General features: G+C 64.8%; 50 protein-coding genes, 2 tRNA genes and 1 pseudogene (1 of these 53 only partly in view). 24 read left to right on the top strand and 29 right to left on the bottom strand.

Translation table 11 applies throughout. The annotated features are described in order from the left end of the window. From typA to rimP, 6 genes and pseudogenes are all read right to left on the bottom strand, one after another. On the bottom strand, positions 1–1,551 hold the 5' portion of the coding sequence (typA, locus tag V3596_RS05175) for a translational GTPase TypA (protein WP_334276551.1). Its footprint begins 273 nt before the window's first position; only the first 1,551 of its 1,824 coding nucleotides appear in the window; its start codon is at positions 1,549–1,551; its stop codon lies off the left edge, out of view. 22 nt (positions 1,552–1,573) lie between these two features. Further along, a complete protein-coding gene (gene truB / locus V3596_RS05170) occupies positions 1,574–2,515 on the bottom strand; it encodes a tRNA pseudouridine(55) synthase TruB (protein ID WP_334276550.1) in 942 nt (313 codons plus the stop codon). A gap of 18 nt (positions 2,516–2,533) precedes the next feature. Beyond that, positions 2,534–2,917, bottom strand: a complete 384-nt coding sequence (gene rbfA, locus V3596_RS05165; protein ID WP_334276549.1) for a 30S ribosome-binding factor RbfA — start codon at positions 2,915–2,917, stop codon at positions 2,534–2,536. An 85-nt stretch (positions 2,918–3,002) separates the two neighbouring features. Next, positions 3,003–5,930 carry a translation initiation factor IF-2 gene (gene infB, locus V3596_RS05160; RefSeq protein WP_334276548.1) on the bottom strand — a complete coding sequence of 976 codons (2,928 nt, stop codon included), beginning with the start codon at positions 5,928–5,930 and terminating at the stop codon, positions 3,003–3,005. 52 nt (positions 5,931–5,982) lie between these two features. After that, on the bottom strand, positions 5,983–7,461 hold the full coding sequence (gene nusA / locus V3596_RS05155) for a transcription termination factor NusA (RefSeq protein WP_334276547.1): 1,479 nt from the start codon (positions 7,459–7,461) through the stop codon (positions 5,983–5,985). A 146-nt stretch (positions 7,462–7,607) separates the two neighbouring features. Next, a pseudogene (rimP, locus tag V3596_RS05150) lies at positions 7,608–8,078 on the bottom strand (ribosome maturation factor RimP); the annotation flags it as partial. A gap of 318 nt (positions 8,079–8,396) precedes the next feature. On the opposite strand from rimP, the gene fabI reads away from it, so the two are divergent. Further along, on the top strand, positions 8,397–9,179 hold the full coding sequence (fabI, locus tag V3596_RS05145) for an enoyl-ACP reductase FabI (protein ID WP_334276545.1): 783 nt from the start codon (positions 8,397–8,399) through the stop codon (positions 9,177–9,179). A 63-nt stretch (positions 9,180–9,242) separates the two neighbouring features. On the opposite strand, the gene V3596_RS05140 is transcribed toward fabI, so the two are convergent. Then, complete coding sequence (locus tag V3596_RS05140) at positions 9,243–11,504, bottom strand: arginine/lysine/ornithine decarboxylase (protein WP_334276544.1); 2,262 nt, start codon at positions 11,502–11,504, stop codon at positions 9,243–9,245. Positions 11,505–11,663: 159 nt separating this feature from the next. Between V3596_RS05140 and V3596_RS05135 the strand changes: the two genes are divergently transcribed. From V3596_RS05135 to V3596_RS05125, 3 genes are all read left to right on the top strand, one after another. Next, on the top strand, positions 11,664–12,086 hold the full coding sequence (locus V3596_RS05135) for an NfeD family protein (protein ID WP_334276543.1): 423 nt from the start codon (positions 11,664–11,666) through the stop codon (positions 12,084–12,086). Positions 12,087–12,128: 42 nt separating this feature from the next. Next, a complete protein-coding gene (locus tag V3596_RS05130) occupies positions 12,129–13,046 on the top strand; it encodes an SPFH domain-containing protein (RefSeq protein ID WP_334276541.1) in 918 nt (305 codons plus the stop codon). A gap of 44 nt (positions 13,047–13,090) precedes the next feature. Next, positions 13,091–13,181, top strand: a tRNA-Ser gene (locus tag V3596_RS05125). A gap of 60 nt (positions 13,182–13,241) precedes the next feature. Here V3596_RS05125 and V3596_RS05120 read toward each other — a convergent pair. From V3596_RS05120 to cysM, 3 genes are read right to left on the bottom strand one after another with little or no spacing between them, the layout of a single operon-like run. Continuing rightward, on the bottom strand, positions 13,242–13,469 hold the full coding sequence (locus V3596_RS05120) for a sulfurtransferase TusA family protein (protein ID WP_334276539.1): 228 nt from the start codon (positions 13,467–13,469) through the stop codon (positions 13,242–13,244). 31 nt (positions 13,470–13,500) lie between these two features. Next, complete coding sequence (locus V3596_RS05115; protein WP_334276537.1) at positions 13,501–14,046, bottom strand: NUDIX hydrolase; 546 nt, start codon at positions 14,044–14,046, stop codon at positions 13,501–13,503. Then, the gene (gene cysM, locus V3596_RS05110; protein WP_416383961.1) at positions 14,043–14,963 is read right to left on the bottom strand and encodes a cysteine synthase CysM; all 921 of its coding nucleotides are present in this window, start codon (positions 14,961–14,963) and stop codon (positions 14,043–14,045) included. The genes V3596_RS05115 and cysM overlap by 4 nt, the downstream gene beginning before the upstream one ends. A gap of 74 nt (positions 14,964–15,037) precedes the next feature. Between cysM and V3596_RS05105 the strand changes: the two genes are divergently transcribed. Continuing rightward, a tRNA-Leu gene (locus V3596_RS05105) sits at positions 15,038–15,122 on the top strand. Positions 15,123–15,247: 125 nt separating this feature from the next. Then, positions 15,248–15,844: a rhomboid family intramembrane serine protease gene (locus V3596_RS05100; protein WP_334276534.1), complete on the top strand. Its 597-nt coding sequence runs from the start codon at positions 15,248–15,250 to the stop codon at positions 15,842–15,844. Between the two features lie 4 nt (positions 15,845–15,848). Here the strand turns inward: V3596_RS05100 and V3596_RS05095 are convergent, their stop codons facing one another. Beyond that, positions 15,849–16,739, bottom strand: coding sequence for an SDR family oxidoreductase (locus tag V3596_RS05095; protein ID WP_334276533.1), 891 nt, complete (start codon positions 16,737–16,739; stop codon positions 15,849–15,851). Positions 16,740–16,832: 93 nt separating this feature from the next. Between V3596_RS05095 and V3596_RS05090 the strand changes: the two genes are divergently transcribed. The 3 genes from V3596_RS05090 to V3596_RS05080 all read left to right on the top strand — a co-directional run bounded on the left by V3596_RS05090 (position 16,833) and on the right by V3596_RS05080 (position 19,871). Further along, on the top strand, positions 16,833–17,873 hold the full coding sequence (locus V3596_RS05090) for a CDP-6-deoxy-delta-3,4-glucoseen reductase (protein WP_334276532.1): 1,041 nt from the start codon (positions 16,833–16,835) through the stop codon (positions 17,871–17,873). Then, the gene (locus tag V3596_RS05085; protein WP_334276531.1) at positions 17,873–18,598 is read left to right on the top strand and encodes a 2OG-Fe dioxygenase family protein; all 726 of its coding nucleotides are present in this window, start codon (positions 17,873–17,875) and stop codon (positions 18,596–18,598) included. Before V3596_RS05090 ends, V3596_RS05085 begins: the two co-directional genes overlap by 1 nt. Before the next feature lie 166 nt (positions 18,599–18,764). Then, on the top strand, positions 18,765–19,871 hold the full coding sequence (locus V3596_RS05080) for a Leu/Phe/Val dehydrogenase (RefSeq protein ID WP_334276530.1): 1,107 nt from the start codon (positions 18,765–18,767) through the stop codon (positions 19,869–19,871). A gap of 63 nt (positions 19,872–19,934) precedes the next feature. Here V3596_RS05080 and V3596_RS05075 read toward each other — a convergent pair whose 3' ends face one another. The 9 genes from V3596_RS05075 to V3596_RS05035 all read right to left on the bottom strand — a co-directional run bounded on the left by V3596_RS05075 (position 19,935) and on the right by V3596_RS05035 (position 30,507). After that, on the bottom strand, positions 19,935–20,666 hold the full coding sequence (locus V3596_RS05075; RefSeq protein WP_334276529.1) for an ABC transporter ATP-binding protein: 732 nt from the start codon (positions 20,664–20,666) through the stop codon (positions 19,935–19,937). 16 nt (positions 20,667–20,682) lie between these two features. Beyond that, the gene (locus tag V3596_RS05070) at positions 20,683–21,465 is read right to left on the bottom strand and encodes an ABC transporter ATP-binding protein (protein WP_334276528.1); all 783 of its coding nucleotides are present in this window, start codon (positions 21,463–21,465) and stop codon (positions 20,683–20,685) included. A 9-nt stretch (positions 21,466–21,474) separates the two neighbouring features. Next, entirely contained in the window at positions 21,475–22,557 is a 1,083-nt protein-coding gene (locus V3596_RS05065) for a branched-chain amino acid ABC transporter permease (RefSeq protein ID WP_334276526.1), read from the bottom strand. 13 nt (positions 22,558–22,570) lie between these two features. Beyond that, a complete protein-coding gene (locus tag V3596_RS05060; protein ID WP_334276525.1) occupies positions 22,571–23,500 on the bottom strand; it encodes a branched-chain amino acid ABC transporter permease in 930 nt (309 codons plus the stop codon). A gap of 234 nt (positions 23,501–23,734) precedes the next feature. Continuing rightward, positions 23,735–25,042, bottom strand: coding sequence for a replication-associated recombination protein A (locus V3596_RS05055; protein WP_334276524.1), 1,308 nt, complete (start codon positions 25,040–25,042; stop codon positions 23,735–23,737). Positions 25,043–25,069: 27 nt separating this feature from the next. After that, a complete protein-coding gene (locus V3596_RS05050; protein WP_334276523.1) occupies positions 25,070–26,752 on the bottom strand; it encodes a cation:proton antiporter domain-containing protein in 1,683 nt (560 codons plus the stop codon). A gap of 30 nt (positions 26,753–26,782) precedes the next feature. After that, positions 26,783–27,403 carry an outer membrane lipoprotein periplasmic chaperone LolA gene (gene lolA / locus V3596_RS05045; RefSeq protein ID WP_334276522.1) on the bottom strand — a complete coding sequence of 207 codons (621 nt, stop codon included), beginning with the start codon at positions 27,401–27,403 and terminating at the stop codon, positions 26,783–26,785. Then, positions 27,403–29,778 carry a DNA translocase FtsK gene (locus V3596_RS05040; RefSeq protein ID WP_395385989.1) on the bottom strand — a complete coding sequence of 792 codons (2,376 nt, stop codon included), beginning with the start codon at positions 29,776–29,778 and terminating at the stop codon, positions 27,403–27,405. The genes lolA and V3596_RS05040 overlap by 1 nt, the downstream gene beginning before the upstream one ends. Positions 29,779–29,838: 60 nt before the next feature. Beyond that, entirely contained in the window at positions 29,839–30,507 is a 669-nt protein-coding gene (locus V3596_RS05035; protein ID WP_282823098.1) for a Crp/Fnr family transcriptional regulator, read from the bottom strand. 178 nt (positions 30,508–30,685) lie between these two features. Here V3596_RS05035 and trxB point away from each other — a divergent pair, with 178 nt between their 5' ends. From trxB to rpmG, 3 genes are all read left to right on the top strand, one after another. Continuing rightward, complete coding sequence (gene trxB / locus V3596_RS05030; protein ID WP_334276521.1) at positions 30,686–31,645, top strand: thioredoxin-disulfide reductase; 960 nt, start codon at positions 30,686–30,688, stop codon at positions 31,643–31,645. A gap of 208 nt (positions 31,646–31,853) precedes the next feature. After that, positions 31,854–32,087 (top strand): 50S ribosomal protein L28, encoded by a 234-nt coding sequence (gene rpmB / locus V3596_RS05025; RefSeq protein WP_268153841.1) that lies wholly within the window; start codon positions 31,854–31,856, stop codon positions 32,085–32,087. Positions 32,088–32,116: 29 nt separating this feature from the next. Next, entirely contained in the window at positions 32,117–32,287 is a 171-nt protein-coding gene (gene rpmG / locus V3596_RS05020; protein ID WP_282823100.1) for a 50S ribosomal protein L33, read from the top strand. 76 nt (positions 32,288–32,363) lie between these two features. Here rpmG and V3596_RS05015 read toward each other — a convergent pair whose 3' ends face one another. The 3 genes from V3596_RS05015 to V3596_RS05005 all read right to left on the bottom strand — a co-directional run bounded on the left by V3596_RS05015 (position 32,364) and on the right by V3596_RS05005 (position 35,599). Further along, the gene (locus tag V3596_RS05015; RefSeq protein WP_334276520.1) at positions 32,364–32,861 is read right to left on the bottom strand and encodes a DUF3016 domain-containing protein; all 498 of its coding nucleotides are present in this window, start codon (positions 32,859–32,861) and stop codon (positions 32,364–32,366) included. Positions 32,862–32,965: 104 nt separating this feature from the next. Continuing rightward, complete coding sequence (locus V3596_RS05010) at positions 32,966–34,186, bottom strand: DesA family fatty acid desaturase (protein WP_334276519.1); 1,221 nt, start codon at positions 34,184–34,186, stop codon at positions 32,966–32,968. A gap of 153 nt (positions 34,187–34,339) precedes the next feature. After that, on the bottom strand, positions 34,340–35,599 hold the full coding sequence (locus V3596_RS05005) for an RsmB/NOP family class I SAM-dependent RNA methyltransferase (RefSeq protein WP_334276518.1): 1,260 nt from the start codon (positions 35,597–35,599) through the stop codon (positions 34,340–34,342). Between the two features lie 46 nt (positions 35,600–35,645). Between V3596_RS05005 and V3596_RS05000 the strand changes: the two genes are divergently transcribed. Then, positions 35,646–35,885 (top strand): DUF1653 domain-containing protein, encoded by a 240-nt coding sequence (locus tag V3596_RS05000; protein WP_334276517.1) that lies wholly within the window; start codon positions 35,646–35,648, stop codon positions 35,883–35,885. After that, a complete protein-coding gene (locus V3596_RS04995; RefSeq protein WP_334276515.1) occupies positions 35,882–36,532 on the top strand; it encodes a DUF1345 domain-containing protein in 651 nt (216 codons plus the stop codon). Before V3596_RS05000 ends, V3596_RS04995 begins: the two co-directional genes overlap by 4 nt. Before the next feature lie 3 nt (positions 36,533–36,535). Here V3596_RS04995 and purN read toward each other — a convergent pair whose 3' ends face one another. Beyond that, the gene (gene purN, locus V3596_RS04990) at positions 36,536–37,174 is read right to left on the bottom strand and encodes a phosphoribosylglycinamide formyltransferase (RefSeq protein WP_334276514.1); all 639 of its coding nucleotides are present in this window, start codon (positions 37,172–37,174) and stop codon (positions 36,536–36,538) included. A 50-nt stretch (positions 37,175–37,224) separates the two neighbouring features. On the opposite strand from purN, the gene trpS reads away from it, so the two are divergent. Genes trpS through V3596_RS04975 form a run of 3 tightly spaced genes read left to right on the top strand, consistent with a single transcriptional unit; the run spans position 37,225 to position 40,046 of the window. After that, the gene (gene trpS / locus V3596_RS04985) at positions 37,225–38,244 is read left to right on the top strand and encodes a tryptophan--tRNA ligase (protein WP_334276513.1); all 1,020 of its coding nucleotides are present in this window, start codon (positions 37,225–37,227) and stop codon (positions 38,242–38,244) included. A 15-nt stretch (positions 38,245–38,259) separates the two neighbouring features. Next, on the top strand, positions 38,260–38,694 hold the full coding sequence (locus tag V3596_RS04980; RefSeq protein WP_334276511.1) for a DUF3717 domain-containing protein: 435 nt from the start codon (positions 38,260–38,262) through the stop codon (positions 38,692–38,694). Beyond that, positions 38,691–40,046, top strand: coding sequence for an MATE family efflux transporter (locus V3596_RS04975; protein WP_334276510.1), 1,356 nt, complete (start codon positions 38,691–38,693; stop codon positions 40,044–40,046). Before V3596_RS04980 ends, V3596_RS04975 begins: the two co-directional genes overlap by 4 nt. 73 nt (positions 40,047–40,119) lie before the next feature. Here the strand turns inward: V3596_RS04975 and V3596_RS04970 are convergent, their stop codons facing one another. The 5 genes from V3596_RS04970 to ettA form a co-directional block, all read right to left on the bottom strand. Further along, positions 40,120–41,193 carry an NF038122 family metalloprotease gene (locus V3596_RS04970; protein WP_334276508.1) on the bottom strand — a complete coding sequence of 358 codons (1,074 nt, stop codon included), beginning with the start codon at positions 41,191–41,193 and terminating at the stop codon, positions 40,120–40,122. Between the two features lie 135 nt (positions 41,194–41,328). After that, positions 41,329–42,696, bottom strand: coding sequence for an ATP-binding protein (locus tag V3596_RS04965; protein WP_334276507.1), 1,368 nt, complete (start codon positions 42,694–42,696; stop codon positions 41,329–41,331). Positions 42,697–42,822: 126 nt separating this feature from the next. Continuing rightward, on the bottom strand, positions 42,823–43,530 hold the full coding sequence (locus V3596_RS04960; RefSeq protein ID WP_334276506.1) for a response regulator transcription factor: 708 nt from the start codon (positions 43,528–43,530) through the stop codon (positions 42,823–42,825). A 101-nt stretch (positions 43,531–43,631) separates the two neighbouring features. Further along, positions 43,632–44,138: a Spy/CpxP family protein refolding chaperone gene (locus V3596_RS04955; protein ID WP_334276505.1), complete on the bottom strand. Its 507-nt coding sequence runs from the start codon at positions 44,136–44,138 to the stop codon at positions 43,632–43,634. Positions 44,139–44,302: 164 nt separating this feature from the next. Continuing rightward, a complete protein-coding gene (gene ettA, locus V3596_RS04950) occupies positions 44,303–45,967 on the bottom strand; it encodes an energy-dependent translational throttle protein EttA (RefSeq protein ID WP_334276504.1) in 1,665 nt (554 codons plus the stop codon). A gap of 175 nt (positions 45,968–46,142) precedes the next feature. On the opposite strand from ettA, the gene V3596_RS04945 reads away from it, so the two are divergent. The 7 genes from V3596_RS04945 to V3596_RS04915 all read left to right on the top strand — a co-directional run bounded on the left by V3596_RS04945 (position 46,143) and on the right by V3596_RS04915 (position 56,304). Beyond that, entirely contained in the window at positions 46,143–47,732 is a 1,590-nt protein-coding gene (locus V3596_RS04945; RefSeq protein ID WP_334276503.1) for an ABC transporter substrate-binding protein, read from the top strand. Positions 47,733–47,891: 159 nt separating this feature from the next. Next, positions 47,892–49,394 carry a DEAD/DEAH box helicase gene (locus V3596_RS04940; protein WP_334276502.1) on the top strand — a complete coding sequence of 501 codons (1,503 nt, stop codon included), beginning with the start codon at positions 47,892–47,894 and terminating at the stop codon, positions 49,392–49,394. A gap of 264 nt (positions 49,395–49,658) precedes the next feature. Then, positions 49,659–50,336, top strand: coding sequence for an NAD(P)H-binding protein (locus V3596_RS04935; RefSeq protein ID WP_334276501.1), 678 nt, complete (start codon positions 49,659–49,661; stop codon positions 50,334–50,336). Further along, positions 50,333–51,694 (top strand): MBL fold metallo-hydrolase, encoded by a 1,362-nt coding sequence (locus V3596_RS04930; protein WP_334276500.1) that lies wholly within the window; start codon positions 50,333–50,335, stop codon positions 51,692–51,694. Before V3596_RS04935 ends, V3596_RS04930 begins: the two co-directional genes overlap by 4 nt. After that, entirely contained in the window at positions 51,691–52,524 is an 834-nt protein-coding gene (locus V3596_RS04925; RefSeq protein ID WP_334276499.1) for a DUF4010 domain-containing protein, read from the top strand. Before V3596_RS04930 ends, V3596_RS04925 begins: the two co-directional genes overlap by 4 nt. Then, positions 52,521–54,419, top strand: coding sequence for a bifunctional tRNA (5-methylaminomethyl-2-thiouridine)(34)-methyltransferase MnmC2/FAD-dependent 5-carboxymethylaminomethyl-2-thiouridine(34) oxidoreductase MnmC1 (gene mnmC / locus V3596_RS04920; protein ID WP_334276498.1), 1,899 nt, complete (start codon positions 52,521–52,523; stop codon positions 54,417–54,419). Before V3596_RS04925 ends, mnmC begins: the two co-directional genes overlap by 4 nt. A 322-nt stretch (positions 54,420–54,741) precedes the next feature. After that, the gene (locus tag V3596_RS04915; RefSeq protein ID WP_334276497.1) at positions 54,742–56,304 is read left to right on the top strand and encodes a M4 family metallopeptidase; all 1,563 of its coding nucleotides are present in this window, start codon (positions 54,742–54,744) and stop codon (positions 56,302–56,304) included. Positions 56,305–56,721: the final 417 nt, after the last annotated feature.

The raw sequence follows: 56,721 nt of genomic DNA, 5'->3' as shown, positions 1-56,721 counted from the left end.
CTTGACGAACATGCGGCCGCGGTCGTCAAGCTTGCCCAGGGCGTAGGTGAAGATTTCACCGTCGTCCATCGAGATCAGCACGCCGTTCTTGCGGCCGCCGATGTCGCCCTTGTGTGCTTCGTAGCCGTCAAAGATCGAAGAGATCAGGCCCGAACCGCGGGTCAGGTTCATGAACTCGTTGGCGAAGCCGATCAGGCCGCGCGCCGGAATGCGGTACTCGAGACGCACGCGGCCATGGCCGTCCGGCTCCATGTTCAGCATTTCGCCCTTGCGCAGGCCCAGGGCCTGCATGACGCCGCCCTGGTGGATTTCTTCCACGTCGGCCGTCACCAGCTCCATCGGCTCGCTCTTCACGCCGTCGATGTCCTTGAACATCACGCGCGGCTTGGAGACAGCCAGCTCGTAGCCTTCACGGCGCATGTTTTCCAAGAGGATGGTCAGGTGCAGTTCGCCGCGACCGCAGACTTCGAAGATGCCGTCTTCGTCAGTCTCGGAAACGCGCAGCGCCACGTTGTGCTGCAGTTCCTTCTGCAGGCGGTCCCAGATCTGGCGGCTGGTGACGTACTTGCCTTCACGACCGGCCAGCGGGCTGGTGTTGACGCAGAAGTTCATCGTCAACGTCGGCTCGTCCACCTTCAGCATGGGCAGCGGCAGCGGATTGGCCGGGTCGGTCACGGTCACGCCGATGCCGATTTCTTCAATGCCGTTGATCAGCACGATATTGCCGGGGCCGGCTTCCGTGACCTGCACGCGGTCCAGGCCGTGGAAGGTCAGCACCTGGTTGATGCGGCCGTTGACGGACTTGCCGTCCGGGCCTTCCATGACCTTGACCTGCATGCCGGGCTTGATCGTGCCCTGGCTGATGCGGCCCACGCCGATGCGGCCGACGAAGGTCGAGAAGTCCAGTGCCGAGATCTGCAGCTGCAGCGGCGCGCTGGCGTCACCCGACTGCGCCGGCACATGCTTGAGCACGGTGTTGAACAGGGCCGACATGTCTTCGCCCCACTTCTCGCCCGGCGCGCCTTCAACCAGCGAGCTCCAGCCGTTGATGCCCGAGGCATAGACGACCGGGAAGTCCAGCTGCTCGTCGGTCGCGCCCAGCTTGTCGAACAGGTCGAACGCTGCGTTGACGACGGCGTCCGGCTTGGCGCCCGGCTTGTCCACCTTGTTGACCACGACGATGGGTTTGAGGCCCAGGGCCAGCGCCTTCTTGGTCACGAAGCGGGTCTGCGGCATCGGGCCTTCCTGCGCGTCGATCAGCAGCACCACGCCGTCAACCATGGAAAGCGCGCGCTCCACTTCACCGCCGAAGTCCGCGTGTCCGGGTGTGTCGACGATGTTGATGTGCGTGCCTTCCCAGGACACGGCGCAGTTCTTGGCCAGGATGGTGATGCCACGCTCGCGTTCGATGGCGTTGTTGTCCATCACGGTGTCGACGACCTTTTCGTGGTCGGCGAAGGTGCCGCTTTGACGCAGCAGCTGGTCCACCATCGTGGTCTTGCCATGGTCAACGTGGGCAATGATGGCAATGTTGCGGATCTGGGTACTCATAAGACGACTTTCCTAAAAATTCTCAAGTGCTCAGCAGGCTGCTTACTTCCTGCGGGCTCAACAGACGACCGGGAATCAATTCACCGGCGGCGATTGATGCGCTGCCCAACAAGGCATGAGCGGCGGGCCCATAGACCCGGACATGCGGTGCATCTGCGGCGGCAACGCGACGCCGCAGACCATTCAGGAACCGGCTGGCGTCTTCATCAGCCAGGCTGATGGACGGCCAGTCGGCCAACAAGCAATCGGGCGGACGCAAGAGCGCCTCGCGCTCGGCTTCCGTCATCGCAGCCAAGGCATCCAGGCTGATGGCGTCTCGCACATCGACGGCGCCACTGGCCGTGCGGCGCAAGGCGCTCAGGTGGGCGCCACAGCCCAGCTCGCGGCCGATGTCTTCGGCCAGCGTGCGGATGTAGGTGCCCTTGGAGCAGCGGACCGCGATGGTGAGCGCGTCAGCATGCCAGTCGACGATGTCGATGCCGTGAATTGTCACGGCACGCGCTTCGCGTTCAATCGTGATGCCCTGGCGCGCATAGTCGTACAGCGCCTTGCCTTCGTGCTTCAGGGCCGAATACATCGGCGGCACTTGCGAGATGGCACCGGTGAATTTCGCGCAGGCAGCTGCTATCAGCTCACGCGTCACGGCCACTTCGCGCGTTTCCAGGACTTCGCCCTCGGCATCGCCAGTCGTCGTCGTCTGGCCAAGTTTCAGCGTCGCAACGTAGGCCTTGTCGGCGTCAAGGCTGACCTGGCTGAACTTGGTGGCCGCGCCGAAGCAAAGCGGCAGGAGGCCGGTGGCCAAGGGATCGAGCGTGCCCGTGTGCCCGGCCTTCTCCGCCCGCAGGAGCCACTTGGCTTTCTGCAGAGCGTCGTTGCTGGACAGGCCCAGCGGCTTGTCGAGCAGCAGCACGCCGTGCAGGGCACGGCGCACAACTCTCTGGCGCTGGGGTCTGGTTTCGGTCACGTCAGGTCTCTTGCGAGTTCAGTCGTTCGTGTGCTCTTCGTCGTCCAGCGCGCGGGTGGCGTTGGCCTTGGAGATCAAGGAGCTCAGCTCAGCCGCACGTTCGATCGTGCGGTCGTAATGAAAATGCAGCGTCGGCACGGTATGAATCTGCAAGCGCTTGAACAGGCCGTTGCGCAGGAAACCGGCAGCTTCGTTCAAGGCCTCTTCGGTTTCGGCCGGGTCGCCGACCAGCACCGAGAAAAAGACCTTGGCATGCGCGTAGTCGGGCGTGACCTCGACCGCGTTCACGGTGGCCATGCCGATGCGTGGATCCTTCAACTCACGGATCAGCTCCGCCAGGTCGCGCTGGATCTGGTCGGCTACGCGGAAACCGCGGTTGGGGATGGCTCTCTTGTGTCGCATGTCTTAGCTCCTTCTCGGCCTCCCAAGAACAAACCCCGCCTTCGTTTCGGAGGCGGGGTCTGCTGGGTGGGGCCAACTCCGCTGGTTAAAGCGTTCGTGCCACTTCCTTGATCTCGAAGAACTCCAGCTGATCGCCTTCCGCGATGTCGTTGTAGTTCTTGAGCTTGATACCGCACTCGAAGCCTTCCTTGACTTCCTTGACATCGTCCTTCTCGCGGCGGACCGAGTCGACCTCGCCGGTGTAGATGACGATGTTGTCGCGCAGCAGGCGGAACTTGGCACCACGACGCACCAGGCCCGAAGTGACCATGGAACCGGCCACGGTACCGATCTTGGAAGCCACGAACACGACGCGGATCTCGGCCGTACCCAGCGCTTCTTCGCGCTGCTCGGGCGCCAGCATGCCGGCCATCGCTGCCTTCACCTCATCCACGGCGTCGTAGATGATGTTGTAGTAGCGCAGGTCAACCGAGTTGCCTTCGGCCAGCTTGCGGGCCAGCACGTCGGCACGCACGTTGAAGCCGATGATGACCGCCTTGGAGGCGATCGCCAGGTTGACGTCGGACTCACTGATGCCACCGACCGCCGCATGGACGATCTGCACCTTGACTTCGTCGGTCGAGAGCTTGAGCAGCGAGGCGGCCAGAGCTTCCTGCGAACCCTGCACGTCGGCCTTGATGATCAGCGGCAGGGTCTGCACGTCGCCGCCGCCCATTTCGCTGAACATGTTCTCGAGCTTGGCAGCTTGCTGCTTGGCCAGCTTGACGTCGCGGTACTTGCCCGAACGGAAGGTGGCGATTTCGCGCGCTCGGCGCTCATCGGCCAGCACCATGAATTCATCACCGGCCTGCGGGACTTCGGTCAGGCCCTGGATTTCCACCGGGATGGAAGGACCGCCCTCGGCACAGGCCTTGCCGTCTTCGTCCAGCATGGCGCGCACGCGTCCATAGGTGGAACCTGCCAGCACCACGTCGCCGCGCTTGAGCGTGCCGCTCTGCACAAGCACCGTGGCGACCGGGCCGCGGCCCTTGTCCAGCTTGGCTTCGATCACGAGGCCCTTGGCCATCGACTCCTTCGGCGCCTTCAGTTCAAGCACTTCGGCCTGCAGCAGCACTTGCTCCAGCAGGTCGTCGATGCCCTGACCGGTCTTGGAAGACACGCCCACGAACGGCGAATCGCCGCCGAATTCTTCCGGCACCACCTGCTCGCCCACCAGCTCGCTCTTGACGCGCTCGAGGTTGGAATCAGGCTTGTCGATCTTGGTGACCGCCACGACGATGGGCACGCCCGCAGCCTTGGCATGGTGGATGGCTTCCTTGGTCTGGGGCATCACACCATCGTCCGCCGCCACCACCAGGATGACGATGTCGGTGGCCTTGGCGCCGCGAGCACGCATGGCCGTGAAGGCCGCGTGACCCGGGGTGTCCAGGAAGGTGATCATGCCGCGCGGCGTGTCCACGTGATAGGCGCCAATGTGCTGCGTGATGCCACCGGCTTCGCCAGCGGCGACCCGGGCTCGGCGGATGTAGTCCAGCAGCGAGGTCTTGCCGTGGTCGACGTGACCCATGACGGTGACCACCGGAGCGCGCGGCAGCGATTCATGCTGCTGCTCGGTCGTGCCTTCTTCTTCGAGGAAGGCATCCGGATCGTCCAGCTTGGCAGCGAAAGCCTTGTGGCCCATTTCCTCGACGAGGATCATGGCCGTTTCCTGGTCCAGCTGCTGGTTGATGGTGACCATCTGGCCCAGCTTCATCAGCTGCTTGATCAGCTCGGACGCCTTGATCGACATCTTGTGTGCCAGGTCGGCCACCGAGATGGTCTCGGGCACATGGACTTCCTGAATCTGTTGCTCGACCGGCGCGACGAAGCTCGACTGACCACGATCACCACCGCGGTCATTGCCGCGACGGCCACCCGCACCACCGCGGGCCGGAGCGCGCCAGCCCGGACGGGCGCCTGCACCAGCCGTGGGGCCGGCTCCAACCGTCTTGAGACCGCGCTTCTTGGCGGCATCGTCGGCCCAGCTGCTTGAGAGCTTCTCGGACTTGATCGACTTCTTGTCGCCCGGCTTGGCAGCACCGGTGCCTGCAGCGGCAGGTGCGCCCGGCGTGCCCGGCTTCTTGTGGATCGTGCCCTTGATGGCGGCGGCTTCAACCGGCTTCGGTTCTTCCGGCTTCTTGGCCACCATGACCTTCTTGGGCGCATTCATCATCGCGCGGATGGCAGCGGCCTCAGCCTCGGCGGCCTTGCGGCGGCGCTCCAGGTCGGCTTGCTTCTGCTTCTCGTCGGCAGCCGGAGCCGTCGCCTTGACCACGCGCAGCGCGGGCTTGGGCGGCTCGACCGGGGCCGGCGGCGGCGCCACAGGTTCAGCAACCGCAGCGGCAGGTGCAGGTGCAGGTGCAGCAGCCGCAGACGCAGCGGCGCCCTTCTTGGCGGCAGCGGCAGCAGCCTTGGCGGCGGCCTCGGCCTTGGCCGTTGCTTCAGCAGCTTCCTCGGCGGCGCGGGCTTCAGCAGCCAGGCGCTCCTGGCGGCGTTGCTCTTCGGCTTCCTTGGCAGCGCGCTCGGCTTCTTCGCGCTCACGCATCTTGGCTGCGAGCTCTTCTTCCTGGCGACGCAGTGCTTCGGCCTGCTTTTCAGCTTCCTCTTCGCGGCGCTGCAACTCGGCCTCTTCCGCGGCTGCGGCTGCGGCTTCGTCGACACCAGCGGGCAGGTCGTCGCGCTTGACGAAGGTGCGCTTCTTGCGCACTTCGACCTGGATGGTGCGGGCCTTGCCGCTGGCATCGGCCTGCTTGATCTCGCTGGTCGACTTGCGCGTCAGCGTGATCTTCTTGCGGTCAGCGCCGGCCGTACCGTGCGCAGTGCGCAGGTAGTCCAGCAGGCGTTCCTTGTCCGCCTCGTTGAGGGCATCCTCTGCAGACGCCTTCTTGACGCCCGCGGCTTGCAGCTGCTCGAGAAGAGTGCTTGCAGGCCTGTTCAGCTCTGCGGCGAACTGGGCGACGGTGGTCACAGCCATTGTTGAATCCTTGTGCTTAATCTGCTGTGCGAATTGATTGGTCTTCAGCGCCTCAGGCGGTGAACCAATGTTCGCGGGCCTTCATGATCATGGTGCGGGCATCAGCCTCGTCCATGCCGGCCAGTTCAACGAGTTCGTCGACGGCCAGATCGGCCAGGTCGTCGCGTGTGTGGATGCCGCCATCGGCGAGCTTGGCGATCAGGTCGGGCGTCACGCCTTCCAGATCACGCAGGTCTTGGGACACTTCCTCGACCTTCTCTTCCTTGGCAATTTCCATGGTCAGCAGCGCATCCTTGGCTCGGGTGCGCAACTCGTTGACCGTGTCCTCGTCGAAGGCCTCGATTTCCAGCATTTCCTGCATAGGCACGTAGGCCACTTCTTCCAGGCTGGTGAATCCTTCGGCGATCAGGATATCGGCGACTTCCTCGTCCACGTCGAGCTTGTCGACGAAGAGCTTGCGCACCGATTCCGATTCGATTTCATGCTTGGCCGCTGATTCCTCGGCCGTCATGATGTTGATGCGCCAGCCGGTCAGCTCGGAAGCGAGCCGCACGTTCTGGCCGCCGCGGCCGATGGCGATGGCGAGGTTTTCCTCGTCAACCACCACGTCCATGGCATGTCGTTCTTCGTCCACCACGATGGACTGCACGTTGGCAGGAGCCAGGGCGCCGATGACGAACTGAGCCGGGTCTTCCGACCACAGCACGATGTCCACGCGCTCACCGGCCAGCTCGTTGGTCACGCCGTTGACGCGCGAACCGCGCACGCCGACGCAGGTGCCGATCGGGTCGACGCGCTTGTCATGCGAGAGCACCGCGATCTTGGCGCGGCTGCCGGAGTCACGGGCGCAGCTCTTGATCTCGAGCAGGCCTTGTTCGATCTCAGGCACTTCCTGCGCGAACAGTTCCTTCATGAACTCGGGCGAGGAGCGCGAGAGCATGATCTGGGGCCCACGCTGGGTGGGGTCCACGCCCAGGATGACGGCGCGAACGCGGTCGCCAGTGCGCAGATTTTCCTTGGGGATCATTTCGCCGCGCTTGAGGCGCCCTTCGACGCGGCCCGACTCGGCAATGATGTCGCCCTTGTCCAGGCGCTTGACCGTACCCATGAAGATCTTCTCTCCGCGCGACATGAAGTCGTTCAGCAGCTGCTCGCGCTCGGCGTCGCGGATCTTCTGCAGGATGACCTGCTTGGCGGCCTGGGCACCGATACGGCCGATCGGCACCGATTCAACCGGTTCCTCGATGTGGTCGTCGATCTCGATGTCTTCGATCTGTTCCTGCGCTTCGAACAGCAGGATCTCGGCATCGGCGTTCTGCAGGCCGGCCTCATTGGGCACGACATGCCAGCGACGGAAGGTCTCGTACTCGCCGGAGTCACGATCAATGGCCACACGGATGTCGACTTCCGTGCCATACAGCTTCTTGGTGGCCGAGGCCAGGGCGGCCTCGACGGCGCCGAACACGACGTCGCGCTCCACGCTCTTCTCGCGCGAAATCGCGTCCACCAGCATCAACAGTTCGCGGTTCATTGATCAGGACCTCCATCAACCTTTTCGTCTTCGCCAACAGTCTCGACGGACTGCCGCGCCTTTGCATTGCTGCGCTTCTTGGGTGCCTTGGCCTTCTTGGCCTCGGTCACCGTTTCGCCCGCCCCATGCAGTTCCTTGGGCTGGGCATTGCGCCCCTTGAAGGTCAGCGCCGGCACCAGCTTGGCCTCGCGCACCTCTTCAAGGGAAAAATCCAGTGCTTGATCGGCCTTGCCGTCGTTGAAGACGAGACGCCAGCCCTCGCCTTCGGCCTGCAGCAGACCCTTGTATTTCTTGCGGCCCTGAAATGCCACGCGCAGCGTGATCTGCACTTCCTCGCCAGCGAATCGCTGGTAGTCGGCCAGCTTCTTCAGCGGGCGGTCAACGCCGGGGGAAGAAACTTCAAGACGCTCGTAAGGTGCGTTCTCGACTTCGAGCACATACTGCAGTTGGCGGGTGACCTTCTCGCAGTCGTCGACCGTGATGAAGGCGCCGGCGGCGAGTTCTCCGCTCAGCTTGTCGATGTACACGCGCAGCAAGCCGGCAGCACTGCGTTCGCAGTCCACCAGTTCGTAACCGAGGCCGGTCACGGTTTTCTCAACAGCCGCTTGCCAATTCATGCGTGGTTCTTTGTCGCTCGCAGATTCAAAAATTCGTGGGATCGCAGGGCAAGGCCGGTGTGCAACTGCATATGCATTTGGCGTTCGCCAAAAAAAAATGGGCTGGATGAATCCGCCCACATCTGCAATCGCCTCGGCTCAATCAGTTTGCTGACTGCGCTTGTGACTCTTGCTGCACTTGCCTTGCGTTCGCCGTCATGCCTTGCCAGCGAAGCCGGGATTGTACTATGCAAGCACCATGCCGACAAGCTGCATGCCGCCCGCGAGGCTCATGGCATGCCAAAATCCGGCCCCGATAACCAACAAACAGGAGCCACCATGGGTTTTCTCGCCGGCAAGCGATTGCTGATCACGGGCGTATTGTCCAACCGTTCGATTGCCTACGGCATTGCCAAGGCCTGCCACCGCGAAGGCGCCGAACTGGCATTCAGCTATGTGGGCGAGCGCTTCAAGGAGCGCATCACCGATTTTGCCGCCGAGTTTGATTCCAAGCTGATTTTCGACTGCGACGTCAGCAGCGACGAGCAGATCGAAGCCATGTTTGCCCAGCTGGGCGAGGTCTGGCCCGAATTCGACGGTTTCGTCCATTCCATCGGTTTCGCGCCGCGCGACGCCATCGCCGGCGATTTCCTGGACGGCCTGACGCGCGAAAACTATCGCATCGCCCACGACATCTCGGCCTACAGCTTCCCGGCCATGGCAAAGGCCGCCGCACCGCGCCTGCGCACCAACGCCTCGCTGATCACCTTGAGCTACCTGGGCGCCGAGCGCTTCGTGCCCAACTACAACACCATGGGCCTGGCCAAGGCTTCGCTGGAAGCCAGCGTGCGCTACCTGGCCTACAACCTGGGCGCCAAGGGCATCCGCGTCAACGGCATCTCGGCCGGCCCGATCAAGACGCTGGCCGCCTCGGGCATCAAGGACTTCGGAAAGCTGATGTCGGCCTTCGCCGCCACCACGCCGATCCGCCGCAATGTGACGATCGACGATGTCGGCAACACGGCCGCCTTCCTGCTGTCCGACCTGTCTGGCGGCATCAGCTCGGAAATCATCTATGTGGATGGTGGTTTCAGCCACGTGGCCTTGGCCGGCGACTCCTGAGTCTCTGAATCAGCAATGGAAAACGGGGCCCTTGGGCCCCGTTTTTTTGTTTCCGACTCGCGCTCACTTCAGGGAAACACAGTCCACGAAGTAGCGCGAGCGGCCATCTTCGCCCTTCTCTTCCACCAGGCCATGCACATCCGTGGCGAAGCCGGGGAACTTGGCATTGAAGTCACGGGTGAACTTCAGGTAATCCACGATCTTCTTGTTGAAGCGCTCGCCCGGAATCAGCAGCGGTATGCCTGGCGGGTAAGGCGTCAGCAGCGAGGTCGTCACGCGGCCTTCGAGCTTGTCGATCTCGACGCGGTCGGTGCGGCGATGAGCGATATGGGCATAGGCATCGCTGGGCTTCATTGCCGGCTCGAGGTCCGACAGGTAGACCTCGGTCGTGAGACGCGCGATGTCGCCCTTGGCGTAGGCCTCGTGGATGCTCTGGCAGAGGTCGCGCAGCCCCATGCGCTCATAGCGCGGTTGGGCGGCACAGAACTCCGGCAGGATGCGCCACAACGGCGCATTGCGGTCGTAGTCGTCCTTGAACTGCTGCAACGCGGTCAGCAGCGTGTTCCAGCGGCCCTTGGTGATGCCGATGGTGAACAGGATGAAAAAGGAATACAGGCCCGTCTTCTCCACCACCACGCCATGCTCGGCCAGGAACTTGGTGACGATGCTGGCTGGGATGCCGGTCTTGGCGAACTTGCCGCTCATGTCCAGGCCGGGCGTGATGATGGTGGACTTGATCGGGTCCAACATATTGAAGCCCGAAGCCAGGTTGCCGAAGCCGTGCCACTTCTGGTTGGCCTTGAGCATCCAGTCTGCCGGCTTGCCGATGCCTTCGTCGGCCAGCTTGTCCGGACCCCAGACCTTGAACCACCAGTCCTTGTCGTAGTCGGCCTCGACCTTGCGCATTGCGCGGCGGAAGTCCAGCGCCTCGGAAATGCTCTCTTCCACCAGGGCCGGGCCGCCAGGCGCGTCCATCATCGCGGCAGCCACATCGCAGCTCGCAATGATCGAGTACTGCGGGCTGGTCGAGGTGTGCATCAGGTAAGCCTCGTTGAACAAATGCTTGTCCAGCTTGACGTTTTGTGCGTCCTGCACGAGCACCTGCGAAGCCTGGCTGATGCCGGCCAGCAGCTTGTGCGTGGATTGCGTGGCATACACCATCGCCTCTTTCGGGCGCGGGCGGTTCTTGCCCATCGAATGGTAGGAGCCGTAGAAGCCATGGAAGGCCGCATGCGGTAGCCAGGCCTCGTCGAAATGCAGGGTATCGATCCAGCCGTCGAGCTTTGCCTTGATCGTCTCGGTGTTGTAGAGCACGCCGTCATAGGTGCTCTGCGTCAGCGTCATGATGCGCGGCTTGACCTTCTTGGCGTCCACACCCTTGAGCAGCGGGTTCTTGGCAATTTTCTTGCGGATCACCTCGGGCGAGAACTCGCTTTCGGGGATCGGGCCGATGATGCCGTAGTGGTTGCGCGTCGGTGTCATGAACACGGGCACGGCGCCGGTCATGATGATCGAGTGCAGGATGGACTTGTGGCAGTTGCGGTCCACCACCACCACATCGCCCGGCGCCACTGTGTGGTGCCATACCATCTTGTTGGACGTCGACGTACCGTTGGTGACGAAGAAGCAGTGGTCGGCGTTGAAGATGCGCGCTGCATTCTTCTCTGAAGCAGCTACCGGGCCGGTGTGGTCCAGCAGCTGGCCCAGCTCTTCAACCGCATTGCAGACGTCGGCGCGCAGCATGTTCTCGCCGAAGAACTGGTGGAACATCTGACCCACCGGACTCTTCAGGAAGGCAACACCGCCCGAGTGGCCCGGGCAGTGCCAGCTGTAGGAGCCGTCCTGCGCGTAATCCATCAGCGCCTTGAAGAACGGCGGCGCGAGGCCGTCGAGGTAGCTCTTGGCCTCCCGGATGATGTGGCGGGCCACAAACTCCGGCGTGTCCTCGAACATGTGGATGAATCCATGCAGCTCGCGCAGCACATCGTTGGGCAAGTGCTGCGAGGTGCGTGTTTCGCCGTAGACGTAGATCGGGATGTCCGCATTCTTGAAGCGGATTTCCTCGATGAACTTGCGCAGGTTCAAGACGGCCGGATCAAGCTCGGGGCCGGGCGTGAACTCCTCGTCGTCGATCGAGAGGATGAAGGCGCCCGCGCGGCTCTGCTGCTGGGCAAATTGCGAAAGGTCGCCGTAGCTGGTGACGCCCAGCACCTCGAAGCCCTCTTTCTGAATGGCGTCAGCCAGGGCGCGGATGCCCAGACCCGAGGTGTTCTCGGAGCGGTAGTCCTCGTCGATGATGACGATGGGAAAACGAAAACGCAGCATGGCTTGGCCTCCAGAGGGCGCTGAGCAGAAAAACGAAAGGCGCGAAGTGTAGGGCCAAGCGCCCGCGACGCAAGACGCCACCCCTGTTTGTCGCACAAACAGAACGGGCTGGGCACTCCGGGGCCGGCGCTACACTCATTTGCAACAAATGGGGGAGCCATGAATCAAGCCATCGCCTGGTGGATCGTCGCCGGCCTGCTGGTCGCAGCCGAACTGGCAACGGGCACCTTCTATCTGCTGATGCTGGCCGTCGGCGCTGCTGCTGCCGCACTCGCAGCACACCTCGGGCTGAGCCTGCCGATCCAGATGGTGACTGGCGCCGTCATCGGCGGTGCCGCAGTCGCACTCTGGCACATGCGCCGCAGCAAGCAGGTTCGCTTGCCCGCCCATGCAGATCGCGACGTCAACCTGGACATTGGTCAAACCGTGCAGGTCCAGCACTGGGCCAAGGACGGCCGCACCACCGTCAAGTACCGTGGCGCCGATTGGCAAGCACGCTTCCAGGGTGAAGGTCAGCCACACAGCGGCCGCTTTGTCATCAGGGCAGTCGACGGCAACTGCCTGCTGCTCGACGCGGCCTGAATCCGCTCAAGATCCAAATCAACATCAAGCAAGGGGAGATGCATGGAAATCGTTGCACTGGTGCTGCTGGTCGTCGCAGCCGTCTTTGTCATCCAGTCGGTCAAGGTCGTGCCGCAGCAGCATGCCTGGGTGGTTGAACGCCTGGGCCGCTATCACGGCACACTCACGCCGGGATTGAACTTCCTGGTGCCCTTTGTCGATCGCCTGGCCTACAAGCACTCCCTGAAGGAAATCCCGCTCGACGTGCCGAGCCAGGTCTGCATCACCAAGGACAATACCCAGCTGACGGTGGATGGCATCCTCTACTTCCAGGTGACCGATGCGATGCGCGCCAGCTATGGCTCCAGCAACTACATCACTGCCATCACCCAGCTCGCCCAGACAACCCTGCGCTCGGTGATCGGCCGCATGGAACTCGACCGCACCTTCGAGGAGCGCGCCGTCATCAACACCTCCGTGGTGGAGGCCCTGGACGAGGCGGCATTGAACTGGGGCGTGAAGGTGCTGCGCTACGAGATCAAGGACCTGACCCCGCCGCCCGCCATCCTGCACTCCATGCAGGCACAAATCACCGCCGAGCGCGAAAAGCGCGCCCTGATCGCCGCCTCAGAAGGTCGCCGCCAGGAGCAAATCAACATTGCCACCGGCGAGCGCGAGGCGGCCATCGCCCGCTCCGAAGGCCAGAAGCAGGCCGAGATCAACAAGGCCCTGGGTGAAGCCGCGGCAATCACGGCTGTCGCAGACGCCACGGCGGACGCCATCCGCAAGATCGCCGCCTCCATCCAGCAGCCCGGCGGCGACCAGGCCGTTCAGCTGAAGGTGGCCGAGAAAGCGGTTGACGCCTACGCCCAGTTGGCCCAGAAGAACAACACGATGATCGTGCCCGGCAATATGAGTGAGGTCTCAGGCCTGATCGGCACTGCCATGGCCTTGATGAAAGCTTCCACTCTCAAGTCCTGAACTGCTCAGAACGCCCAAAAATCTAGGCTAGAATGGCGGGCTTCGGAGCGGTGGATGAGTGGTTTAAGTCGCACGCCTGGAAAGCGTGTGTGGGTTAATAGCCCACCGCGGGTTCGAATCCCGCCTGCTCCGCCAGAAATTGGGAAGGGCCCGTCAGTGATGACGGGCCCTTGTTCTTTTCCGGGTCGAGCAGATTCAGCGGCGCTTCAGCACATGAATGAACTCATCGGCCTGGTTGGCCTGCTCGACCAGCTCATTGCCGGTCTGGCGCGCAAACGCCTGGAAATCACGCATAGAGCCGGGGTCGGTGGCCACCACCTTCAGCAGCTGGCCACTCTCCATCTCTGCCAAGGCCTTCTTGGCCTTGAGGATGGGCAGCGGGCAGTTGAGGCCGCGGGTGTCGATTTCCTTGTGGATGTTCATGGACATATGCCTCAGTCGTTTGGCGTCGATTCTAGGGCTTGGGAAGTTCAAGCCATTGGGGCTCGATGCCGCGGGAGCGCAGCCACTGCGCCATCGCCTGTCCGGTACCGGCCGGCCAGCAGCGCACCTCGGCGGGCGGCAGCAGCTTGTACTCGGCCAGCTCGGGGGAGAGGCGGATCTCACCGCGCGCCGGCACATGGTAGGCAATGATGACCTGGTTCATGCGCTGGAAATCGTAGACGCCGATCAGCGCTGGCACTGATACGGCCTCAAGCCCGGTTTCTTCCAGCAGCTCGCGGCAGATGCCGGCTTCAGGCGTCTCGCCAGCCTCCATGAAGCCGGTGATCAAGCCAAAGAAGCGGCCCGGCCAGGCCGCATTGCGGGCCAGCAAGACCTGACCCTCACGGTCCAGGCATTCCACCACCGCGGCGAGCACAGGCGTCGGGTTGTTCCAGTGCGTATAGGCGCAGGCGGCACAGCGCAGCCGCTCCTTCGGGCCACTGTCCTCATCCTGAACCAGCCAGGCCAGCGGACCCGCGCACTGCGGGCAGAAGCGGTAGTTGCCGCCACCTGTCATGCGGGAAAGACGCCGGTGGAGAGGTAGCGATCGCCGCGGTCGCAGACGACGAAGACGATGGTGGCATCGCTCACCGTGCGTGCCAGCTGCAGCGCGGCCCAACAGGCACCAGCGGCCGAGATGCCCGCAAACAGGCCCTCTTCCCGCGCCAGGCGGCGCGCCATGTCTTCGGCATCGGCCTGGCTGACCAGGATCAGCTCGTCCACCGCGCTGGGGTCGTAGATCTTGGGCAGATAGGCCTCGGGCCACTTGCGGATGCCCGGAATGCGCGAGCCTTCCGATGGCTGGGCGCCAATGATGCGTACGGCTGCGTTCTGTTCCTTCAGGAATCGCGAGGTGCCAGTGATGGTGCCGGTGGTGCCCATGGCGCTGACAAAGTGGGTGATACGCCCGCAGGTATCGCGCCAGATCTCGGGGCCCGTGGTTTCGTAGTGGACACGCGGGTTGTCTACGTTGGCGAACTGGTCGAGCACTCGGCCCTTGCCATCGCGCTGCATCTGCTCGGCCAGGTCGCGGGCGTATTCCATGCCACCTGAGCGCGGCGTCAAGATCAGTTCGGCCCCGAAGGCCTTCATCGTCTGGGCCCGCTCGATCGACAGGTCCTCCGGCATTATCAAAACCATGCGATAGCCACGCACGGCCGCAGCCATGGCCAGCGCGATGCCGGTATTGCCGGAAGTGGCTTCAATCAGCGTGTCGCCCGGCTTGATTTCGCCACGTTCTTCGGCGCGCCGGATCATGCTGATGGCGGGCCGGTCCTTCACGGAGCCGGCCGGGTTGTTGCCCTCCAGCTTGGCCAGGATCACATTGCCGCGCGCGGCCTGATCGGCGCCGACAAGGCGCTGCAATCGGATCAGCGGCGTGTTGCCGATCACGTCTTCGAGGGTCTGGTAATGGGCTTGCTGCGGTCTTTCCATGGCGAGCATTGTGGCAGCCCCGGAGAAGCCCTGTGCACATGGCATAATCCGCAGCTCAGCAGGTTTTGCCCCTGGCCCGGGTGGCGAAATCGGTAGACGCAGGGGACTCAAAATCCCCCGCCGCAAGGTGTGCCGGTTCGAGTCCGGCCCCGGGCACCAGGTCAAAATCAGCTGACGAAGTCTTGGCAGATCGCCCCGCATGTCGGGGCTTTTTTGCGTCCGTCCCATGGGCGCCTGCCGCATACACTGGGGCCTTCCGCCCACGTCGACACGCCAACAAGACCATGCCCCAACTGCCACCGCTGACCAAAGCCCTGATCCTGGCCTGCGTGGGCGTGTACTTTCTGTTCGAGCTGGTTCCGGGTGCCGGGTGGTTCGCGCTTTGGCCACTGCAGTCCGGCAACTTCATGCCCTGGCAGCCATTGAGCTACGCCTTCCTGCATGGCGGCTTCACCCATCTGCTGTTCAACATGCTGGGCCTGTGGATGTTTGGCTCGGAGCTGGAGCGCGTCTGGGGCCGCCGCCGCTATGCGCAGCTGCTGATCGCCGGTGCATTGACCGCGGCGCTGGCACAGCTGGTGTTCTCGGCGCTGATGCATTCCAACGCGCCCACGGTCGGCGCGTCTGGCGCTCTGTTCGCGCTGCTGCTGTCCTTCGGCATGCTGTTCCCGAATCGCATCATCACGCCGCTGATCCCGCCGATTCCGATGAAGGCCAAGTACTTCGTCGCCATCTTCGGCACGCTGGAGTTGCTGCTGGGCACGCGCCTGCTGGACTTCGGCCCGACCAACGTTGCCCACTTCGCCCACCTGGGCGGCATGCTGGGCGCCTACCTGCTGATCCGGTATTGGCGTACGCGCGGCCCTCGCCGCCTGCGCTGAATCGCTAGACCAGGCCTTCGCGCACCGTCGGATAGCGCAGCTTCAGGCGCAGCTCGCGCTTGAGACGGACATTGGCGAGCCGTCGCGATTCACTCATGAACGAAAGGCGCACCGGGCTCATCTGTGCCGCAGCCTCGGCCCGGCTCAAGCGCGGCGGCCGCGCCAGGCCGCAGAGTTCGGCTGCCAAGTCGAAATAGTCGCCCATCAGGAGTTCGGTGTCATCGCAGACATGCACCGCCCGCTGGGGCAGCGCGTGAAAGAGTGCCGCCACGCAAGCTCGCGCCAGATCGTCGGCATGGATGTGATTGGTGTAGACATCATCTTCGCGCCGCAGCACCGGCGCACCACTGAGCAGGCGCTCGCGCGGATGGCCGCCTGGGCGATCAGGCGCATAGATGCCTGGCACACGCAGCAAGCTCACGCGCGTGCCGAAGCGACGCGCAAACAGACGGAGCTGCTGCTCGGCATCGACCCGACGCTGGCCCCGCTCGGTGGCCGGCGCCGTGGCTCGCGTCTCATCAAAGCGCGCGCCGCCGCAATCGCCGTAGACGCCCGTCGTGCTGACATAGATGAGGCTTCGCGGGGCCTTGCGCAGTGCAAGTGCCTGCAAGAGGTGACGGCTTCGTTCGTCGGTGGCGCCCACGGAGGCCGGTGGCGCCATGTGCAGCACATGTTCAGCCAGCCCCGCCAGCCGCGACAGAGTGGCTGGCTCGTCGAGATTGCCGAGCAATGGCAATGCACCTGCATCACGCAACGCCGCGAAGCGCTCTGCACTCGAGGTCAGGGCAAAAACCTGCCAGCGCGAAGCAAGGAGCTTCAACACCCGCATGCCGACGTCGCCACAGCCAACAATCAGCAAACGCGGCCGGCGCAGGGGTGACGAAGGCAGGGACATTGGCGGCTCAGGCAAAATGGCGCCCGAGTGTACGGCCCGCGGCTTCTTGCGCGGGCCGCGGTTTTTTTGTCCACGTTCGCACCCTTCCCGCCCATGAATCTGCAGGTCACCGTCCAGCCCAGCGGCCGCGTCTTTGAAGTCGACAGCGATGAAACCATGCTGGCCGCGGCCATCCGTGCCGGCGTGGGCTTGCCTTACGGCTGCCGCGACGGCGCCTGCGGCTCCTGCAAGAGCAAGCTGCTGGAAGGCAAGGTCGTGCATCGCGAGCATCAGCACAAGGCCTTGAGCGTCGAGGAAGAAGCCGCCGGCTTCGTTCTGACCTGCTGCGCCAAGCCGCAGACCGACTGCGTGCTGGAAGCGCGCACCGTGCCCGGTGCCGGCGAGTTCGCGGTGCTGAAGCTGCCCAGCCGCGTGATGAGCATCGAGAAGCCGGCCAGCGATGTTGCCGTGATCAAGCTGCAACTGCCGGCCACGCAGAACTTCCAGTTCCATGCCGGCCAGTACGTGGAGTTCATCCTGCGCGACGGCGCGCGCCGCAGCTACAGCATGGCCAATGCACCGCACAACCTGTGCACGCCAGCCGCCATCGAACTGCACATCCGCCACATGGCCGGCGGCAAGTTCACCGACCATGTGTTCGGCGCAATGAAGGAAAAAGACATCCTGCGCATGGAAGGCCCCTTCGGCAGCTTCTTCCTGCGCGAGGACAGCGACAAGCCCATCGTGCTGCTGGCCAGCGGCACCGGCTTCGCGCCGATCAAGGCCATCATCGAGCGCATCCAGCATCTGGGCCTGACGCGGCCGCTCAAGCTCTACTGGGGCTGCCGCAGCAAGGCCGATCTGTACCTGCACGACTGGGCGTTGAACGCTGCGGCCACGATGGGCACACTGGAATACATCCCCGTTCTGTCGGAGCCCAAGCCCGAAGACGCCTGGACCGGCCGCACCGGCTTCGTCCACCAGCAGGTGGTGGCCGACCTGCCCGACCTCTCGGGCCACCAGGTCTATGCCTGCGGCGCGCCCATCGTCGTGGAATCGGCGCACCGCGATTTCGTCGCGCAATGCTCGCTGCCGGATGATGAGTTCTACGCGGACTCGTTCACGTCCGAAGCCGACAAGCAAGGGGCTGAATGATGTTCCAGCCGCCCTATGTCAACGCAGAGAAGTTCCAGACTCAACTGCATGACCTCGGGCATGCAGTCATCGCGCCAGATCTCGTTCAGTCTTTCTTCGGTGTTCAGCCTGAGCAGCTCGCAAGGCTCAGCGGCTACTGGGACAAGCTCCCCCCCGACAACTTCCTGAAAGACGGCGGCCGCTACCGCTTCCGCCGCCACAGCTGCTTCGTCGTCGATGGCGATGAAGTCATTCAAAGCCCGCACCGCGCGCACTGGCAGCCGCTGGACTACAACGCCCTGCACGGCGGCATCGAGCGCCTGTTCGAGCCGATGGAGCAGGCGGCCACCGCCCTGCCCGCCTGGCAGCAATTGCTGCGCGGCCTGGCCTCCATTGCTTCAGGGCTCAAGGGCGAGAAACCCTGGTTCGTCGAAGCGCATCAGTTCCGCATCGACACCACCGACGGCATCGGCCGCCCGACGCCTGAAGGCGCGCATCGCGATGGCGTCGACCTCGTCGCCGTGTTCCTGATCAACCGCCATCAGATCAAGGGCGGCGAGTCACGCGTCTTTGAAGCCGCCGGCCCGCAAGGCCAGCGTTTCACCATGACCCAGCCGTGGACGCTGCTCCTGCTGGACGATGAGCGTGTGATCCACGAAACCACGCCGATCCAGCCGGACGGAGGCCATGGCCACCGCGACACCCTGGTGGTGACGCTGCGAGCCGGTGGCTTTCAGGACCCCTGAAAGGCGGCACTCCGTGAAGGCATGCCAGCTTGGCATGGCTTGATGCACAGCTGGCGAAGGCTGTTGCTGCCCTGCGCACCTAAAATTCGTGGCGCTGCCACAAGCGGCATACCGCCCGGCCTCCCCGGCTGGCTCCACGAACGCATCACGAATGCCAAGCACGACCATGAACGCCGTCTCCGACCTCGCCCGCGCGCTCCAAACTGCGCCCACCGCCTCCCTGCCCTCTTCGCTGTTCGGCCTGCCCGACCAGGCTCCGCATGAGCGCGTGCTGCTGGCCGCCGATGAAGAGACCGGCCTCAAGGCCATCCTGGCCGTGCACAGCACCGCCCGTGGCCCGGCCTTCGGTGGCTGCCGCGTCTGGAGCTACGACAACGAACTGGCCGCGCTGAACGACGCGCTGCGCCTCTCGCAAGGCATGAGCCTGAAGAACGCGCTGGCCAATCTGCCCTTCGGCGGCGGCAAGGCCGTAATCCTGAAGCCCGCCGTCATCAAGGACCGTGCCGCGCTGTTCGCCGCTTTCGGCCGCGCCGTGCAGTCGCTGGAAGGCGCCTACATCACCGCTGAAGACGTGGGCACCACGACCGCCGACATGCTGGGCATGCAGGCCACCACCCAATTCGTCTCGGGCATTCCGCGCGCTGGCGCCTTCGGTGGTGACCCGAGCCCCAAGACCGCCTATGGCGTGTTCGTCTCCATCGAGCGAGGCGCGCGGCTGGTGCTGGGCCGTGAGTCGCTGGAAGGCGTGCGCGTCGCCCTGCAAGGCCTGGGTGCCGTGGGCTGGCATCTGGCCGAGTACCTGCACAAGGCCGGCGCCAAGCTCGTGGTGGCCGACGTGGACGCTGCCAAGGTGCAGCGCGCTCAAGAGCAACTAGGCGCGCAAGCCGTGGGCATCAATGAAATCCTGTCGGCCGACGTAGACGTGCTGGCGCCTTGCGCCCTGGGCGCCTCGCTGAACATCCAGTCAATTCCGACGCTGAAGGCCAAGCTGATCGCTGGCGCTGCCAACAACCAGCTGGCCACCGCCGCTGACGGCGATGCGCTGCAAGCCCGCGGCATCACCTACCTGCCCGACTACCTCGTGAATGCCGGCGGCATCATCAGCGTGGCCCGCGAGTACCGCGGCGAAGGCGAAGAGAACGCCGTGATGGCCGAAGTCGCCCTGATCGCCAACCGCGTGGCCGAGCTGCTGGAACGCGTGAAGAGCGAAGGTTCGACGCCGGGCCGCGTGGCGGACGCCTGGGCCCGCTCACTGCTGGTCAAGCCCGCCTGAAGCTATTCAGTCGGCGACAAAAAGGCGGCCTGCGGGCCGCCTTTCTTTTTGTGCCGAGGCGACTTATTCGCCCAGATATGCAGCCCGCACCTTGGGGTCGTTGAGCAGCTCTTCGCCAGCACCGCTCATCGTCACCTCGCCCGACTCCATCACATAGCCGCGGTTGGCCAGCTGCAGCGCACGGCTCGCGTTCTGTTCGACGAGCAGCACGGTCACGCCCTGCTGGTGAATGTCGTTCACCACCTCGAAGATCTTGTCGACCATGATGGGCGAGAGGCCCATCGAGGGTTCGTCCAGCAGCAGGAGCTTGGGGCGTGCCATCAGCGCGCGGCCCATGGCCAGCATCTGCTGCTCGCCGCCTGACATGGTGCCGGCCAGCTGCTTGCGGCGCTCCTTCAGACGCGGGAACAAGGCGAACACCTTCTCGATGTCGGCCTCGATTTCCTTCTTGTCATTGCGGATGTAGGCGCCCATCTGCAGGTTCTCGGTGATGGTCATGCGCGTGAAGGTGCCACGACCCTCGGGCACCATCACCAGCCCCTGCTTGACCAGGTCCCAGGCGCCTTGGCCCTTGATCACGCGCCCCATGTAGCGAACTTCGCCTGCGTTGCTGGGCTGCAGGCCGGTGATCGCCTTCAAGGTGGTGGACTTGCCGGCGCCGTTGGCACCGATCAGGCTGACCAGCTCGCCCTGCCGCACCTCGAAATCCACGCCCTTGACAGCCTGGATGCCGCCATAAGCCACCTTGAGCCCACTCACCGCGAGCAGGATGTTGCCTTCGTCAATTGCTGCCATCTTGTTCTTCTTCTCGTCAGTGGGCCGCATGGGCACCCAGATAGGCCTCGATGACCTTCTCGTTGCGCTGCACTTCGGCGGGCGTACCTTCGGCGATCTGCTTGCCGTAGTCCAGCACCGTGACGCGATCGCACAGCCCCATCACCAGCTTCACGTCGTGCTCGATCAGGAGGATGGTGCGGCCGTCGTTGCGGATGCGGTCGATCAGCTCGCGCAGCACGACCTTCTCGGTGGCGTTCATGCCAGCAGCCGGTTCGTCGAGCGCAATCAGTTGCGGATCAGTGGCCAGCGCGCGGGCGATTTCCAGGCGGCGCTGATCGCCATAACTCAGCGTACGGGCCTTGAACTCGGCCATGTGGCCGATGCCCACATAGTCCAGCAGTTCCTGTGCGCGCTTGGCAATCGCCGCTTCCTCGGCCTTGAAGCCAGATGTGCGGAAGATGGCGCCGAAGATGCCCGATTGGCTTCGCACGTGGCGGCCCACCATCACGTTCTCGAGTGCCGACATCTCGGCAAAGAGGCGGATGTTCTGGAAGGTGCGGGCAATGCCGGCCTTGGCCACCTGATGCACGGCCTGCGGCTTGTAGGCCTGGCCGCCCAGCTCGAACGAGCCGGCGTCCGGCGTGTACAGGCCGGTCAGCACATTGAAGAACGTCGTCTTGCCGGCGCCGTTCGGGCCGATCAGGCCATAGACCTGGCCGCGGCCGATCTTCAGCGCCACGCCGGACAAGGCCTGCAGGCCGCCGAAGCGCTTGGAGACGCCGCTCACGTTCAGAACGAAATCAGTAGTCGTTGTCATTTCAGCGCCTCAATTCGCAGCCTTGGGCGCGGCCTTGCCGTGCTCGGGCGCAGGCCACAGGCCTCGCGGACGCAGCAGCATCACGCCGATCATGGCCAGTGCAATCAGGAGCTGGCGCAGGATGGCGGCATCAAGCCGGCCATCGCTCATCTCCTGCAAGGGGCCGGCCACATAGCGCAGCACTTCCGGCAGGGCCGCCAGCAGCAGCGCACCCAGCACCACGCCCGGGATGTGACCGATGCCGCCCAGCACGACCATGGCGACGATCATCACCGACTCCTGCAGGCTGAAGGACTCGGGCGAGACAAAGCCCTGGAAGGCCGCGAACATCGAGCCGGCCACGCCGCCGAAAGTCGCCCCCATGCCGAAGGCCAGCAGCTTCATGTTGCGGGTGTTGATGCCCATGGCCTTGGCCGCGATTTCGTCTTCGCGGATCGCCATCCAGGCGCGGCCGATGCGCGAGGTCTCGAGCCGGTAGCAGATCAGGATGCTGGCCAGCACCAGGGCCAGGAACAGGTAGTAGTATTGCGTGATCGGCGGCACCGTGAAGCCCATCAGCTCCAGCGGCTTGCTGAGGTCGTAGCCCCAGAAATGGATGCCGTCGATCTCACCGATGCCGCGCGGGCCGTTGGTGACGTTGTCCAGGTTGTTCATGAACACCCGGATGATTTCGCCGAAGCCCAGGGTCACGATGGCGAGGTAGTCGCCGCGCAACTTCAGCGTCGGGGCGCCGAGCAGCACGCCGGCCAGCGCCGCCAGCGCCGCGCCCGCCGGTATCAGCAGCCACAGCGGCATGTGCACGCCATTGGGGAAGGCGGCGGCAAAGGCTTCAAAGTTCTGGCTCAACTGCGGGCTCGCCAGCAGGCCGAACATATAGGCACCGAGCGCATAGAAGGCCACGTAGCCAAGGTCCAGCAGGCCCGCATAGCCGACCACGATATTGAGGCCCAGGGCCAGCATCACGTACAGCAGGGCGAGGTCGATGATGCGCATCGGGCCGTTGCCCAGGCCCAGCGAGGCGCAGATGCCCGGCATCAGCAGCAGGGCCACGGCCACCACCGCATAGAGCACAAACTTGTTCTTGGTTTGCATGATCGTCAGCTCCTCAGGCCCGGTCCGCCACGCGCTCGCCCAGCAAGCCCGAAGGTCGCAGCGTCAGCACGAGGATCAGCGCCATGAAGGCAAAGATGTCGACATAGTTGCTGCCCAGCACGTCGCCGGTGATGTCGCCCAGGTAGTTGCCGCCGATGGCCTCCAGCAGGCCCAGCAGCAGTCCGCCAAGCATCGCCCCGGCCAGGTTGCCGATGCCGCCCAGCACCGCGGCCGTGAAGGCCTTCAGGCCGGGCGTGAAGCCCATCATGTGGGTGACCGAGCCATCCTTTGCAGCCAGCATCAGGCCGGCCACGGCAGCCAGCGCGGCGCCGATGACAAAGGTGGTCGAGATGATGAAGTCGGGCTTGACGCCCATCAGCGAGGCCACGCGCGGGTTCTCGGCCGTGGCGCGCATGGCGCGGCCCAGCTTGGTGCTGTTGACCAGCCACAGGAGCGCCGCCAGGATCGCCACGGTCAGCCCGAGGATCACGCATTGCGTCAGCGTGATCACGGCCGTGGAACCGGCGACCTGGTAATGCACATCGGGCAGCAATTGCGGGAAAGCCTTGGGATTGGGCTTCCAGATGATCATGGCCACCGTCTGCAGGAGCAGCGACATGCCCATGGCCGTGATCAGCGGCGCCAGGCGCGGCGCATTGCGCAGCGGCCGGTAGGCAATCTTCTCGATCACGAAGTTCAGGATGGTGCAGATGACGATGGCGCAGCACAGCGCCACGCCCATCATGGCCCAGCCGGGCATGCCGGTCTCGCTCAAGGCGCCGACCACACTCCAGCTCACCAGGGCGCCCACCATCAGGATTTCGCCATGGGCGAAATTGATCAGGTTGATGATGCCGTACACCATGGTGTAGCCCAGGGCCACCAAGGCATACATGCTGCCCAGCACCAGGCCGTTGACGACCTGCTGGATCAAGGTATCCATCGAACTCTCCCAATGGAGCCGCCCTTGTGGGGTAGCTCCCAGATTCTCACAAGCTTGCCCTGCGGGCCTAACTAAAACAAAGGCCCGCGTCTTGTGTATGGCGCGGGCCCAGCTCAGCCTTCAATCTTGCAGGCGAGCGGGATTGTAGGAGGCCAACAGACCCATCCCGTTCGTCAAAACCTGGTGATAACCCGCAGTCAAGGCCATGCCGGGGCGCTCCGCGCCGGCTGATCTTCAGTTGCCCTCGCCGGCCTCTTCATCGAGCTTGCGCAAAAAGGCAAGCTTCTCGCCGATCTTGACCTCCAGGCCACGCGGCACCGGCTGGTACCAGCGCGGCTCGCCAACGCCGTCCGGCAGATAGGTTTCGCCAGCCGCATAGGCATGCGGCTCGTCGTGCGCATAGCGGTATTCATGGCCGTAGCCCAGCTCCTTCATGAGCTTGGTCGGCGCGTTGCGCAGATGTACCGGCACCTCGCGGCTCTTGTCCTGCTTCACGAAGGCACGCGCTGCGTTGTAGGCGTTGTAACCGGCATTGCTCTTGGCCGCCACGGCCAGGTAGATGACGGCCTGGCCCAAGGCCAATTCGCCTTCCGGGCTGCCCAGGCGCTCGAAAGTCAGGGCCGCGTCGTTGGCGATCTGCATCGCCCTCGGGTCTGCCAGGCCGATGTCTTCCCAGGCCATGCGCACGATGCGCCGGGCCAGGTACCTGGGGTCGGCACCACCATCGAGCATCCGCGTCAGCCAGTAAAGGGCGCCATCCGGATTCGAGCCACGCACCGACTTGTGCAGGGCCGAAATCTGGTCGTAGAAGTTGTCGCCGCCCTTGTCGAAACGGCGAGCATTGAGGCTCAACGCATTGCTGATGAACTCGGCATTGATCTCCGTGATGCCTGCGGCCCCGGCTGCCGTATTGCATTGCTCCAGCAGGTTGAGGAAGCGACGGGCATCGCCGTCTGCGTAGCCGATGATGGTGTTGACCGCCTGCTCATCGAAGTGCAGTTGGCCCAGCAACTTGTCCTGCGCCCGCTGGAGGAGCTGCCGCAGCTCTTCGTCCGTCAGCGACTTGAGCACATAGACCTGCGCTCGTGACAGCAGTGCCGAATTGACCTCGAAGCTCGGGTTTTCGGTGGTGGCGCCGATGAAGGTGAAGAGCCCCGACTCCACATGAGGCAGCAGCGCATCCTGCTGCGACTTGTTGAAGCGATGGATCTCGTCCACGAACAGGATGGTGTGCTTGCCCTGCGAAAGGAAATGCTGGGCCTTTTCCATCGCTTCGCGGATGTCCTTGACGCCCGAGAACACGGCCGAGAGCGCGATGAACTCGCACTCGAAAGCTGTCGCGGTGAGGCGCGCCAGCGTGGTCTTGCCCACGCCCGGCGGCCCCCAGAAGATCATCGAATGCGGCTTGCCCGACTTGAATGCCAGCCGCAGCGGCCTGCCTGCGCCCAGCAGATGGGACTGGCCGACGACTTCGTCCAGTGTCCTGGGCCGCAGGGCCTCGGCCAGCGGCGCTGCGGGTTCTTGGGAAAACAGGTCACGCATTGCCGCTACCTCGGTGGCTTCGAGCCATCACTGCTTGCCCAGTTGCGCCAGCGCGCGCTGGCCAAGGCTCTCTGCCAGCGCCTGTTCCGGCTGCAGCACCTCGCCGACATTGCTCTCGCGCAGGAGATTGGCCTCGTCTTCGCTGCGCGCGCACAGCAGCACCTTGATCGAAGGGTTGAGCTGGCGGGCGGTGTCGCACATGCGGCTGGCCTGCATGCTGTCGCCTGCAGTCACCACCAGCATCGCGGCACGCGCGATATGGGCCTGGATCAGGACGGCCGACTCGCTGGCATCGCCAACGACCGCGGGGAAGCCTTGCTCACGCAAGACCTCGACACGCTCGCGCTGGAGCTCGGCCACGACGACCGCCAAGCCCTTGGCGCGCAGCATCTGCGCCAAGGGTGCACCCACGCGACCGTGGCCGACCAGCACAACCTGCCCTTGCAGCAGCGCCGGGTCGACACTCGTGGGCAGCTCAGCCAGCGGGTCGTCGCGCTGTTCAAGCTTTCGGGCCAGCGCCGAGCGGCGAAGGATCCAGGCTTGCGCAGGAGCAATGGCCGAAAACAGCACCGAGTTCAACGCAATCGAGATCAAGGCACCGGCGAGCACCAGGCTTTGAACTTGCGCATCCACAAGCCCCAGACTGCGCCCGAGGCCGATCAGGATGAAGGAGAACTCGCCGATCTGCGCCAGGCTCGCGCCAACGGTGAGCGCCGTGTTGAGCGGGTAGCGCAGCATCAGCACCAGCGCCAGCGCCGCCAGCGTCTTGCCCACGATGATGACGCCGGAGACCAGCAGCACCTTGACTGGCTCTTCCAGCAGCACCCGTGGGTCGAACAGCATGCCGACCGACACAAAGAACAGCACCGCGAAGGCGTCTCGCAGCGGCAGCGATTCATCGGCCGCGCGGTGGCTGTATTCCGACTCGCGCAGCATCATGCCGGCGAAGAAGGCGCCCAGCGCGAACGACACATCGAAAAGCATGGCCGCGGCAAATGCCACGCCCACCGCTGCCGAGATCACGCACAAGGTGAACAGCTCACGCGAGCCGCTGCGTGCCACCGCAAACAGCAGCTTGGGCAGAGCGCGACGGCCGAAGATCAGCATCAGCGCGATGAAGCCGCCGACCTTTGACAGCGTGATGAGCACCGTCATCGCCAGGCCACTGCCCAGCGCTTCTCCACTCAGGAGTCCGGCCATCGGCGGCAGGAGCACCAAGACGAGCACCATCACCAGGTCTTCAACGACCAGCCAGCCCACCGCGATGCGGCCATTGGCCGTCTCGAGCAGGCCTCGGTCCTCCAGCGCGCGCAGGAGCACCACGGTGCTGGCAACGGAGAGCGCCAGCCCGAACACCAGCGCTGTGCCAAAGCCCCAACCCCAAACCCAGGCAAGACCTGCCCCCAAGGCAGTTGCCACAGCAATCTGCACAATCGCGCCCGGCACGGCAATGCGCTTCACCGAGAGCAGGTCGCCCATGGAGAAATGCAGGCCAACGCCAAACATCAGGAGCATCACCCCGATCTCGGACAGCTGGCTGGCCAGGGCCATGTCGGCCACAAAGCCGGGCGTGGCCGGCCCTATCAGCACGCCAGCGAGCAGATAGCCAACCAGGGGCGGCAATCGCAGCTTCAGGGCGGCGAATCCGAAGATCAGGGCCAGGCCGAAACCGGCGGCCAGGGTGGCTATCAGGCTGACGTCATGGGGCATCGTCGCCAGGGCTCCTTGCGGGTGGATGCGTCATTGTTCGATCAGGTCGGCACCGGCGGGCAGCTTGAAGCGGAACTGCTCGGCCGGGATGCTCGGGTTGGCAACGACGCCGGCAAATTCAAGCAGCGACTTCTGGCCAAAAGCATCGACGATCTCGATGGCCGCCAGCTCGCCGCTCTTGAAGGCAATGCGCAGGTTCTGGATGCTGCCCTCAGCCTGGCGCGGCGTTGCCAGCACCCAGTCAAGCCCCTTGTCGCTGGCCTGGGCCTTGAGAATGAAATCGCGTGCGACATTGCCGCCTGCGAGCAGGGCTGCCGGCGTGGCGCCCAGCGCCTGGTCGATCTTGCGGCTGCTGGCCTGGTTCAGGTCGGGGTCGAAGATCCAGACCTTCTGGCCATCGGCCACGATGGTCTGCTCGAAAGGTTTCAGGTAGACGAAGCGGAACTGGTTGGGCCGCTGGAACTCGAAGCTGCCGGAAGACTTCTTGGTGCGCTTGCCGTCTGGCGAAGTGACTGTCTGCGTGAAACTGGCACGGCCGCTCTTCACATCCTTCAGGAAGCTGTTGAGCACATCGACCGAATCGGCTTGCGCTGCGGCGGCGAGCAAGGACAGCGCCGCAAGGGCCAAGATTTTTCTGAGCAGCTTCTTCATCATTCCTCGCGCCGCGGCACGATCAGGTCGCGGCTGCCATTTGTGTTCATGGAACCGACCAGGCCCGACTTCTCCATCTGTTCCAGGAGGCGCGCCGCGCGGTTGTAGCCGATGCGCAGATGGCGCTGGACCAGCGAGATCGAGGCGCGCTTGTGCTGCAGCACGATGGCCACAGCCTGGTCGTACATCGGGTCGGCCTCGCCGTCAGACTGGCCTGGCGCCGGCGCTTCACCGCCCTCGCCGCCTTCCAGCACGCCGCCTTCGAGGATGCCTTCGATGTAGTTCGGCTCGCCGCCCTGCGCCTTCAGGTATTCGACGACGCGATGCACCTCGTCGTCGCTGACAAAGGCGCCATGCACGCGGATCGGCAGGCCCGTGCCCGACGCCATGTAGAGCATGTCACCCATACCCAGCAGCGCTTCGGCGCCCATCTGGTCGAGGATGGTGCGGCTGTCGATCTTGGAGCTGACCTGGAAGGACAGGCGCGTCGGGATGTTGGCCTTGATCAGGCCGGTGATCACGTCCACCGACGGGCGCTGCGTGGCCAGGATCAGGTGGATGCCGGCCGCACGGGCCTTCTGCGCGAGGCGGGCGATCAGCTCTTCGATCTTCTTGCCGACCACCATCATCAGGTCGGCCAGTTCGTCGATCACGACCACGATGTGCGGCAGGCGCTCCAGCGGTTCCGGCTCCTCGGGCGTGAGGCTGAAGGGGTTGCCAATCTTGTCGCCGCGTTCCGTGGCCTCGTCGATCTTCTTGTTGTAGCCGGCCAGGTTGCGCACGCCCATCTTGGACATCAGCTTGTAGCGCCGCTCCATTTCGCCAACGCACCAATTGAGCGCGTTGGCGGCCTGCTTCATGTCGGTCACGACCGGCGCCAGCAGATGCGGGATGCCTTCGTAGACGCTCATTTCAAGCATCTTGGGGTCGATCATGATCAGCCGCACGTCGCGCGCCTCGGCCTTGTAGAGCAACGACAGGATCATCGCGTTGATGCCGACCGACTTGCCGGAGCCGGTGGTACCGGCGACCAGGCAGTGCGGCATCTTGGCGAGGTCGGCCACCATGGGCGCGCCGATGATGTCCTTGCCCAGGGCCATGGTGAGCAAGGAGGACGCATCGGCATAGACCTGCGAGCCGAGGATCTCGGACAGGCGGATGGTCTGGCGCCGCGCATTGGGCAGCTCCAGCGCCATGAAGTTCTTGCCAGGAATGGTCTCGACCACGCGGATGCTCACGAGACTCAGGGAACGCGCCAGGTCCTTGGCCAGGTTGACGATCTGCGAGCCCTTGACGCCGGTGGCTGGTTCGATTTCGTAACGGGTGATCACCGGGCCTGGCGAGGCTGCCACCACGCGCACCTCGACGCCGAAGTCGCGCAGCTTCTTCTCGATCATGCGCGAGGTCATCTCCAGCGACTCGGGCGTCACCGACTCCACGCGCAGCGGCGCCGCATCGAGCAGATCGACCTGGGGCAGCTTGGTGTCGGCCGGGTCGCTGAACAGCGTCTTCTGGCGCTCCTTGGCCACACGGGTGGACTTGGGCACTTCGATGACCGGCGCCTCGATGACGATGGGCACGTGCTCAGCGATCACTTCGCGCTCGCGCTCCACCTCAACCACCTGCTTGCGCTCCAGCACCGCCTGCTCGCCGACCTTCTGGTCTTCGGCCATCTCGCGGCGCTCCTGGCGGCGTTCGCGCAGGCCCTCGATCCAGGTGCCGAGCTGCTCGGCCAGGTTCAGCCAGGAGAACTTCAGCGCCAGTGAGGCACCGACCAGCAGCAATGCGATCCAGACCACGCCGGAGCCGGCAAAGCCCAGCGCCTTCATGCTCCAGGGGCCCAAGACGTAGCCCCAGACGCCGCCGGCATGGCCGGGCAGGCGCGGCTCCCAACCGTAGAGGCGGGTCCATTCCAGCGCACAGCTGGCAGAGATCAGGAGCACCAGGCCCAATGCAAACAGGCCGACACCCCGCATCGGATGTTCGGGGGCAGGTGTTGCCTCCTGCGCGCGCAGCACCCGGGCCAGCGAGCCCAGCCACAGCCGCAAGGCGGCCAGCATCAGCCACCAGGCCGAATAGCCGAAGCAAAAGAACAGGAGGTCGGAGAACCAGGCGCCGAGCGCGCCGACGCGGTTGGCGAACAGCTCGCGGCTGCCTGAAATCGAGAAAGCGGCGTCCGCGCGGTCATGGCTGACCAGGGCCAGCAGGGCCAGACACCAAAGGATGGCGCCAGCGATCAGCCACAGCGGCGTGCGCATCGGGTGCGCCGCCGGCGCGGGTGCTGGCGCAGGCTTTTTTCCTTGGCGTTTGTAAACCTTGTCAGCGGCCGGCGCAGCGTCGCCGCCACCCAGCAACGAACCTAATGGGAAGCTCATGCCGCCATTGTGGCGCATGAATCAGGGCCTCCCTCCCGGGAGGCCTCCGATGCGCCGCCATCAATCGTGCTGCAGGCGTTCCTTGATGACGACGGAGCCGTTCTCCAGCGTCTCGATCACGCCCTTGTCTTCCAGGTCCTTCATGACGCGGCTGACCATCTCGCGCGAGGCGCCGACGACCTTGGCCATGTCCTGGCGAGAAACCTTGCCGCGGATGATCTTGATGCCCTTCTCCTCCTCGGCCATGTCCAGCAGCGTGCGAGCGACGCGGCCGTACACGTCCAGCAGCGCAAGCGACTCGATCTGGCGGTCGGCGTTGCGCAGGCGGGCCACCAGGCCACGCAGGATGGCGTAGGACAGGCTGCTGCTCTCAGGCAGGCAGCGCGAAAACTCCATGCGGCCCAGCACCAGCATGTCGGTCTGCACTTCGGCACGGACGGTGGCCGAATGTGGCTCGTTGTCGATCAGGCTCATTTCGCCCACGTAGTCGCCGGGCTGAAGCACAGCCAGGATGACCTCGCGACCACGGCTGTCTGCCGTCAGCACGCGGGCGCGGCCATTCAAGAGAATGAACAGCGCATTGGATTTGGTGCCTTGCTCGACAATGACCTCGCCGCGCTTGAAGCGGCGCTTGACCACGCTGTCGGCAATCGACTGGGCCTGATCGGTGGTCAGCAGAGAGAACAGGGGCACCCTGCGGATCAGGTCCAGGTTCGACAGCATCGCCATATGAAAAGCCTCCGGGTTGGATGATTGAGCGATGACCTTGCTCAGGTTCGGGCAAGGGTCGCAGCCTAAAATGGGCGCATTGTGCCAACTGGTTCACGCATTCACATAGGGTTTAGGCCGTATAAGCGCCGGCCGACACCACTTGTGTGCGTTGCGAGCAACCCTATCTAGACATTCCATGACCCAGACCAACCAACATCACAAGCTGCTGATCCTCGGTTCCGGCCCCGCCGGCTACACGGCTGCGATCTATGCTGCGCGCGCCAACCTGCAGCCCACGCTGATCACCGGCATCGCGCAAGGGGGTCAATTGATGACGACCACCGAGGTCGACAACTGGCCGGCCGATGTGATGGGCGTGCAGGGTCCGGAGCTGATGCAACGCTTCCAGGAGCATGCCGAGCGCTTCAACACGCAGATGGTGTTCGACCACATCAACGAGGTCGATTTCTCCAAGCGCCCGTTCACACTGAAGGGTGACAGCGGCACTTACAGCTGCGATGCCCTCATCATCGCCACCGGCGCCTCGGCCAAGTACCTTGGCCTGCCGTCTGAAGAATCATTCATGGGCCGTGGCGTCAGCGGTTGTGCGACCTGCGACGGCTTCTTCTATCGTGGCCAGGAAGTCTGCGTGGTCGGCGGCGGCAACACGGCTGTCGAAGAAGCGCTGTACCTGAGCAATATCGCCAGCAAGGTGCACGTGATCCACCGCCGCGACAAGTTCCGCGCCGAGCCCATCCTCGTTGACAAGATGATGGCCAAGGTCGCCGAGGGCAAGATGGTGATGCACACCTTCAACACCCTGGAGGAAGTGCTGGGCGACCAAAGCGGCGTCACCGGCGTGCGCATCAAGAGCACGAATGACGGCTCGACCACCGAGCTCAAGCTGCAAGGTTGCTTCATCGCCATCGGCCACCAGCCCAACACCGACATCTTCAAGGGCCAGCTGGAGATGAAGGACGGCTATATCGTCACCAAGAGCGGCCTGAACGGCTTCGCGACGATGACCAGCGTGCCAGGCGTGTTCGCCGCCGGCGACGTGCAGGACCATGTCTACCGCCAGGCCATCACCAGCGCCGGCACCGGCTGCATGGCCGCGCTTGACGCGCAGCGCTACCTGGAAAACGCAGGCAGCTGATCGCGCCCGGTCCGCCCTTTGGGTATTCCCGCATTTGTGTGGCACAATCGCGGGCTTGCCTGCTGGATGGATCGCCCTCGCCCAGCAACGCTGCTTGCAGACCGCAAGTAGCGGCTGAACGGGTTTAGCAGGCATAGAGCGATCATGTGGTCGCAACGTCGAACGACGATGCGACTGGGTAGAAAGACATCAAACCGGAGAAGCGTCAATGGCACGCGTCTGTCAAGTCACGGGCAAGAAGCCCATGGTCGGAAACAATGTTTCCCATGCCAACAACAAAACCAAGCGTCGGTTCCTGCCGAACCTGCAATATCGCCGCTTCTTCGTGGAGAGCGAAAACCGTTGGGTGCGTCTGCGCATCAGCAACGCCGCTCTGCGTTTGATCGACAAGGTCGGTATCGACCAAGTCGTTGCCGATCTGCGCGCCAAGGGCGAGCTGTAATCGTCCACTAGGAAACAAGGAGAACTACCATGGCATCCAAAGGCGGACGCGACAAGATCAAGCTGGAATCCACAGCCGGCACCGGTCATTTCTACACCACGAACAAGAACAAGAAGACGACGCCCGAAAAGCTCGAATTCATGAAGTTCGACCCCAAGGCCCGCAAGCACGTCCTGTACAAGGAAACCAAGCTGAAGTAATTCAGCCTGGCGCTTCAAGCCTGAAGAAAAAACCCGCCGATGGCGGGTTTTTCTTTGGGCGCTTGGAAAACGGCAATCAGCGAGCAGCCGTCACCGTCTTGCCGAACTCGTCCTTGAACCAGTTGTCCAGCATGCGCTTTTCGAAACGAAGCTGGTCGCCCGGCGAATAGCGATTGAAGCGCTCCATGTAGCTCATGTCCGCCACATGCGACTTGCCTTCCTTGACCACCTTGCCGCCCTCGCTGAGCTTGTAAGTCAGGTCCATGGTCGGGATCGTGATCTGGCGCATCACCCGCAGATTGTCCATGCGCCGGCCAACGGGCTCTTCTTCACCGGCCAGATTGATGTCAGTCACTTCGATCACCAGGTCCTGCGAACCGCTCACAAACTTGGAGGCCTGGGCCACCAGGTGCTCTTCGATCAGCTTGAGCGTTTCATCGGGACGACCGCTCCAGCGGCCGATGTCGGCAAAGCCCTCCGACTTGACGAACTTGACGGTCACGGCCGCCTGGGCGCTTGCGGCGACCAGCAGGCCGGCAAGCAGCAATGGCTTGAGAATCAGCTTGACGTTCATGGGGCCCTCCTTGGCTTCATGCAGACAGCCAAAGTATAGGCAGCGGCCATGAAAAAGGCGCCGACTCGCGGCGCCTTTTACTTGCGTTAACGCTCCGGAAAAACTCAGGCCCGGGCGGCGCGCAAGCTCATCGAGAAGGCACGCAGTTCGGCGATGCCGCTTTCTTCGGCCTTGCGGCACCAGGCCTGCAGATCCGCCACCAGCTGCTCGGCCGAGACATTGGTGCGCGTCCACATCTGGCGCAGCTCTTCACGCATCGACACCAGCTTGTCCAGCACCGGGCTGGCAGCACGGGCACCGTCGATATCAGCCATGAAATCGGCCGGAATGAAATCGGTGTCGCGGTGCAGCCAGCGCTTGGCCAGCTTGAACTGGGCCCACTTGGCGCTGTGCTGCTCACCTTGCGCCTTCAGCTTGGCCAGTTCGCCAGCGCAAGCTGCCTTGAGGCCACGGCCATAGGCGGCCATCACCTCATAGCGATTGGCGATCAAGGCCTCCAGCGTCTGCTTGTCCGCCGGCTTGATCTCGCCGAGCTGCAGCTTGGGCGCGGTCTTGCGAACCTTGGCCCAGCCGATCATTTCCATGGCGCGGATGTAGCCCCAGCCGATGTCGAACTCGAAAGGCTTGACCGAGAACTTGGCCGACACCGGATAGGTGTGGTGGTTGTTGTGCAGCTCTTCACCGCCGATCAGGATGCCCCAGGGCGAGACATTGCGCGACGCATCGGGCGCCTCGAAATTGCGATAGCCCCAGTAGTGCCCGATGCCGTTGATCACGCCGGTCGCCCAGACCGGGATCCAGGCCATCTGGATCGCCCAGATGGTGGCGCCGATGGCACCAAACAGCGTCAGGTTGATGATCAGCATCAGACCCACACCCTGCCAGGAGAAGCGGGTGTACAGATTGCGCTCGATCCAGTCGTCAGGCGTGCCTGTGCCGTACTTGGCCATGGTCTCCATGTTCTTGGATTCGGCCCGGTACAACTCGACACCGGTCAACAACAGAGCCTTCAGGCCGCGGGTCTGCGGGCTGTGCGGATCTTCCTCGGTTTCGCACTTGGCGTGATGCTTGCGGTGGATGGCGACGAATTCCTTGGTCACCATGCCCGTGGTCAGCCACAGCCAGAAACGGAAGAAGTGCGAAGGGATGGGGCCCAGCTCCAGCGCACGGTGCGACTGCGCACGGTGCAGAAAGATGGTCACGCCCAGAATCGTGAAATGGGTCAGGACCAGGGTATAGCCAACGATCTGCCAAACGCTGGCATCCAGCAGGCCGTAGCCCAGCCATTGCACGAGGGCGTCGCGAACAATCAACAACTCATTCATTCAGTCCAAACCTTTACCCAACGACGGGCGAAATATGTAGCACGGATTGTAGGCGAGGTGCTCTAAATCGCCGAGCATGCGAACCTGCGGATCTCTTGAGAGAGATCAAGTCAAAACAATTGCCGGCCGCCAGCGTGAACAGTCGGCAACTCTTCAGCGCTTGGTCCAGACCGCAGCGAAGAAACCATCGGTCTGGTGCACATGCGGCCAGAGCCGCAGATAGCCCTCGCTGCACAGCTTTTCGGCGTCGGCAACCTGGGCTTTGGCCAGCAGTTCAGCGGCCGGCTGGAAGACGAAGTCCGGGTGCGATTCGGTGAAGGCACGCGCAATGCCTTCGTTTTCCTCGTCCAGCAGGCTACAGGTTGCGTAGACCAGCCGGCCGCCGGGCTTGAGCAGGCGGGCTGCGCTGTCCAGGATGGCGGTCTGCTTGGCTTGCAGCTCGGCAATTGCCTGCGGCGACTGGCGCCATTTCAGGTCCGGGTTGCGGCGCAGCGTGCCAAGGCCCGAGCAAGGCGCGTCGACCAGCACGCGGTCAATCTTGCCCGACAGGCGCTTGATGCGCTCATCGCGCTCATGGGAAATCTGCGCCGGGTAGACGTTGGACAAGCCACTGCGCGCCAGACGGGGCTTCAGGTTGTCGAGCCGGTGACCCGAGACGTCAAAGGCATAGAGCCGGCCGGTGTTGCGCATCGCAGCGCCAATCGCCAGGGTCTTGCCGCCGGCGCCGGCGCAGAAGTCCACCACCATCTCGCTGCGCTTGGCATCCAGCAGGAGCGCCAGCAGTTGACTGCCTTCGTCCTGCACCTCGACGCCGCCGCTGATGAAGATCTCCAGCTTGCTCAGAGCCGGCTTGCCTTCGGCCCGCAGGCCCCAGGGGGAGAAAGGCGTGGTGGTGGTGACGATGCCGTTCTTCGTCAATTGCTCCTGGGCTTCCTCGCGCTTGAGCTTCAAGGCATTGACGCGCAGGTCCAGCGGCGCCGCCTGATTCATGCTCTGGACGAGGCCGTCGAAACCCTCCTGACCCAGCCGCTTGAGCAGCGGCTCGGCCAGCCAGTCGGGCAGGTTGTGGCGCAGCTTGGGCGCGAGCGCGCTGCGGTCGATGGTGGCCATCTGATCGAGCCAGCGCTGCTCCGGCTCGCTCAGGGCGCCGCGCAGAAAGACTTCGCTGCCCTGCCAGGCCAGGAGCGCCAGGCGGCGCTCCATCGGGCCACTGCCGGACTGGGCCAGGTGCTGCAGCAGCAGGCGCTGGCGCAGCACGGTGTAGACCGTCTCGGCGAGCGTGTGGCGCTCGCGCTGGCCCAGGGTCTTGTTCTTGCGGAAATAGGCCGAGACGACCATGTCGGCCGGCGCGTCGAGTTTGAGGACGCCGCGCAGGAGCTCGCAGCACATGTCGAGAAGGGCATTAGGATGCATGGCCCGATTATCCCTGCCCGGCCCTTGTCGGTCGCGACCTGCCTGAATGAGCGACGATCTTTCACCCCTGCCCGACACGCCCACCGGCCTCTATCGCCACTACAAGGGCGGTGAATACGAGGTCATCGGCGTGGCACGGCACAGTGAAACGCTGGAGCCGCTGGTGGTCTACAAGCCGCTGTACAACGCCAGCGGGCTGTGGGTGCGGCCGCATTCGATGTTCTTCGGCACGCTGGAGATCGACGGCATCGAAACGCTGCGCTTCACCCGAATCGGGTCTGCATGAGCCTGTTTCATCAGCTGCGCCTGCGCCCTCGCCTCCTGAGCGCCATCGGCGCCGGGCTGGCGCTGGTCTTGCTGTTGCCGGCGACCTTGCCCACCATCACCCGTCTGCTGCTGGGCTGGACCAGCGGCGTCTGGCTCTACCTGCTGCTGGTCTTCCTGTTGATGCACCGGGCCGATGCCCATCACTTGAAGCAGCGCGCGCTGGCACAAGCGGACGGCGTGGTGGCCGTGCTGCTGCTGGCCGTCGTTGGCGCACTGGCCAGCCTGGCGGCGATCGCGCTGGAGTTGTCGCAGTTCCGCCATGGCGTGTCGGTCGTCGATGGCTGGCCCTACCTGTTGCTTGCCGTTGCTACCGTGTCCGGTTCCTGGCTCCTTCTGCCGGCCGAGTTCGCGCTGGCCTATGCCAGCCTCTATCACCGCGGTGCCGCGCCCCACGGGCTTGAATTCCCGGGCAACGACAAGATGCCGGACTTCAGCGACTTTCTCTATTTCTCGGTCACGCTGGCAGCGACCTCACAAACTTCGGACGTGGCCGTCAGCGCGCGCCCGATGCGACGCCTGGTGCTGGTCCAGGCCGTGCTTTCCTTTGTCTTCAACACCGGCGTGCTGGCCCTGACGATCAACATCCTGGCCAGTCTGATCAGCTGAAGGTCAGCTGAAGGACTGCGCTTCGCCGGCCAACTGGCGCACGACGCCGTTCTCGATGGCCAACTGGCCCTCGACGAACCAGCGCACCGCGCTCGGATACATGCGGTGCTCAAGCTTCAGCACGCGCGCCGACAAGCTTGCTTCATCATCCCCTGGCTGCACCGGCACCACGGCCTGCGCCACGATGGCGCCATGGTCCAGCTCGGCGGTGACGAAGTGCACCGTGGCACCGGAAAACTTGCAGCCCATCTCGATGGCTCGTTTGTGCGTGTGCAGGCCGGTGAAGGCCGGCAGGAGCGAGGGATGGATGTTGAGCATGCACTCCGCATAGTGCGCAGTGAAGCCCGGCGTGAGGATACGCATGAAGCCTGCCAGCACGACCAGATCCGGCGCGAAGCCGTCGATCACCCGCTGCAGCTCGGCGTCGAAGGCCTCGCGGCCCGGCTGGCCAGGGCCGAATGCCTTGTGGTCCACCACGGCCGTGGCAATGCCATGCGACTGGGCGAAGGCCAGGCCTGCCGCATCGGGCCGGTTGCTGATGACGGCCGCGATCTCGGCAGGCCACTGCTCGGCAGCCCGTGCGCGCACGATGGCCTCCATGTTTGACCCTCGGCCCGAGATCAGAATGACTATGCGTTTCATCGGCCGGCAGTGTAGCTGCCTACAATGCCGCTCCCCCTCCAAAGCCAGCCATGAGTGCTTCAGCAAACACCCCCAGCCAGACCCGGGAGCGCGTGCTCTCCGGCATGCGTCCGACCGGTGCCCTGCACCTCGGCCACTACCACGGCGCCTTGAAGAACTGGCTGCGGCTGCAGAGCACGCATGACTGCTTCTTCTTCGTGGCCGACTGGCACGCCCTGACCACGCACTACCAGCAGCGTGAAGACATCGAGCGCAATGTCTACGACATGGTGGTGGACTGGCTGGCCGCCGGTATCGATCCTGAGCAGGCCACGCTCTTCATCCAGAGCCGCATGCCCGAGCATGCCGAGCTGTTCACGCTGCTCGCGATGAGCACGCCCTCCTCCTGGCTGGAGCGCATCCCGAGCTACAAGGACCAGGTTGAAAGGAACCGTGAGCTTGCGACCTATGGCTTCCTCGGCTACCCGCTCTTGCAGGCGGCTGACATTCTGATCTACAAGGCCGCCGGTGTGCCGGTCGGTGAAGACCAGACTTCGCATGTGGAGGTCACGCGAGAAGTGGCGCGCCGCTTCAACCGCATCTACAGCCCCGACGCGCCCATCCTGCCCGAGCCGCAAGCGCTGCTCACCGAGACTTCGCGCCTCACCGGCCTTGACGGCCAGAAGATGAGCAAGAGCGCCGGCAACGCGATTGCAATGCGCGACACGCCGGAGGTGGTCGAGAGCAAGATCAACACCATGCCGACGGACCCGCAGCGCGTGCGTCGAGGCGACCCGGGCGATCCGGCGCACTGCCCGGTCTGGCCCTTGCACCAGGTCTATTCGGACGGCGACACGCGCGCCTGGGTGCAGCAAGCTTGCAAGACGGCCGGCATCGGCTGCCTGGATTGCAAGCGCCCCTTGATCGAAGCCATCCAGAAGGAACAGGCCCCCTGGCGCGAGCGTGCGCAGGAGCTGCTGGCCGATCCAAAAAAGGTGCACTGGATCGTCGAAGTCGGCACCGAGCGGGCCCGTGCCGTCGCCCGCAAGACACTGCGCGAGGTGCGCGGCGCCATCGGCCTGGCCTACTGAATACGACCTCAAGCCATGGCCGTCCTGCATCTCACCGACATCGAAGCCGCCATCAACTGGTGGCGTGAGCGCCGTCCGAGCAGCGACGGCGTGCAGGCCTGCAGCGAAGTGCGCGCGCTGGCCGAGGTCTATGGCGAGATGAGCTACTTCCATCAACGTTGCCGCGACGAAGAGGCCATGCCACCAGCCGCAATGGCGGCCTGGCTCACCTGGTACGAGAGTACGCCCGATGCGCCCTGCATCGCCATCTGCTCGACCAGCCAGGGCGACGAACTGTGCAAGGGCTGTGGCCGCACATTCGACGAGGTGCAGAACTGGCCGGTACTCACACCGGTGGAGAAACGCGAGACCTGGCAGCGCATCACGCAGGAGGCCACTGCCTGGCGCTTCAACCGCTATGCCGAGCGTGCGCTCGAAGGCCCGGGTTCGCCCGGCGGAGTCACGTCTTGACCGGCCTGCGCCACAGCCTGGCCCGCATCCTGCCGCTGGCGTGGCCGGTCTTCATTGGGCAGGCCGCGGTGCTGGCCTTTTCGACGGTCGACACGGTGCTGGTCGCTCGCTACTCGGCCAACGACCTGGCCGCGCTGGCAATTGGCGCGGCGGTCTACACCACGGTCTTCGTCGGCCTGATGGGCGTGGTGCTGGCGGTGATGCCCTTGGCCGGCCAACATTTCGGTGCGGGGCGGCTGCGCGAGGCCGGCGACGAGCTGCACCAGACGGTCTGGGCCGCGCTGGGGCTCTCGATCCTGGGCCTGCTCATCATGCTGGTGCCCGATCCCTTCCTGTGGATTGCCCAGGTGACGCCCGAGGTCGAGGCCAAAGTGCGCTCGTACTTGCAGGCCCTGTCGCCGGGGCTGCCCGCCGCCCTGCTGTTCACGGCTTACCGTGGCTTCAATACGGCCGTCTCACGACCCAAGATGGTGATGGTGCTGCAGCTGATCGGTCTGGTCCTGAAGGTGCCCTTGACGGCCGCTCTGATCCACGGCGCTGCCGGCTTGCCCGCCCTGGGCGTGGCGGGCTGCGGCATAGCCACCACAGCGGTGTTGTGGGCGCAGGTGTTCGTCGCACTCTGGCTCTTGCGGCGTGATCGGTTCTACGCCCAGTTCGGCCTGCTGGACGACCACGGCCTGCATCGCCCGCGCTGGGCCGCCCAGAAGGAGTTGCTCAAGCTGGGCGTGCCCATGGGCAGCTCGATCCTGATCGAGGTCAGCGGCTTCACCTTCATGGCCATCTTCATCGCTCGGCTCGGCGCAACAGCCGTTGCTGGCCATCAGCTGGCGATGAACCTGGTCTCGCTGATGTTCATGGTGCCGCTGGCGATGGCCAACGCCTCAGCCACCCTGGTGGCGCAGCGCGTGGGCGCTCGCGACCCGCAGGACGCGAAGCGCCTGGGCTGGCACGGGCTCATCACCGCCGTGGCGATCTCGACCTTCAACGGCGGGTTGATCTACCTGTGCCGCGAATCGGTGCTGGGGCTCTACACCAGCAACGAATTGGTGATTGCGGCTGCAATGCCGCTGCTGGTCTGGGTCTGGGTGTTCCATGCGGCCGATGCCGCGCAAACCGTGGCCGCCTTCGTCTTGCGCTCGCACCGCATCGCCACCGCACCCATGGTCGTCTACGCGCTGGCGATCTGGGGCGTGGGCATCGGCGGTGGCTACTGGCTCGCATTCGGCACCGCGCTGCCGAGCCTCAGCGGCGCTCAAGGCTTCTGGGCTGCAGCCACCATCGGCCTCGTGCTGGCGGCGAGTGGCATGACGACCGTGCTCGCTTGGGTGCACAAGCAGGAAGCATCAGCCTGAGCTGCAAGAAATAAGCCGCTTGATTGCTCAAGCGGCTCTTGCTGAAAGCAGACGCTCTCAAACAACCAAGCAATCAGGCGCGGCGTTGCCCGCGACGCGAGCCCAGCAGCGCCAGCAAGCCCAGACCCGACAGCAGCAGGGTGGACGGGATAGGCACCGCAGCGGCCCGGTCCCAGCCAATGGCATCGAGGGCCATCAGGTCGTTCTCGGAAATCGACAAGAACTCGCCACGTGCAGCGGTCGGATCCAGGATGCCAATGCCCTGGTTGTCCTTCCAATGGCTGGCCTGGCGGCCGTCACCGCGTGTCACGCCGTTCGAGAACAAGGCGCCTTCTGTCAAGCCACGGTCGACGCTGAAGTACTTGTCACGATTGTCGGCAGTCCAATCGCTGACATTGGCCGCACGACTCTCATCCGACCAGCGGAACAGGTCCAAAGGCGACACATAGGTGAACGCATTCGAACCGAATGCTCCAGTCGAATTGGCGTCCATGGTGTCGACCCCACTGACAAACCCGAGCGCGTGCCCGATTTCGTGAACGGCGATGCCGACGAAGTCATAGGCAGCGGCCGTGATGCCATCGCTACCATCGTGGTCCCACGAGAAGCCGGTGCTGAACTGGATGAAGGCATCGCAATCAGTGCAGCCGCCCGAAACGCCACCAACCCCGAAGGTGTAGCCCAGTGCGCGTGCATTGGCAGCGGTGAGGCGAATCTGTGAGTTGTTGGCCGAGCCGTTGGCGTCAACAAATGGCGTTGCCGAGCCGGCACCGTTCGGGTTGTCTGAGGTCCGGTTCATCAGGAGGCCAAAGCTGGGGCCAGCCGTCAGGTTGGCAACTGCCGTGTCATCCAGTGCACTGGTGGCATCCAGCGCCAACTGTGCCGCCACACTGCTGTAGCTTCCGACCAGCCGACGCGAACCCGCCTGCGCCAGGACGCCTGCATCGAGTGCACCGGTACCCACGGTCAGCTTGACGGTCACCGGATCAGAGAACTTGGCCGACCACATCGACGCAGCCGTGATAAAGGACTGCTGCTCCTGCAATGAGGTGCCGGCAATGAAGCTCAGTTGAAAGTCAAGTGCAAGGGCCGAAGTAGTACTTGCACACAAGGCGGTGGCCGCCAGCACGGTCCTGAGGAATTTCACGACGTCGCTCCAGAGATTGGTGAAGCGGGCGGAAGGCCTGCCTCGAAGAATCTGCAGTGTCCCCGCCACAAGCCAGTTTGAGGTCGTCAGTCGCGCAGCGCCCCCCGCGCTCGAGGGGGTATGGGAAACCCCAGGTCAACCCGGCCGAGAAGGGAGAACAAGCACGAAGCAGCTGCCGCCGCCCTCTCGTGCTTCGCAACGCACCGAGCCTTGGTGCCGCTGGGCAATCTGTTTGACCAGGCTGAGCCCCAGGCCTACACCGCCCGCCTGCTCGGCATGACCAGGCATGCGGAAGAAGGGCTCAAAGATGCGCTCGCGCATGTCGGCAGGCACGCCGGGGCCGCGATCGCATACACGCAACTGCACCTCGCGCAGATCGCGCTGCATCTGCAACTGCACTTCGCCGCCGCCATAGCGGCGCGCGTTCTCAAGCAGGTTGCGCAAGGCGCGGCGCAACAGTCGTTCCTCGCCCATCACGCGAACATCGGACATGCCATTGCCGACGTTCAGCTCCACGCCTAGCTGGGCCGCCTCTTCGGCCGCGACGCCCAGCAGGTCGACCGGATCCAGCTGCGGCGCGCCCGTGCCGCCCTCGAGGCGGCTGGCCAGCAGCACCTCCTCAACCAACGCATCGAGCTCACCGATATTGGTTTCGATCTCGCTGCGCAAACGCACTCGCTGAGCTGGCGAGGCTTCCTCGAACATCGAGAAAGCCATCTTCAGCCGCGCCAATGGCGAGCGCAACTCGTGGCTGGCATTGGCCAGCAGGCTTTGATGCGACCGCAGCAGCGTCTCGATCTGGCCGGCGGCCCGGTTGAAGCTGGCCGCCAGTCGGGCCACTTCGTCCTTGCCTTCGTCATCGACGCGGTGGCTGAGATTGCCCTCGCCAAAGCGCTCCACGCCGCGCTGCAGGCTTTCGAGTCGACGGGTCAGCCGGCGCACCACCGGGTAGGCTCCAACTGCGACTCCGAAGAAAAGAAGCACCAGCAGCAGCGCCAGTGCTTCACCGCCAAGGCGATGACTGAGCATGTTGAAGTTGAGCGGCGCGTCGTCCCGGCGAGGCGGCGGCTGGCGAGCGCCAGCTCCCTGCTGTGGTCCGCCGCCGGCAGCGGCACCCGGCGGGCGAAACTGTCGCATGATCACCAGGCTGCGGCCGTCTTCAAGATCGACAGCCAGGCGCCGCGCGCCGGGCTCATCCTCACGACGCAGGAATGAATCCGAAGCCGCGATTCGCTTGCCTTGTGCATCTTCGAGTGCAATGGCCATTCGCAGTCGCTGGCCCCATTCGCGCAGCGAAGCGGCCTGCTCCTCGCGCGGCGTGCTGGCGGCCGGCAATGCGCGATGAATCAGCAACGCTATCGCCGTGAGCCGCTCGCTGGCGGCAGCGTCGGCCGTTCCGCGCTCCTGTTCGATCTGATGCTGGAACAGCCAGGCCGAGCCGAAGGCGAATGCCGCAAGCACGACCACCACCGTCAGGTAAATCCGTAGGTAAAGCGCCTTCATACGATTGAACTTGCAACAGCGACGGGCCGCTCCCGAGCTGGAGCGCGACAGTCGTGATTGGGGCACCCACCAAACACGACGGGGTCCCCTCGGGGGGCCGCTTGGGTACTCACAGGCGAGGGGCTCTTATGCATCAGCGTCTTGTTTGCGGGCAAACACGTAGCCGGCCCCGCGCACCGTCAAGACACGGCGCGGTGCCTTCGGGTCATCTTCAATCAAGGCGCGGATGCGCGAGATATGCACGTCAATCGAACGATCAAAGGCATCGAGCGGATGGCCCTTCAGCGCATCCATGATCTGGTCTCGCGAGAGCACGCGGCCCGGGCTTTGCGCCAGCACGACCAGGAGATCGAACTGGTGACTGGTCAGATCGCAAGGCTTGCCGTCCAGGCGGGCCAGGCGCGCAGCCATGTCGATCTCGAGACGGCCGAAGCGCATCACCTCATCGTCGGACGCGCCCGGTTCGGCGCGGCGCAACAAGGCCTTGATGCGCGCCTGCAGCTCGCGTGGCTCGAATGGCTTGGGGAGGTAGTCGTCCGCACCCAGCTCCAGGCCAAGGATGCGGTCCATCGGCTCGCCCCGGGCCGACAGCATCAGCACCGGCAGGCGTTTCAGGCGCTGGCTCGCGCGCAGTTCACGGCAGAAGTCCAGTCCGTCGCCGTCGGGCAGCATCAGGTCCAGCACCAGCAGGTCGGGCATGGCGTCCTGCAAGGCCGCGCGGCCGGCAGCCAGCGAGCCCGCCACTGCCACCTCGAATCCGGCAAGGCTCAGGTAGTCGCCGACCATGGAAGTCAGACGGGCATCGTCATCGATCAGCAGCAGCTTGGTACTCATGGTCGCAGACAGGGCGCCGGCGCGGGACGGCTGGCGCTCCGTGCTGGCACCCCACGAGGGGCTGGTTTTGAAAGCTTCGAGCATAGCCCGTCCTTGCCGGCTTATTGCTTGGGCTTGGCGGCGCGCTCCTGCTGCGCATGCTTCATGTGCTCAGCCATGCGCGCCTGGCGCTTCTTCATCTTTTCGGCGAACTTGGCGCGCTGCTCAGGCGTCAGCACGCGGGCGGCGTCGACCATGGCTTGCGTCATGCGCTTGCTGGCGGCGTCATGCTGGGCCTGGGTTTGCTGGCGCAGCGTCTCGAAGGCGGCGGCGTCGATGGTCGGAGCGGCAAACAGCGCCAGGCCACGCTCGTGAAGCGCACGGCCGGCTTCATGCTGGGCCTTCAGATCGGCGGCAGCCGCCTTCATGATGGCCTGGATCTGGGTGCGCTGGGCTTCGGTGGCGTCGACCGCTTCCAGCACATGCTCCATGCGACCGAACGGCATCATGCCGCCAGGACCGCCGGGGCCGCCACGTCCATGGTGGCCCATCGGTTGCGCCTGGCTTGCAAAGGCAGCCAAGCCCAGCAGTCCGGCCAGGGCGAATCGCTTCAGGTTCATCGTGCTCATCACAGGTCTCCACAAGGGGTTGGTGTGTGAGCATGGTCGCCAGCGCGCGTATCCGTGACATGCCCTAGGGGTAAAGATGTGTGAACACCTTCGGCCCAGAGGCAAGCATGAGAAGCGTCCGTGCGGGGCCAGTTGCGAAACGGGCCCTTGCGGGCCCGTGATCATCAGCGGATCGGCTTGAAGCGCATGCGCTTGGGGCGTGCGCCTTCTTCGCCCAGGCGCCTCTTCTTGTCGGCCTCGTATTCATGGAAGTTGCCGTCGAAGAAGAACCACTGCGAATCGCCTTCGCAGGCGAGGATGTGGGTGCAGATGCGGTCCAGGAACCAGCGGTCATGGGAGATGACCATGGCCGAGCCGGCGAATTCCAGGAGCGCTTCCTCCAGCGCGCGCAGGGTTTCGACGTCCAGGTCATTCGAGGGTTCGTCAAGCATCAGGACGTTGCCGCCCTGCGCCAGCGTCTTGGCCAGGTGCAGACGGCCACGTTCACCGCCGGAGAGTTGGCCGACCATCTTCTGCTGGTCATTGCCCTTGAAGTTGAAGCGGCCGAGGTAGGCGCGGCTGGGCATCACGAACTTGCCGACGGTGATGTTGTCCAGTCCGCCGGAGACGTCCTGCCACACGGTCTTGTCGGACTCCAGGCTCGCGCGGCTCTGGTCGACGAAGGCCATCTTGGCGGTCTTGCCGATCTTGACGTTGCCGCTGTCCGGTTGCTCCACGCCTTGCAGCATGCGGAACAGCGTCGACTTGCCGGCACCGTTGGGGCCGATGATGCCGACGATGGCGCCCGCCGGCACCTTGAATGACAGGTTGTCGATAAGCAGGCGGTCGCCGAAGCTCTTGCTGACGTTCTCGAACTCGATCACTTCATTGCCCAGGCGCTCGGCCACTGGGATGAAGATTTCGTTCGTCACGTTGCGCTGCTGATATTCGACGTCGCTCAGTTCCTCGAAGCGGGCCAGACGCGCCTTGCTCTTGGCCTGGCGGCCCTTGGCGTTGGAGCGAACCCACTTGAGTTCTTCCTTCATTGCCTTCATGCGGGCGTCTTCGCTCTTCTGCTCCGACTCCAGGCGCTTTTCCTTCTGGTCCAGCCACTCGGAGTAGTTGCCCTTCCAGGGGATGCCATGGCCGCGGTCGAGTTCGAGAATCCACTCGGCGGCGTTGTCCAGGAAGTAGCGATCGTGGGTGATGGCCACCACGGTGCCGGGGAAGCGCTGCAGGAACTGCTCCAGCCACTCCACCGACTCGGCGTCCAAGTGGTTGGTCGGTTCGTCGAGCAGCAGCATGTCGGGCTTGGACAGCAGCAGGCGGCACAGCGCAACGCGGCGCTTTTCACCACCGGAGAGCACGCCGATCTGGGCATCCCAGGGCGGCAGGTTCAGCGCGTCGGCGGCCAGTTCGAGCTGCAGGTCGGTGTTTTCCGAACCGGCGGCAGCAATGATGGCTTCCAGCTCGCCCTGCTCGGCGGCCAGTGCGTCGAAGTCGGCGTTCTCGTCGGCATAGGCGGCATAGACCTCGTCGAGGCGCTTCTTGGCGGCCAGCACGCCGCCAATGCCCTCTTCAACGGCTTCGCGCACCGTCTGCTCCGGGTTCAGGCGCGGTTCCTGCTCCAGGTAGCCGATCTTGATGCCGGGCATCGGGATGGCTTCGCCTTCGTATTCCTTGTCGACGCCGGCCATGATCTTCAGGATGGTCGACTTGCCCGAACCGTTCACGCCCAGCACGCCGATCTTGGCGCCGGGGAAGAAGGACAGCGAGATGTCCTTGAGGATGTGACGCTTGGGGGGAACCGTCTTGTTGACACGGTTCATCGAGAAGACATATTGCGCCATGGGGCTTCCTGGAATTGCTGGGGGATTTGATGCTGCAGGCGAGGCCTGCGCGCGCGGTGCCGGTGGCAGAGCGCTGAACGGCACATTGTCGCATCCCGGAGCAGCCAGCCTTGCTACCGATGCGAGCCCTCCGGCCTGCAAAGGTCATGAGGGGAAACCTACACTGCGGCCAAGCATGAAAAACAAGACCGCCCTTCCCTTCACCTTTGCCTTCACCGTTCTGCTCGCGCTCTTTGCTTCAGCGGGTGCCCAGACGCTGCGCTGGGCCGCCCAGGGCGATGTACAGACGCTCGACCCGCATTCGCAGAACGAGATCCTGACCAATATGGTCAATGGCCAGATCTATGAAACCCTGGTCAAGCGCGACCGCCAGCTGAAAGTAGCGCCCGGCCTGGCTACCGAGTGGAAGCAGGTCTCGCCGCTGCTGTGGCGCCTGAAGCTGCGCCAGGGCGTCAAGTTCCACGACGGCACGCCGTTCACGGCCGACGATGTGATCTTCTCGATCCAGCGCGCCATGGACCCAAACTCGCTGATCCGCGTCTACGCGGCGCCGGTGGGCAAGCCGCGCAAGCTCGATGCCTCGACGGTGGAGTTCCAGCTCGACAAGCCCAACCCACTCTTCCTCGACCACCTCGTGCAACTGTGGATGATGAGCAAGCCCTGGGCCGAGAAACACAAGGTGCTGCGGCCCTTGAACTTCAAGGAGCGCGAGGAGAGCTACACGGCCATGCATGCCAACGGCACCGGCCCCTATCAGCTCGCCGAACGCCAGCCGGGCATGAAAACCGCGCTCAAGCGAAACCCGGCCTGGTGGGACAGGCACGCCGGCAATGTGCAGGAAGCGCATCTGATACCGATTGCCAACGACGCCACGCGCAACGCGGCGCTGATCTCTGGCGAGATCGACCTGGTGCTGGACCCGGCGCCAAGAGACCTGGCCAAGCTGCGCCAGTCGCCCCATATCAAGCTGCTCGAAGGTCTGGAAAACCGACTGATCTTCATCGGCATGGACCAGCATCGCGACCGCCTGCTCTACGGCAAGGTGCCCGGCAACAAGAACCCGTTCAAGGACCTGCGAGTGCGGCGAGCGCTCTATCAAGCCATCGACATCGAAGCGATCAAGGTCAAGCTGATGAATGGCCAGAGCGCCCCCACCGGCAGCCTCACGCCCTCGCCCCTTGGCAGTTTCAATGACCCGCAACTCGAAGCCCGTCTGCCGCTTGATCTGCCAGGCGCACAGAAGCTGATGGCCGAGGCTGGCTATCCGGAAGGTTTCGAAGTCACACTCGACTGCCCCAACAACCGCTACGTGAACGACGAGGAAATCTGCCTGGCCCTTGCCGCCATGTGGAAGAAGATCAAGGTCACCGTGCGGGTCAACGCGCAGCCGCGCGTCACCCTTTTCCCCAAGCTCGAGAAGGGCGACACCAGCTTGTTCCTCTACGGCTGGGGTGGCGCCATCACCGATGCAGAGACCATGCTGACCCCGGTGCTGCGCTCGCCGGCCGAGCAAGGGGTGGGCTACGCCAATTTCGGCGGCTGGAAGGTCGAGAAAGCCGACTCGCTGGCCGCCGCGTCCAGCATCGAAGCCGATCCCGTCAAGCGCGAGCAGCTGCTGCGCGCCGCCTTGCGTGAATACCGTGACTCATTGCCCATCCTGCCCTTGCATCGCCAGACCGCCCCCTGGGCGATGCGCAGCAAGGTCAGCGCCCAACATCGTGCCGACAACTGGCTTGAGCTGAATTGGGTCACGGTCTCTCCATGAAGCGCCCGCTATAATGCGGGCCAACGCTGCACAACACAGTCTTTGTGCGGCGTTTCATTTTTTTGAGCCAACGCACACGCCTCGCAGGGCCCTAAGACTGGCACAGCCGCAACAGCTGTGTGGCCATGCTCAACCGGCACCGTGCTCACCAAGCAGTCAATGACCTTCGAATCCCTGGGCCTTGCAGCACCGCTGCTGAAGGCCATTGCCGACGCCGGCTACACCTCCCCGACCCCAATCCAAGCCCAAGCAATTCCCGCCGTCCTTCAAGGCGGCGACCTCCTTGCAGGTGCCCAGACCGGCACCGGCAAGACCGCCGGCTTCACCTTGCCGATGCTGCATCGCCTGAGCACCGGCGAGCCCGCCACCAACAAGCGCGGCAAGCCCGCGATCCGCGCCCTCGTACTGACCCCGACCCGCGAACTTGCGGCCCAGGTCGAGGAGAGCGTCAAGACCTATGGCAAGTACCTGCCGCTGAAGAGCATGGTCATGTTCGGCGGCGTCGGCATGCAGCCGCAGATCAACCGCCTGCGAGACGGCGTCGACATCCTCGTCGCCACACCTGGCCGCCTGCTCGACCACGCGCAGCAAGGCACGCTGGACCTCTCGCAAGTACAGATCCTGGTGCTCGACGAAGCCGACCGCATGCTCGACATGGGCTTCGTGCACGACATCAAGAAGGTGCTGGCACTGCTGCCTGCCAAGAAGCAGAGCCTGCTGTTCTCGGCCACCTTCAGCGACGAGATCAAGAACCTGGCTGACCGCTTGCTGAACCAACCGGCACTGATCGAGGTGGCTCGCCGCAACCAGACCAATGACGCCATTGCGCAGAAGGTCCACCCGGTCGGCCGCGAGCGCAAGAAGGAATTGCTGGCCCATCTGATCAAGTCGGGCGACTGGCAGCAGGTGCTGGTCTTTACCCGCATGAAGCATGGCGCCAATCGGCTGACCGACTTCCTGAATGACCAGGGCATTTCCGCCATGGCCATCCACGGCAACAAGAGCCAGGGTGCCCGCACCAAGGCGCTGGCCGACTTCAAGAGCGGCGATCTGACCTGCCTGGTCGCGACCGACATTGCCGCCCGCGGCATCGACATCGACCAACTGCCACACGTCGTCAACTTCGAGCTGCCCAACGTGCCCGAAGACTATGTGCACCGCATCGGCCGTACCGGTCGCGCTGGCGCGCAAGGCGAGGCTGTCAGCCTGGTCTGCGTGGACGAGAACATCTTCCTGCGCGACATCGAGAAGCTGATCAAGCGCGAGATCCCCAAGGAAATCGTGGCCGGATTTGCACCCGATCCGAGCGAGCGCGCCGAGCCCATCGTGCTGGGTCGCATGACCATCGGCGTCGGCGGCACCACGCGTGGTGGCCGTCCCGGCGGCGGCGGCGGCGGTGGCGGTGGCCGTGGCGGTCGTCCTGGTGGCGGCGGTGGTCGTCCCGGTGCTGGCGGTGGTGGCCGTCCGGCTCATCCCGGTCAGGCACCGGCACGTCAGGGCCAAGGGCAAGGCCAGGGCCGCCCGCAAGGCGGTGGCGGCCAGTCGCAGCAGGCGCAACAGCCGCGCCGTCCGGCGCCTCAGGGCCAGCAGCCGCGCCGCGAAGGCGGTGGCGGTGGTGGTGGTCGCCCGCAGGGCGCACGCCTGACCTCGCCGAAGCGCTGAGTCTTCAACGCATCACCAGCAAGGCCCCTGGCTTACCGCTTGGGGCCTTTTCATTTGGAACTGCAGTCGTCGCGCCACCTGAACCGCAGGGCCGCAGCACGCTGATCGCCAGGCCGATTGACGTCAGCGGCACGCAGGAGCGCAATGCCATGGTCCTGACCTGGGACATCGTGCTGGCCTTCGGCTGACCCACCCGGCCAGGGTAAGAAGGGTACGGCCCGCGCCACACGGCGGAGAGATGGCTTCGCCCTAAGATCCGGCCCCATGACACATCTATCGCACCGCGTCTGGCTGGCTGGCGCAGGGGGCCTCGTCGGCCGAGCACTGCTGGACGAATTGCTGAGCCAGCCCTTGTACGTTGAAGCGCTGATGCGGCGCGAAAGGCAAGACCTGCCCCCCAGTGACCGGCTGAGCCAGCACTGCGTCGATTTCGGCGCGCGCGATCTTGCAGCGCGGCTGCCTGCGCCTGATGCCGTCTTCATCTGCCTGGGCACGACGATCAAGCAGGCCGGTTCGCAGCAAGCCTTCAAGGCCGTTGACCTGGATGCCGTGCTGAACACCGCGCGTGCAGCACGCCAGGCCGGCGCCAGGCGTTGCGCCGTGGTGTCGGCCCTGGGTGCCAGCCCAGGTTCAAGCGTCTTCTACAACCGCATCAAGGGCGAGATGGAAAGCGGCCTGCGCGAGCTGGGCTTCGAGCGCCTGGTGATCGCGCGCCCTTCCCTTTTGCTCGGCGACCGAGCGGCCCTGGGCCAGCCCGAACGCGCCGGCGAACGCTGGGCCAGCCGGCTCAGCGGCCCGTTCTCCGGCCTCATTCCCAAGCGCTGGCGGCCAATCGAGGCCCGGACCGTGGCCCGCGCACTCAGACTTGCGATGGCTCAGCCCGGCCCGGCCCTGTCCGTGCTGGAATCCGGCGAACTTCTGGACCTGGGATCTACGACATGAAACTGACCTTCCTCGGCGCTGCCGACAGCGTCACCGGCTCGCGTCACCTGCTCGACACCGGCGACAAGCGCCTGCTGCTCGATTGCGGCCTGTTCCAGGGCTACAAGATGCTGCGCGAGCGCAACTGGGCTCCCATGGGCGTGGCGCCCGTGTCCATCGACGCGGTGCTGCTCTCGCACGCGCACCTGGACCACAGCGGCTACATACCGGCCTTGGTGCGCCAGGGCTTCCACGGCCAGATCTTCTCGACCGGGGCTACTCGCGAGCTCTGCGAGGTGCTGCTGGCCGACAGCGCCCACCTGCAGGAAGAAGACGCTCGCCGCGCCAACCGCATCGGCAGCTCGCGCCATGAGAAGGCCTTGCCGCTCTACACGATCAAGGACGCGCAGCGCGCGCTGGCCCATTTCGTGGGACTGCCGCGCGACGGCCGGCTCAAGCTGGGCGGCAGCGAAATCCGTTTCACGCCGGCGGGTCATCTGCTGGGCGCCAGTTCGATCAGCATCAAGAGCGGCGGCAAGACCCTGGTGTTCTCCGGCGATCTGGGCCGCAGCAATGACCTGCTGATGCCCCCACCGCAGCCGCTGGAGGAGGCCGATGTGCTGCTGATCGAATCGACCTATGGCAACCGCCTGCATCCGGCGCAAGACCTCGAGCAGGCGCTGGCGCAAGTGGTGCGCCGCACCTTGCAGCGCGGCGGCAGCCTCTTGCTGCCCAGCTTTGCCATCGGCCGTGCACAGGTGCTGCTGCTGGTCATCCAGCGCCTGCGCGCGCAAGGTGAGATTCCGGCCGATCTGCCCATCTATCTGGACAGCCCGATGGCCCGCGAAGCCACCGAGATCACGCTCAAGAATGGCCGCCTGCTGCGCATCAGCGCGGCCGAACTGCGCCGCCTGACCGACGGCGTCCATCTGGTGGCCAAGGCGCCCGAGTCGATGAAGCTGGCAGCCGAGGTCGCACGGCGCAGCGCCATCGTCATCTCGGCCAGTGGCATGGCCACGGGCGGACGGGTGCTGAACTACCTGCGCACGCTGGCGCCATCGGCCCGGCATCACATCTGCTTCCCCGGCTTCCAGGTCGGCGGCACGCGCGGGGCGAAGCTGATTGCGGGCGCCCGCGAGATCAAGATGCAGGGCGAGTTCGTGCCGGTGAATGCCGAGATCAGCCACTTGGAGGGCTTCTCGGGTCACGCCGATGCCGATGGCCTGATGGCCTGGATGCGTGGCTTCAGGAAGCCGCCCAGCCAGGTCTTCGTCGTGCATGGCGAACCCGAGGCCAGCGATGCCTTGCGCAGCAGGATCCAGGACGAGCTGGGTTGGCCGGTGCGCGTGCCGCAGCACGGGGAGACCGTGAACCTGTGAAACGCGAGCTTCTGTTTCCGCTGCTGATCCTGGCAGGCGGCCTGCTGGTCGCCGCCCTGCTTCCCACCGAACCCTTGCCCTGGCTTGCCGGCATGAGCCCGCGCGCCTTGCTCGGGCTCTTGCTGCTGATACTGACACTGCAGACGCTGGGACAGGTGGCGCTGGAGCGCCTCGGTCCTCAGCTTGGCTTGGCGGTGGCCGGGCTGATCTCGGGCCTGGTGTCCAGCACCGCCACGATTGCCTCGATGGGCCGCCACGCCCGGCGCGAGCCCGAGCTTGCCCAGGCCTGCGCAGCAGGCGCGGTGATGTCCACCGCCGCCACCTGGTTGCAGGCCTTTCTGATGCTCATGCTGCTGGCGCCCGCCGCCGCTTTCGCCTTCGCTCCTGCGGCCCTGGCCGGGCTGCTTGTGGCAGGCACCGTGGGCGCCTGGCTGGCACGGCGAAGCGGCAAGCGCGCTCGCGTCAACCCGCGCGCCAAGCGGGCACCGCTGCAGCTGCGCGAAACGCTGCTGGTCGCGGGCCTGCTCCTGCTGGTCGCAACCCTGGTCAATGCGGCCCAACAGCGCTTTGGCTCACAGGGCCTGTTTGGCGCGGTGGCGCTCGCTGGGCTGGGTGATGCGCATGCACCGGTCGCCACACTCGCGGCGCTGGAAGCCTCGGGCCAGATCGGGCTGCAGCAGCTTCAGCAAGGCGTGATCCTCGCGATCGCCTGCAACAGCCTGAGTCGCAGCCTCATTGCCTGCATCGGTGGTGGCTGGGCGTTTGCCCGCTGGGTGCTGATGGCGCTCGCCGGCTCCGCCTGCGCGGCAGGCCTCGTGCTGCTGGCATGAAGACCGTTCCCATCGTCCCGGCCCGGGTCGACTTCTCTACGCCAGAGACGCCACAGGCGCCGGACTATGGCGACGTCTACCACAGCAAGTCCGGGGCGTTCGATCAGGCCCGCCACACCTTTCTGGGCGGCAATGGTCTGCCAGGCCGGTGGCAGGGCAGCCGCCGCTTCGTGATCCTGGAAACCGGCTTCGGCCTGGGCAACAACTTCATTGCCACCTGGGCGGCCTGGCTGGCCGACCCGCAGCGCAGCGAGCGCCTGGTGTTCATCAGTATCGAGAAGCACCCGCTGCGCCGCGAGGACCTGAGTCGCGCCCACCAAGGTTCCAGCGAGCCCCGGCTGGCCGAGCAGCTGCTGGCGCAATGGCCGCCCTTGACGCCCAACCTGCATCGGCTGGTGTTCGAGCATGGCCGCGTGGAGCTGCTGCTGGCGCTGGGTGATGTGAGACCTTGGCTCTCAGAACTGGTGGCCGAGGTCGACGCCATCTATCTCGACGGCTTTGCGCTGGCCGGCAACCCTGAGATGTGGGACCCCTACACCTTGAAGCTCCTGGGCCGCCTGGCCAGGCCGGACAGCACGCTGGCCAGCTGGTGCAGTGCCGGCCCTGTGCGGCAGGCGCTGCGCGCAGCCAGCTTCGAGGTCAAGAAAAGGCCGGGCCTGCCGCCGAAATGGCATATGACGACAGCACGCTTCGCGCCGCGCTACGAGCAGCAAAGGCCGGCTGGCCGCGCGCCGCTGGCGCCACATGCCCGCGAGGCCTTGATCGTCGGCGCCGGCCTGGCAGGCGCGGCCTGCGCGCATGCGCTGCGAGCTCTGGGCATTGCATGCACCGTGCTCGACGCGCACGCCGGACCGGCACAGGAAGCTTCGGGCAATCCGGCAGGGTTGTTCCATGGCACGCTCAATCCTGACGATGGCCTGCACGCCCGCTTCAACCGCGCAGCGGCACTGGCCACCTCTGCCTTGCTGGAGAGTTTGCCGATTGCCGGCATGCAGCGCGGCCTGCTACGCCTGGAGCTGGAGCGCGATCTCGCTCGCATGCAGGCGCAGATTGCGCGCCTGGGCCTGCCTCCTGACTATGTGCAGGCCCTCTCCAGCGAAGAAGCCGCCCGGCGCTGCGGCTTGCCGCTCAAGCAGCCAGCCTGGTTCTACCCGCACGGCGGCGCGCTGCCGCCGCAGGCTCTGGTGCGCGCCTTGCTCGCCGACACCCCGGTGCGGACCCATTGCACGGTGGCGCGCGTCGCCCTTGAAGAACAACGGGGCTGGCAGGCATTCGATGCGGACGGCCGCCTGCTTGGCGAGGCGCCAGCCCTGGTGTTGGCCGGCGGTCATGCTGCACTGCCCCTGCTGCAGGACCTGGCCCCCGGCCTGCCGCTCAGCCGGCAGCGCGGCCAGTTGAGCCATCTGCCCGAGGCCTCGCCGCTGCCTCAGCTGCCCGTGGCGGGTGCCGGCTATGCGCTGGCCGATGGCAGGGGCGGCGTCTTCTGTGGCGCGACCACGCAGGACGAGGACCCGGACCCCGCATTGCGCCAGGCCGATCAGGATCAGAACCTTGCGCAGTGGGCTGCCCTGGCTGGCCTTGCCGAGAGGCCACGAACTGCCCTGGCTGGTCGCGTCGGCTGGCGGCTGCTCGCACCGGACCGTCTGCCCTTGGTCGGCGGCCTGCCTGTGCCCGACTACCAGGGTCGTGACGACCAGCCTCGCTTCCTGCCGCGCCTGCCCGGCCTGGTCTTGTGCACCGCACTTGGATCACGTGGCATCACCTGGGCGGCCCTGTGCGGCCAGGTCGCTGCCGCGCTGCTCACCGGTGCGCCGCTGCCTCTGGAAGCCGGCTTGCTCGACGCCATCGACCCGGCCCGCTTCCGGGTCCGACAGATGCGCAAGACCCTGTCCTGACAAGGCCTGTCGCACGCGCGTGCATCGAAGAGCCCACAGCGGCAGCCGAAAGCCTGCGCGAGCAGTCGGGCCGCCTGCCTGGCGCCTGCGGCATCTTCATGCGGCGCTGAACTGGTATGTATCCATATGTTTTGGTTATTCATCGATAACCAGGATCCAGAAACTTTTGCAAGCGGGAGCTCCACCGACAGGGTTGGGCTGGATGGCGGGACGTCGTCGCGCGAGCGATAGTCGCACGGTGCCAAAAGTCATAGCTTGAACAAGCCCCCCTATCGGGCGGCACGGCACAAGCATGGAAACCCACCATACGGAGACAGTCCCCATGAAAGCACGTCGTTCGCCTGCGCTCTCCAGCGTCGCCCTGGCCCTCCTCACCCTCGCCCTTGCGCCCCTCAGCGCCCACGCCGACAAGGCCAATGCCGAAGGCAGGGCCCTGGGCCACATCAAGAATTTCCCCGGCTACAGCCTGGACGACAACGACCAGGCCTACAGCCTGCGCGACATCGTGGTCGATGCCGATGGCAGCGAGCATGTGCGCTTCGATCGCAAGTACAAGGGCCTGCGCGTGATCGGCGGCGACATGATCGTGCGCTCGGACCGCAACGGCACCCTGGTCGAGATGCGCCGCACCCTGACGCGCGCGCCCAAGGCAGAGCTCAAGCCCGCCATCAAGCAAGGCCAGGCCCTGCAGGCTGCCAAGGCCGCCCTGGGTGGTGATGCCAACGGCCAGTCGCCCGAACTGGTGATCTATGCCCGTGGCGACATGCCGGTGCTGGCCTGGGACGTGCTGGTCGTTGGCGAAGACGCCGACGGCACGCCGTTCGAGAAGCATGCCATCGTGTCGGCCGACACCGGCAATCTGCTCGACAACTGGAACGACATCCACACGGCCGCGGCCAATGGCACGGGCAAGAGCCTGTACAGCGGCAACGTGGTGCTGACGACGAATTCGGTGACGGGGGGCTACGAGCTGCGCGACCCAAGCCGCGGCAGCACCTACACGATCAACATGAAGAACAAGAGCCAGGGCGGCACGATCTTCACCGACACCGACAACATCTGGGGCAACAACCTGACCAGCGATACCGCCTCGGCCGCCGTCGACGCCCAGTACGGCACCGCGCTGACCTGGGACTACTACAAGATCGTCCACGGTCGCAACGGCATCGCCAACGATGGCAAGGGCGCCTACAACCGGGTTCACTACAACCGCAGCTACGCCAACGCCTACTGGTCGGACTCGTGCTTCTGCATGACCTACGGCGACGGCGACGGCCGCAGCCTGCGAGCCCTGGTCTCCATCGACGTGGCCGGCCATGAGATGACCCACGGCGTGACCAGCCGCAGTGCCAATCTGACCTACTCGGGTGAATCCGGTGGCCTGAACGAAGCAACTTCGGACATCTTCGGCACCATGGTCGAGTTCTACGCGAACAACGCCAACGATGCCGGCGACTACCTGATCGGCGAGAAGGTGATGATCAGCAAGGCCTTCCTGCGCAACATGATGAAGCCCAGTGCCGACGGCGCCTCGGCCGACTGCTGGTACTCGGGCCTGGGCAGCCTGGACGTTCACTACAGCTCGGGCCCGGCCAACCACTGGTTCTACCTGCTGGCCGAAGGCACGAACAGCAGCTTGGGCGCCAGCCCGACCTGCGTGGCCGGCAACACCCGCGTGGCCACCGGCAGCGGCTCGCTGAGCGGCATCGGCCGCGACGCTGCCGCCAAGATCTGGTACCGCGCGCTGACGGTCAAGATGACCTCGAGCACCAACTACGCGGGTGCCCGCGCCGCCGCCATCTCGGCCGCCAACGACCTCTATGGCGCCGGCTCCACGCAGTCCAACGCGGTCGCAGCCGCCTGGTCGGCTGTCGGCGTCAACTGATACTCCACGCCTGAATGAATTGGGGCGCCCGCGGGCGCCCCTTTTTTTGTTCTTCGTCGATCTTCTGGGAAGACGCCAACCGGCACGTAGCAGCCGTTTGCCAGAAGGCCGTTTGCGCTGCCAAGGCCATCGGGTGAGGGACTCCGCTCCTGTCCCCCGGATCGGGCTCCGCCCGCTCCTCCTCCTTTACCTCGCTGCGCCCCTCACCCGACGCCCTTGGCCGGACCTTCGAATGCCACCAGGCGCAGGCCACGCTGCTGCGGATCAGGACGGCAGTGGGTGTCCCGCAGCGAAGTAAAGACACCGTCTTGAGTCAAGCAGCCAGTGCTGTCCCGTGGGCGGGGTCAAAGGGCTTCTTGGACTTCAGAACGCCGTAGGCGATGGCCAGGAGCTTGTGCATGCAGGCCACGACAACCA

Source organism: Roseateles microcysteis (assembly GCF_036880965.1).
In the GTDB taxonomy this organism is placed as follows: Bacteria; Pseudomonadota; Gammaproteobacteria; order Burkholderiales; family Burkholderiaceae_C; genus JAUASW01.
This window is presented reverse-complemented; position numbering and strand designations above follow the sequence as displayed.

Coding starts and splice junctions, on each gene's coding strand:
- rbfA (WP_334276549.1), bottom strand. CDS start 2,917: ATGCGACACAAGAGAGCCATCCCCAACCGCGGTTTCCGCGTAGCCGAC.
- infB (WP_334276548.1), bottom strand. CDS start 5,930: ATGGCTGTGACCACCGTCGCCCAGTTCGCCGCAGAGCTGAACAGGCCT.
- nusA (WP_334276547.1), bottom strand. CDS start 7,461: ATGAACCGCGAACTGTTGATGCTGGTGGACGCGATTTCGCGCGAGAAG.
- fabI (WP_334276545.1), top strand. CDS start 8,397: ATGGGTTTTCTCGCCGGCAAGCGATTGCTGATCACGGGCGTATTGTCC.
- V3596_RS05140 (WP_334276544.1), bottom strand. CDS start 11,504: ATGCTGCGTTTTCGTTTTCCCATCGTCATCATCGACGAGGACTACCGC.
- V3596_RS05135 (WP_334276543.1), top strand. CDS start 11,664: ATGAATCAAGCCATCGCCTGGTGGATCGTCGCCGGCCTGCTGGTCGCA.
- V3596_RS05130 (WP_334276541.1), top strand. CDS start 12,129: ATGGAAATCGTTGCACTGGTGCTGCTGGTCGTCGCAGCCGTCTTTGTC.
- V3596_RS05120 (WP_334276539.1), bottom strand. CDS start 13,469: ATGAACATCCACAAGGAAATCGACACCCGCGGCCTCAACTGCCCGCTG.
- V3596_RS05115 (WP_334276537.1), bottom strand. CDS start 14,046: ATGACAGGTGGCGGCAACTACCGCTTCTGCCCGCAGTGCGCGGGTCCG.
- cysM (WP_416383961.1), bottom strand. CDS start 14,963: ATGGAAAGACCGCAGCAAGCCCATTACCAGACCCTCGAAGACGTGATC.
- V3596_RS05100 (WP_334276534.1), top strand. CDS start 15,248: ATGCCCCAACTGCCACCGCTGACCAAAGCCCTGATCCTGGCCTGCGTG.
- V3596_RS05095 (WP_334276533.1), bottom strand. CDS start 16,739: ATGTCCCTGCCTTCGTCACCCCTGCGCCGGCCGCGTTTGCTGATTGTT.
- V3596_RS05090 (WP_334276532.1), top strand. CDS start 16,833: ATGAATCTGCAGGTCACCGTCCAGCCCAGCGGCCGCGTCTTTGAAGTC.
- V3596_RS05085 (WP_334276531.1), top strand. CDS start 17,873: ATGTTCCAGCCGCCCTATGTCAACGCAGAGAAGTTCCAGACTCAACTG.
- V3596_RS05080 (WP_334276530.1), top strand. CDS start 18,765: ATGAACGCCGTCTCCGACCTCGCCCGCGCGCTCCAAACTGCGCCCACC.
- V3596_RS05075 (WP_334276529.1), bottom strand. CDS start 20,666: ATGGCAGCAATTGACGAAGGCAACATCCTGCTCGCGGTGAGTGGGCTC.
- V3596_RS05070 (WP_334276528.1), bottom strand. CDS start 21,465: ATGACAACGACTACTGATTTCGTTCTGAACGTGAGCGGCGTCTCCAAG.
- V3596_RS05065 (WP_334276526.1), bottom strand. CDS start 22,557: ATGCAAACCAAGAACAAGTTTGTGCTCTATGCGGTGGTGGCCGTGGCC.
- V3596_RS05060 (WP_334276525.1), bottom strand. CDS start 23,500: ATGGATACCTTGATCCAGCAGGTCGTCAACGGCCTGGTGCTGGGCAGC.
- V3596_RS05055 (WP_334276524.1), bottom strand. CDS start 25,042: ATGCGTGACCTGTTTTCCCAAGAACCCGCAGCGCCGCTGGCCGAGGCC.
- V3596_RS05050 (WP_334276523.1), bottom strand. CDS start 26,752: ATGCCCCATGACGTCAGCCTGATAGCCACCCTGGCCGCCGGTTTCGGC.
- lolA (WP_334276522.1), bottom strand. CDS start 27,403: ATGAAGAAGCTGCTCAGAAAAATCTTGGCCCTTGCGGCGCTGTCCTTG.
- V3596_RS05040 (WP_395385989.1), bottom strand. CDS start 29,778: ATGAGCTTCCCATTAGGTTCGTTGCTGGGTGGCGGCGACGCTGCGCCG.
- V3596_RS05035 (WP_282823098.1), bottom strand. CDS start 30,507: ATGGCGATGCTGTCGAACCTGGACCTGATCCGCAGGGTGCCCCTGTTC.
- trxB (WP_334276521.1), top strand. CDS start 30,686: ATGACCCAGACCAACCAACATCACAAGCTGCTGATCCTCGGTTCCGGC.
- rpmB (WP_268153841.1), top strand. CDS start 31,854: ATGGCACGCGTCTGTCAAGTCACGGGCAAGAAGCCCATGGTCGGAAAC.
- rpmG (WP_282823100.1), top strand. CDS start 32,117: ATGGCATCCAAAGGCGGACGCGACAAGATCAAGCTGGAATCCACAGCC.
- V3596_RS05015 (WP_334276520.1), bottom strand. CDS start 32,861: ATGAACGTCAAGCTGATTCTCAAGCCATTGCTGCTTGCCGGCCTGCTG.
- V3596_RS05010 (WP_334276519.1), bottom strand. CDS start 34,186: ATGAATGAGTTGTTGATTGTTCGCGACGCCCTCGTGCAATGGCTGGGC.
- V3596_RS05005 (WP_334276518.1), bottom strand. CDS start 35,599: ATGCATCCTAATGCCCTTCTCGACATGTGCTGCGAGCTCCTGCGCGGC.
- V3596_RS05000 (WP_334276517.1), top strand. CDS start 35,646: ATGAGCGACGATCTTTCACCCCTGCCCGACACGCCCACCGGCCTCTAT.
- V3596_RS04995 (WP_334276515.1), top strand. CDS start 35,882: ATGAGCCTGTTTCATCAGCTGCGCCTGCGCCCTCGCCTCCTGAGCGCC.
- purN (WP_334276514.1), bottom strand. CDS start 37,174: ATGAAACGCATAGTCATTCTGATCTCGGGCCGAGGGTCAAACATGGAG.
- trpS (WP_334276513.1), top strand. CDS start 37,225: ATGAGTGCTTCAGCAAACACCCCCAGCCAGACCCGGGAGCGCGTGCTC.
- V3596_RS04980 (WP_334276511.1), top strand. CDS start 38,260: ATGGCCGTCCTGCATCTCACCGACATCGAAGCCGCCATCAACTGGTGG.
- V3596_RS04965 (WP_334276507.1), bottom strand. CDS start 42,696: ATGAAGGCGCTTTACCTACGGATTTACCTGACGGTGGTGGTCGTGCTT.
- V3596_RS04960 (WP_334276506.1), bottom strand. CDS start 43,530: ATGAGTACCAAGCTGCTGCTGATCGATGACGATGCCCGTCTGACTTCC.
- V3596_RS04955 (WP_334276505.1), bottom strand. CDS start 44,138: ATGAGCACGATGAACCTGAAGCGATTCGCCCTGGCCGGACTGCTGGGC.
- ettA (WP_334276504.1), bottom strand. CDS start 45,967: ATGGCGCAATATGTCTTCTCGATGAACCGTGTCAACAAGACGGTTCCC.
- V3596_RS04945 (WP_334276503.1), top strand. CDS start 46,143: ATGAAAAACAAGACCGCCCTTCCCTTCACCTTTGCCTTCACCGTTCTG.
- V3596_RS04940 (WP_334276502.1), top strand. CDS start 47,892: ATGACCTTCGAATCCCTGGGCCTTGCAGCACCGCTGCTGAAGGCCATT.
- V3596_RS04935 (WP_334276501.1), top strand. CDS start 49,659: ATGACACATCTATCGCACCGCGTCTGGCTGGCTGGCGCAGGGGGCCTC.
- V3596_RS04930 (WP_334276500.1), top strand. CDS start 50,333: ATGAAACTGACCTTCCTCGGCGCTGCCGACAGCGTCACCGGCTCGCGT.
- mnmC (WP_334276498.1), top strand. CDS start 52,521: ATGAAGACCGTTCCCATCGTCCCGGCCCGGGTCGACTTCTCTACGCCA.
- V3596_RS04915 (WP_334276497.1), top strand. CDS start 54,742: ATGAAAGCACGTCGTTCGCCTGCGCTCTCCAGCGTCGCCCTGGCCCTC.